Genomic DNA, 42,071 nt, shown 5'->3' on the forward strand with positions numbered 1-42,071 from the left:
CGGTCGTTNNNGANCGCGTANTCGATGGCCTCGCGGATGAGTCGCTTCGAGCCGAATTCGGTGATCGGCTTGACGCCGATGCCGACGGGGCCGTCGTGGATCGTGTTGTCGAAGCCCATCTCGTCTTCGACGAACTCTTTCACGTCTTGGACTTCATCAGTGCCGGCTTCCCATTCGATGCCGGCGTANACGTCNTCNGTGTTCTCNCGGAANNTGACCATATCCATCNNCTCNGGCNCNNTNACCGGNGANGGGACGCCGTCGAGGTGGTAGGTNGGCCGCANNTTCGNGTAGAGNTCNAGCTTCTTGCGGAGNGCGACGTTNAGNNNCCGNAAGCCNGCGCCGACCGGCGTCGTCAGCGGGCCCTTGATCGCAACGCGGTGTTCGCGGATGGCGTCGACGGTCTCCTGTGGGAGATTCTCGTCGTACATCTCTCGGGCGGAACTGCCGGCGTAGACCCGCATCCAGGCGATAGAGCGGCCGGTCGCNTCNGCGGCNGCGTCGAGNACCTGCTGGGCGGCGGGGCCGACNTCCGNGCCGATCCCGTCGCCATGAATAATCGGAATGATTGGCGTCTCCGGCACGTTCAGCTCCCCGGTATCCTCATCGGCGAGCGTGATCTGCTCGCCCTCGTCGGGGATATCGATCTTGTCGTAGCTCATAGACGGTGGGTGATTTTTCAAGGACGCTAAAAGGCCTGCCGTTCTTCGTGTGACACCACACCGCTACCCGAGTCCCAGCCGACTATTCGGCTCTGAAGCGGGCAAAGTGTGGACGGATGGCGACCGTCGGTATCCGTCGGAGCGAGTGCGGTCAATTTCGCGCGCTCCGACGAGGACATAAACTTACTTCATGGCCTCGCCGGTACCAACAGTCAGTGGGGCAACTCGTTTCGATGCAGGTCGCGGTGGGGGCCGGCGTGGTGAGCCTCGGCTACCTCGCCTTCGGCGGCTATCTCCTCAACCGATACGAGGGGATCGGCGTCCGCAGCCTCAGCCTCTTTTCCATTCTCTGGGGCGCGAACTTCCTGTCGGCGGCCGCAGTCATCTACGCGTTTTCGAACTTCGGCATTACCAACGGGTCACAGCTTACCCAACTCGGTTCGCAGGTGCCAACGAGCCTCCAACCCGTATTGATCAGCGTTGATTTCCTTGCCGGACTGTTCACCGTCAGCGGGATCTTCGTGTGGCTCTGGTTCGTCCTCCAGTACACCCAGCGGATCGGCCGACGGGAGAAAACCGCTATCGCCGTGCTCGGCGGCGTGACCTTCCTCGTCTCGGCGGTCAACGGGCTCACCGGCGCGGCAGCCGCGTTCGGACTCCTCGAGATCGAGCCCGCGCTCCGGACGAGTTTCCACGAGTTCGCCACGGTCTTCGAAGTCCTCGGTACGAGCGTCGCCATCGGCGTCGGCATCGCGCTGCTGTACACGACAGCGACCCGCCACCAACCGTTCAGGAGCCGGAGCGTCGTCGGCCTGTCGCTGGCGATCGTCTTCCCGTGGCTCGTCGGCTATCTCTATCAGTTCGGCCTCGTCACGGAATTCGCGTCGGTCAGCGCGCTTCGGGCCAGCGCACTCACCCTCGGACTCGGGGGACTGTGGCTCACCGTCACCCGCGATAACATCTTCGAGCAGTTGCCGGCGTCCCGAACGGTCGGCCGACAGACCGCCTTCGATGCCTCCGATACCGCCATCGTCGTCGTCAACAACGCCGGCAACGTCTCGGATCTCAACCCGGCGGCCCGAGAGTTGTTCGGCGTCTCCGAACTCGACAGCATCGGCGCGCCGCTGGCGTCGCTGCTCCCCGAAACGGTCGATAGCGACGCGGTCAGACAGTCCGAGCCGATCACCTTCGAGATGCCGGCCGGCGACACAGTCGTCGAGGCGGCGACGACGACGGCGACCGACGACAGCGGGCAGGCGATCGGCGAAACCATCGTGTTCACAGACATCACTGACGAACGGCGTCGCCAACAACGGATTCAGGTACTGAACCGCGTGCTCCGGCACAACCTCCGGAACGACCTCAACGTCGCCCAAGGGTACGTCGACGTGATGACCGATGCCGACAGCGATACCGAACAGTACCAAACCAAGATCGAATCCATCTTCGGAAAACTCGTCACCATCGGCGACAAGGCCCAACGCACCGAAACCGTGTTGGCCGCCGATCCGCTGGCGAACTCGGCGACCGAGCTGTCGGTCCTCATCGAGGATGCGGTCACCTCCATCGAAGCCGACACCGAGTCGGTCCCGATCTCGGTGTCCGTTCCCGCGGAGACGGCCGTCCGCATCAATCCGGTCGTCATCCAGTCGATCATCGAGGAGTTACTCTCAAACGCGATCCGTCACAGCGGTTGTTCGGAGATCACGGTCAGCTACGAGCCCGAAGCGACGACGCTCGTTGTCACCGACGACGGCTCGGGGATACCGAGCCACGAGATTACTGTCCTCGACAACGCCGAGGAAACGGCCCTCGAACACGGCAGCGGACTGGGGCTGTGGCTGATAAAATGGGGAACCGACAGCTTCGGCGGCCGAGCTACCTTCGATACCGACGACACGGGGACGCGTGTCCGGATCAAAATACCGGCCGACCTCGTCGACGAAGCCTAAACGGCGCGACGCTACTGGCTGGGTCGCCACGCGAGCAGCGTCGCCGCCGCCAGTGCGACGAACGCGACGCCGAGGCCGAAGCCGAAGGTGCTGTCGGTCGTCGCGGTCGTCGCAGTCGCATTCCTCGCGTCATCGAGGTCACCGTCGGCGGACTCCCCGTCGGAGTCGTCGATTTCGGCGACCGCGAACAGCGAGAAGCCGCCGGTCTCGGCAGCCACCGTCACGGTTCCGTTCGTGGTTGATTCGACGGTTGTGTCCAGTTCTTCCCAGCCGTCGTCAGTTTCGTGGACGACGACCGCGTTGTTTGGGTCCTCGAGGTCGGCTGCGTCGACCTGCATCGTGACCGTCGCAGGCGTGTCGCTGGCAGATTCACCCGCCTCGTCGTAGACTGAGATGTCGGCGACGGTGACGACGTTGACAGCGGCCTCGTTGTCGGCGGCCGAATCGTCGTCAGTAGCCCCGTCGTCAGCGTCGTCGTCAGCAGTCGAATCGCCGCCGCTGACAGCTGTCGCAGCGAGGTCGTTGGCAACGGTTTCAGCGATCAGGTCCCGCATCTCAGCCGATGGATTGCTATGTTCCTCGATTTCGACGCTGCCGCGGAGGTCCTCGTCGGCGAGGGTGACGCCGGCAACGGTCTCGGTAGCTGCATCCGACCGCACCGTGATGCCCGGTTCGTCGGGTTGGGCGTCGGTGATTTCGACTTCAGTTGCGGCGGCGGGTTCGGCGGCAGAGACTTGATTCCTGACTTCGTCGATGTCAGGTCCGCCGTTTTCACCGGCAGCGTCTGCTTGGTCACTCGCGGGGGCCGTCTCATCGCTGTTTCCGGGGTTGTCCGCGCTGGGTGTCTCGTTGGGGGCGTTGTCGTTAGCTGAACCGGCAGCATCTGAATTGCCGTTCGAATCAGAATTCTCGGAGTTGCCGGTGTCGGTACCACCACCGTTGTCATCCCCGCCGGTGTTGGTATTGTCAGCGTTGTCGCTGTTGCCGCCATTACCAGCATCGTTCGAACTGCCGGCGTTGTCCGCGCCACCACCGTTGGTTCCATCAGAGGAAGAACTACTGCTGGAGCTATCAGAGGAAGAACTACTGCTGGAGCTATCAGAGGAAGAACTACTGCTGGAGCTATCAGAGGAAGAACTACTGCTGGAGCTATCAGAGGAAGAACTACCGCCATCGTTGTTGCCGCTGCCGCCACCGGCATCACCACCGCCACCGGCATCACCACCGCCACCGGCATCACCACCGCCACCGGCATCACCACCGCCACCGGCATCACCACCGCCACTGGGGTTATCGCCGCCCTGCGATTGGGCAACAGTCGGGCCGACGAAGGCGGCTCCGATAGCCACCGTCGACATCACCACAATCGCCGCAAGCAGAATGGCCCGAGTTTTTACACGGCGCGTCGTCATTGGAGCAACACCTGCCGATCAACAGCGGTCGGTTGGCGCGCGATATGGACGGTAGACTCCCCCGTCTGACTGCCAGCGTCCGTATTCGAGATCGTGTTCCGTCTCTGTTGGTTCATGCTTATGCCCGATGGATACCGTTCGATCGACTCTGCCCGGAGAGCCGATTGTACGGTCGTGTTATTTTTACTAATTATTGGCACCCACTTTGTCTTATTGGTTATAATCCAGTCACTAACTGGGCAGGTAATATCTTGTCTGCCACGGGAGGGCCGGTCGGAACCGCTTTGGGGCCGCCCGCCAACCACCGGATATGAGCATCGGACCGCTCGATTCCGACGCCGTCGAGAGCTACCGCGAGGCCGGCGCAATCCTCGTCGAGACGATGAACGAGGCCCGCGAGATGATCGAACCCGGCGTCACCCAACTCGAGGTCGCGGAGTACGCCGAAGACGCCATCCGCGAGGCCGGCGCGGGGCTGGCGTTCCCGGTCAATATCTCGGTCGACGAGGCCGCCTCCCACGCGACGCCCGCACGCGATGACGACACGGAGTTCGGCGAGGAGATGATCTGCCTCGACATCGGCGTCCACGTCGACGGCTACATCGCCGACGCCGCCGTCACCGTCGATTACACCGGGAGCGACGATCTCGTCGAGGCGTCCGAGACCGCACTCGAAGCCGCCGTCGAAGCCGTCGCGCCGGGCGTCCCGGCCGGGGAGGTCGGCGGAGCAATCGAGAACGCTATCGAAAGCTACGGCTACACGCCGATCCTCAATCTGACGGGCCACGGCGTCGAACGCTACGACGCCCACACCGGGCCGAGCATCCCGAACCGCGCAGTCGACCGCAGCGTCGAACTCGAAGTCGGCGACGTGCTCGCCATCGAGCCGTTCGCTACCGACGGCCGCGGGAAGGTCGGCGAGGGCGCGACCGAAGAGATCTACGAGCAGGTCGGCGACGGCTCGGTTCGGGACCGCCGGGCACGACAGGTCATGGACGAACTGGAAGCCTTCGACGACCTGCCGTTTGCGGCCCGATGGCTCGACAGTTCGCGCTCAGAGATGGCCCTCCGGACGCTGAAGAACGCAGAGATCGTCAAGGGGTATCCAGTACTGAAGGAAGCCGACGGCCAGCTTATCAGCCAAGCCGAACACACCATGATCGTCACCGAAGACGGCTGTGAAGTGACGACCGCTGGGATTCACGACTTCGATTGAGCGGCTTCGGGTCCCATCGACACCGCAGTCACTACCCGGGTTAGAACGTCTCCCAGTCGATAACTTCCACATCGTCGATCCGCTCGAAGTCGTTGACGTTGGCGGTGACGACAGGGAGCTGTTGTGTCCGAGCCGTCGCGGCGATGTAGACATCATGGAGATCATCGAGCGGTCGACCCTGTTGTTTGAGCGACCCGATGATCCGTGCGGCTGTCGTGGCGACCGGTCGTGAGACCGGATGGATATCAAAGCGCGCGAGCAGTCTGGTGAGCTTGTCCTGTGCCGCCCGGTAAGCGTCGGTTCCGGAGTCGTACTGCAGTTCGACGCCTAACTGGAGTTCAGTCACCGTCACCATGCTGAGCAGATGGCGACCCTGCTCGTCGAGGGTTGCGACCTTGTCGTCAACGCCGCCGCGGTCGATATCGACGACAACGGAGGTATCAACCAGTTTCATCAGTGATCCGCTCGACTGTCCCGCGGCTCAGCGATTCGATCTCTTCGGTGACGCGGTCGGCCATCTCGGCGTCGAACACCTGCTGGCCCGAAACGTCAGCAAGCGTCCCACCGCTGTCGAGTTTCGCATCGATGACCTCGCTGAAACTCCGGTCGCCTTTCTCCCGTTTCAGCCGACGATACACGTCGTCGCTGATGGCGATATTCTTGCTCATATACTACGTATGGGTACCCATACACAAAAAAATAGCTTGCGGAGCAACCACCCGAGCGCGGCCGACGGTAGAGCTAACAGGCCCAAGTCACAGCCCTCCGTATGGACCAGATCTTCGCCCCGTGGCGGATCGACTGGGTCGAACGTGACCCCGAGGCAAAAACTATCGACGGCTGTCCGTTCTGCGTCCTGCCCGAGCGCGACGCCGACCGCGAGAGTCGCATCGTCGCCCGCAGCGAACGCAGTTTCGCCCTCCTCAACAACTACCCCTACAATCCGGGGCATCTGATGATCATCCCCTATCGCCATCTCGGCGACTATGAAGCTCTCACTACCGCCGAACTCCTCGACCACGCTCGCCTCAAACAGGTCGCTATCGACGCACTCCACGACGGACTCGGGCCCGACGGCCTCAATATGGGCATGAACCTCGGCGAGGGGGCGGGTGGCTCTATCGGCGACCACCTCCACACACATATCGTCCCGCGATGGGAGGGTGACACCAATTTCATGCCCGTCATCGGCGAGACGAACGTCATCGTCGAAGCCGTCGACGATACCTACGAGCGACTCCACGAGGGATTCGCCGCCCAGCCCGGTGCTGTCGTTGTCGACGACGCTGCTGACGACGCCGAACAGGCAGTCGAATTCTCGTTCGATCTCGCTGTCGACGACACCGAGTAGCGGTATTGCTGCGGACGGCCAACCGCCAAACCAGCCGATTTTTGCCCGTCGCTGCCAACCCACAGCTATGGACGCGGAGACGCCGGTGCTCGACAACCACATGCACCTCGATCCCGACGCCGCCCGCGGGATGGACGCCGTCGAGGATTTCGTGCGACTCGGCGGCACCCACCTGCTTGTCGTCAACAAGCCCTCGTGGCACCTCGGCGTCGAATCGACCGATCCCGAGGACTTCCGCTCCGTCTTCGAGACGACCATCGACATCGTTGCCGACGCGAGCGAGTTGCTGCCGGGGCGTGCGTGGCCGATCCTCGGCGCGCATCCCGGACTGATCAACCGGCTCATCGAGGATCGTGGCTGCTCGCCAGCCGAGGCGCGAGAGTGCATGCAGGGCGTCCTCGATATCGCCGCCGAGTACGTCGAACGCGGTGACGCACTCGCGCTGAAATCCGGCCGGCCACACTACGATGTCGACGACGCAGTCTGGGACGCCTCCAACGACGTCATGAAACACGCCTTCGAGTTGGGAGCCGACCTCGACTGCGTCGTTCAGCTGCACACCGAGGCCAGCGAAGACCTGACTGAGATCGCTGAGTGGGCCGAGGAGCGCGGACTCGGCCGCCAACAAGTCGTCAAACACTACGCCAGCGGCCGCCTCGCAGGCCCGACGCCGAGCGTAATGTGCAAGAAAGAGTGGTTGGAGACCGCCGCTGAGAACGGCGAGCCGTTCCTGATGGAGACCGATTACGTCGACGACCCCGACCGGCCGGGCGCGGTCATGGGCCCGAAAACCGTTCCCCGGCGCGTCCGCTGGCTCCGCGAGAAGGGATACGACGACGCTATCGAAACCGCTCACGTCGAAACGCCGAAGCGGGTTTACGGCATCGACACCCGTGGAACCCTCGGGTAGCGGCCTCAACGAGAAGAAAGGCCTTTGAGTGCGCCCGCGGAGACACAAGTATGACCGATGACGACGAGCCAGCCGAGACGTTTTACTCGGAAGACCGCTGGCAGAACTGGCTGACGCGGGTCGGCGAGGAGGACCTCGATCCCGAAAGCGAGGATTTCGCCCGGCTCTACTTCAATCTCCAGAACGACACCACCATTGCGATCGCCAAGATCATCACCGCCGTCGAGGACGGCCATCTCGACGAGGAAGGCGGTCTCGACAAACTGGAGTTCATCAACGACATCGTCCTGGCCGAACCGGAGTTCGACGCCGAGAACAAGCTGCTGTTGATCGACAGCGTCCAAACGAGTCTGATTCCGGTCTTCTATGCCGCCGAAGAATACCTGATCGGCGGGCCCGTCGAGGAGCAACCGCTCGACGACAACATCGCCGCCGCCGTCGACGCTGCCGCCGAAGAGGACGAAGACGCCGCCCTCGCGTTCCTCGTGCAGGCCGGCACCCAGATCATCGACGGCGCGGAGTTCGATGGCAGCGACCTCGACGAACTCGACTCCTGGCTCGTCTCCGAGTGGCTCAACGGCCTCGACAGCCTGCAGGACGCCTTCGCCGACCCCGAAGTCATCGAAGAGGACGAGGACTAACCTGACTGTTTTACGACGATCAACGTCACTCGTATCGACACACCCATAAGCCGCTGCTGGCAATCGGCGGGCATGGAACCTGTCGGCATCGACGCGGTTGAGGTCTGGACCGGCAAGCTCAAACTCGATCTGCCGGAAACACTCGCCCCGCAGAAGGGCGAGGACCCCGACAAATACCGCAAGGGAATCGGCCTCGTCGCCTCGTCGTTCCCGGATCTCTACGAGGACATCGTCACCATGGGTGCCAACGCCGCCAAGCGGCTCATGGATCGGAAGGGCCTCACGCCCGAGGATATCGGTCGGATCGACGTCGCCACCGAGTCGGCCTTCGACAACTCGAAGCCGGTTTCGACGTACGTCGCCGGCTGTCTCGAACAGTACTTCGACGGCGAGTTCCGCCACGCCAACAAGGGCGAACGGAAATTTGCCTGCGTCGCCGGCACTCAATCGATCGACGACGCCTACAACTGGATCCGCGCGGGTCGCAACCGCGACCGAGCAGCCCTCGTTATCGCCACCGACACCGCCCTCTACGCTCGCGGCGACCCCGGCGAGGCGACACAGGGTGCGGGCGCGGTCGCCATGCTCATCGACGAAGACCCCGATCTCGTCGAGATTTCGAACGAGCAGGGGTACGGCAGCATGGACGAAACCGACTTCCTAAAACCGAATCAGCAGTTCCCCTCCGTCGACGGCAAGCGGTCAATGCAAGTGTACCTCTCGCGCATGCGCGAGGCCGTCGAGGACTTCGAATCCGTCGCCTGGGACATGCACCCCGACGACTTCGCCTACGTTCCGTTCCACACGCCGTTCCCGGGGATGGTGCGAAAGGCCGCGCTGCTGGGCTACCGGCACATGAGCCGCGATACCGAAATCGAAGACGAACTCGCCGACGAGATCGGCCGCCAACCGCGCGAGGACGACCATGCCTCCCGGGAAGCCTACGAGGAGGCGATCCGCGACTACATGGACGACCTCAAAGAGACCGAACAGTACCNNGCGTGGTACGACCGNACCATCGANCCGACNCTNGNCATCTCNCGACACGTCGGCAACTGGTACACCGGCTCNGTCCACATCGCCAGAATCGCCGCCCTGCAGTACGCCGCTGAGGAGGACCGCGATCTCACGGGTGAAAAGCTCCTTGTGGGCTCCTACGGCTCGGGCGCGCAGGCGGAGATCCACGCCGAAACCGTCCAGCCGAACTGGGAGAGTGAGATCGACCAACTCAACGTCGATGCTCAACTCCACGCCCGGTATGACCTCTCCTATGAGGAGTACGAACAGGTCCACGACAGCCACAACTACGAGAAGGGCTCCGTCGATATCGACCCGTTCACCGAGCCGAGCGACGAGTTCGTCTTCACCGGCTGGGGTCGGATGAACGAGCGGCAGTATGAGTACATCGAATAGCGGTCGGGGGCTGCGAGATGTTTCAAACAGATTCGCCAGCTGTAGCTACGCAGTCAAGAAGGCCACATCCTCAAGCGAGGATGCGGGTAGTCGCCGGCGACGAGCCAGCGTTTAGATAACGCGGTTCTGGAGGTAATCNAGGTGCTTNGCGTTGTAGACGATCTNNACNNNGTCNGCNGCNGGCGAGCCGATACACGTCAAGCGGACGTTCTTCTCTTCGACCTCTTCGTCGGAGAGGATCTGCTGCATGTCCATGTCGATGTCGCCCTCCGTGACGATGGCCGCGCAGTTCGCACAGGCGCCGGCGCGACAGGAGAACGGCCAGTCGTACCCCTGTGCCTCGGCGGCTTCGAGGATGTACTCGCCTTCGTTCACATCGAGCGATCCGTAGTCCTCGTCGCCGAGNCCNGCGTCNNCGGCTTTNTCGAAGAGGTCGTCGTCNTCNATCTCCCANCCGTNGTCGCCCAGCACGTCGTAGTTCAGGTAAGTTACTGTTGGCATCGTTCCTTGGTTGGACACCCATCCCATTAGACTTTGTTGTTTCCGCAGTCTCCGCGGGAGGATAGTGTACGTTTCTGCAGTGGGCCCAATCGGCTGTCACCCCGGCAAACGTAGCGCGAAACAATCAAGAGGTCCGCTCAAGTAACAGCAATGCATGAGCGAGGCAGTGGTGGCGGATTTCCCCGGCCGGTTCCATACCGAGGAGACCGAGACTCGGAAACCGGTCAACGGGCGGATCCTCCTCAGCCAGAAGCAGCTCGTCCTCGCTACCGACGAGGCTGAGACCCGCATCCCGCTGTCGTCGGTCGTCGACGCCAACGTCGGCTCGCCACCACCAGCCTTCAAACAGTTCTTCAACGACACCGTCACCATCGCCTACAAGAAGAGCGGCCAGCGGCGCGCGGCGATCATCGAGGCCAACGGCCAAAACGTCGAGAAGTTCAAAACGGTCTTTTTCAAGGTCGCCATCGGCGGCCAGACAGTACTGGTCAAACACCCCGCAAAGCGTGGGGGTCGAATCACGGACGCCAGCGACCGCAAGATGAAACTCGGTCTCAAGCGCGGCCAACTCGATCTCAAGGGCAACGACGAGACCGTCACCATCGATCTCGGCGGCGTCATCGACTTCGGCCGCGAGCAACGCGATATCGGCGGGAAAACCCGGCCGACACTGTCGGTCGACCACTCCGAGGCCGGCACGACGCTGACGACGCTGATCACGCTGCCGAACGGCCGGAAGCTCAATCTGTTGGGCCGGTACGTCCGGCTCGAATACAGCGACATCATGGAGGACCTCGAAGAGATCGAAGTCGGCGAGGAAGAGGTCGAAACCCTCGTCTCGCTGTACAGTGCCGGCGGCAGCGCGGAACTCGGCATGCTCGTCACCGGCGACATCAACGAAACCCGCGCCATCGTCGACAAACTCAAAGAGAAGGAACTCGTCGAGGACGGCGACTCGGGGCTCGCGCTCACAGCGAAAGGCCAGGTCATCGTCAACCAGAAGATCGAATCGGTCAACGCCTGACGACGCGGGCACCACTCCCGGACAGAGGTTTCGACGCCAGAACGAGAGTTCGACCCAGAAACGAAGACTGCTTACTGCTCGTTCATCGCCTCGCTGGCGATGTTGCGCCCGCGGGAGTTGAGCGTGACCTCGTGGCGCGTGCGGACTTCATCGACGATATCCAGTTCGATCAGTTTCTCGAATGTCTCCTCGACATCCTCGACATCCTGCCCGATGAACGCCGGGATCTCGAACGGCGAGACGCCGGAGTACAGTGCCATCAGCACCTCTTTTTCCGATGGATCGAGATCGACGTTGGCCTCGCTGCGGCGTTCACCCTCCGCGAGGAACGATTTAGCGAACTTACAGTCCCGCTCTTTGCCAGTGATGTGCGTCTCGACGCTGGTCTGGCCGTCGACGTGAGAGACCTGCACCACGATCCGTTCCTCGCCGCCGACGGTCTGGCGTTCGGTGTTGATCTCGCTGATCTCGTCGAGTTCGAGTTCGACGAACTTCCCGCTCTGGAGGGCGGTCGCAATCGACTCCGCTTCGACTTTGAGGCGGGCTTTCTCCCACTTCTCGTCGGTGACGACGCCACCCTCGACGGCCGGGTGTTTCGCCTTGACGATGTTCTCGTCGAGCATCGCCTTGAAGAAGGCCGTCTTGAACTCCTCGTGGTCGGACGCCGAGATCAACATTACGTCCTCGTCGAGCCGGAGGCTCAGATAGTTCGAGACCGACGCGATGGCTTGGGAGCCGTCCTCGCGGCCACCGAGATCAGTGATATCGGAGAGGGCAATGGTCTTCTTGCCGTCGTTGCCGGCGAGGATGATCCGGCGGTTCGACAACAGGATGCGGCCTTCGGACCACGAGACGTTGTTGAGCTGCCGGCCGTCCTTGACCGCCATCGTGAACCGGCCTTTCGTATCCGCTATTTTGTACTCACCCTCACTCATTTGGTATCACCATCCCGGCGCGCCGCCGACGGTGGACATGTAGTCGTACTGTCTCGCTACTCTGTAATATCACTGTCGGCCCTTTAACTTTGAGACGGCGGAAAACGCGCGCTTCCGAACCTGTTTGCTGTCGTCATCGGTAAGGTTCGAGACCACGTCCGACGACCGCTCGCCGCCGATCTTCCCGAGGACGAAGACACCCTGTGCGCGGGCGTCGGCGGCCGCGTCACTTTTTACGAGGTCGATCAGCTCGGTTTCGACTTTCTCGCCACCGATCTCCGCGAGGCTGGTCGCCGCGAACTGCGAGGTCTGCATGTCGTCGCTTTCGAGTGCCTCGACGAGGACTTCGATCGTCTTCCGGTCGGGGTCCTCAACGATCCGGCCGAGGAACCACGCCGCGTTTCGTCGCTGTCGCTTCTGGGAGCTCTCTTCGAGAATCTCGACGATGGGTTGGACTGTCGCCTCGTCGGCGTCCTGTAGCTCAGCGACGATCCGGTCGCGGATCTGGTGGCTCTTTTGGGTCGGGACGTTCGACAGCAGTTCGAGGATCGAGTAGACGGCCGCGCTCCGCACGGCCGTGTTCGGGTCGGTCAGCGCGTTGGCCAGCGGCTCGACCACGTCGGCAGTGCCGGCTTCGCCGAGGGCGTTGGCGGCAACCCGTCGGATGGAGTCGTTGTTGGAATCCATCATGTCGGTGAGCGCGGCGAGTGCCTGATCGGTCCCGATAGTCGACAGCGCGACGGCGGCCTCCTCCCGAACCCGGCCGCTGGGATCCGACAGCCGGTCGATCAACGCCGGGACGGCCGAGGCGTGGCCGATCATCCCGAGGGCCAGACAGACCCGTACCCGCACCTTTGAGTTGTTATCCGACAGCGCGTTGGTCAGCGAACTGACCGCCGATTCGTCGCCGAGTTTTCCCAGCGCGGAGGCGGCGGCCATCCGGAGTTCGGGGATATCGGAGTTGAGTGCCTTCGCAAACCGTTTGGCGACCGCCCAGTCGGCACCCTCTTCGATCTTCTGGCCGGTGATCTCCGAGAGCAACTGTTCGACGGCCTCCGTCCCGATCTGATCGAGCCCGTCGACCGCGGCCGCCCGGACGGCCTCCACATCGTCAGTGACCGCAACCGAAACGAGGGATTCGACCGTGTCGGCGTCGTCCGTGTCAGCGATCTCACCCAACAGCTCACAGGCACGTTTCCGGACGGCGGGGCTGTCGCTCTCCAACAGCATCTCCCGCAGGCCTTCGGCGTCGCCGTCCCGGGCAAGATCGTATAACGACATTGCTACTACCCTCCCCTATGGGGTGTATCGGTAAATACGACACCGTTTGTTGACGGGGTCGAAGTCGTCACGGAGCTCCTGTGGAATGGTTTCGGTCATCCCGATCACGAGGTAACTGCCCTCGCTCATCGAGTCGGTGATCGTCTCGAAAATGGGGATCTTGAACTCCGTGTCGATGTAGATCAGCAGGTTCCGACAGAAGACCAGATCGCAGTTCCGTCGCGGCTCGTCTTGGATCAGGTCGTGTCGTTCGAAGCTAACCGCATCACGGAGTTCGGGTTTGACCGTGAACTCGTTGTCGACGACATCGACGTACTGTTCGGGGTCGTCAAGCAGGCTCAACTCCTCGCCGATGTCGGTCGTCCGGGTCGTCTCGTAGGTGCCGGCCCGGGCGTTTTCGAGAGCTTCGTCGCTGATATCGGTGCCGACGACGTTCAGCCGACTCTCGTCGATATTTCGGTCGTCCATCCCGAGCATGTACACCGAGTACGGCTCCCGACCGTCGGCACACGGCGCGCTCCAGACAGACACCCGGCGGTTGTCCTCGGTCAGTTCTTGAAGGACTGGCCGGAGAGCTTCCCACATTTCCTGATTGCGGAAGAAGTTGGTAACGTTGATCGTCAGCGAATCCATCAGAGCCTCCTTCTCCCGGTCGTCGGATTTCAGCACCTCAAGGTAGTCGTCGTACTCATCGACATCCTGCCGGCGCATTCGCGCACTGATCCGACGATCGAGGTAGTCCTCGTTGTAGTACTCCGGCTCGAAATCGACCTCGTCCTGAATGTGTTTGATGACGCGGCCGAAGCTCTCGGTTTTGAACTGTCTCATAGTGTCACCACATCGAGGACCGCAACGACATCACCATCGCCGAGGACGGCCGTCCCGCTGAGGCCCGGGATCCCGCTGAGAACGCCCTCAAGCGGTTTGACGACGACCTCCTCCTGATCGATTACCTTGTCACAGTGGAGTGCAACCTGTCGGTGTTCGTCACGGATGCGCAACAGCATGCCGTCGCCGTTGACGCTGCTTGGCTCGTCGAGGGCATCGCTGAGCCGGAGGATCGGATAGATCTGATCGTCGTGTTCGATGATCTCGTCGCCCTTCGTCGTCCGGATGTCGGTCGCACGCGTGACCTCGGCGATGTTTTTGACCGGAATGCCGTACTCCGTGCCACCGACTTCGACGAACATCACCTTGACAATCGCCACCGTCACCGGCAGGCGGAGCGTGACGACTGTCCCCTCGCCGAGTTCGCTGTCAACGTTGATCGTGCCGTCGAGCTGTTTGACGGTGTTTTGGACCACATCCATCCCGACGCCACGGCCGCTCACGTCGGTGACCTCCTCGGCCGTCGAGAAGCCCGGATGGAAGATGAGCTCGTAGATCTCACCGTCGTCCATCTGTTCGAGCTCGGTCTCGGTTTTCACGCCCTTCTCGATGGCTTTCTCTTTGAGCATCTCCGGATCGAGCCCGGCCCCGTCGTCGGCGACCTCGATGTTGACGTGGTCGCGGTCCCGCGTTGCCGTCAGCGAGACGTTGCCGGTGCGCTCCTTACCGTTGGCCTCGCGTTCTTCGGGCGGTTCGATGCCGTGGTCGACGGCGTTCCGCAGCACGTGAATGAGCGGATCGCGGATCTCGGTGAGGATGGTTCGATCGAGTTCGATATCCTCGCCGGTGACCGTGAAGTTGACCTCTTTGCCAGTTTCGCGGGCCACGTCCCGCACGAGCCGCGGGAAGGTGTCGACGATCTTCGACAGCGGGATGAGCCGCATGTCCATCGCCGTATCCTGCAGGTTGCCCGTGATCTTGTCGAGTTCGTCGAGGTTGTCCGAGTCGATGCCCTCGCGCTCCATCTCCCGGCGGAGCTTGATCCGACTCGTCACCAGCTGTTCGACGAGGTTGTAGAGCTCGTCGAGTTGGTTCACGTCGACGCGGACCGACTGGATGTCGGCGTCGTCGGAGCCGGAACTGCTCGGGCCGGATCGGCCACCGGAACTCGGACCGGATCGGCCGCCGCTACTACTGCTGCTACTGCTGCTACTGCTATCGTCGCTGCTGTCACTGTCGTCGCTGTCGTCGACCTCGCTGTCGTCGCTGGCCTCGTCGCCGTCGTCAGCCTCGCTCTCGTCGTCGTCACCGCTGTCGGTGATCGTGCCGGCCTGTTCGGCCGCTTCGGCCGCCGAAATCGGGTCGGAGGCAGTGACGGTGACCGGGCTGACCGTCGCGGAATCGACCTTGCCCAGCCCGCCGAGGATGCCCTCGATCTCGTCGCCGGAGGTGTCGATCACGAAGATGTCGAAGGTGTCCTCGAAGTCGCCGTCTTCGATCGTATCGCGGTCGGGCTGGGTGGCGATCGTGTCGTAGCTGCCGTCGATCTCCTGCATGATGAAGATCGCTTCGACGCCGGGCATCTCGGTCTCGCCGAGCCCGACTGTCGCCCGATACACGGCCTCGCCCGTATCGAGTTCGACATCGGCCAACGACTCGGGGAAGGCAGCGTCGGCGGCCCCATCCGCGTCGGCTGTCGCCGGCTCCCCGTCGGCGTCGTCGGAATCGCCGGACTCCGCGGGTTCGGCTGCGTCGTCTTCGGCTTCCTCGTCGCCGGTTTCTTCCTCGGCAGCGTCCTCGTCGTCGGGTTCTTCGGCAGTGTCGTCAGTGGTATCGTCTGTGTCGTCAGCATCGGCAGCATCCTCATCTGCGTCGTCGGTCTCGGCAGGTTCGTCGGGGGTTCCGCCACCGCCGCCACCGCCGCTGATGCTGCCGGTCTCCAGTTTTTCGCGGAGGTCGGCCTCGACGCCGCTGGCGTCGATATCGGTCTCGCCGTCCTCGGCAATGTCGCCGACCATCGCATCGAGGTAGTCGACCGAGTCGAAGAGCAGATCCATCAACTCGGTGTCGACGGGGATATCGCCCTCGCGGACCTCATCAAGCAGGTCCTCCATCTCGTGGGCGAGTTCGGCGACGGACTCGTATCCCATCGCGGAGGCGTTGCCCTTCAGCGTGTGGGCGATCCGGAAGATCGAATCCATCGCCTCGTCGTCGTCCGGATCCGCCTCCAGATCCAGCAGTGCGTTGTTCAGTTCCGTGATCCCTTCCTCGCTTTCGGCCACGAAGGCCTTACGGTGTGCGTCGCTCATTGTACCATCTCCCTGATCGTCGTTGCAATGTCGTTGATGTCGCAGACTGCGTCGATGCAGCCCGCCTCGATCGCGCGTTTCGGCATCCCATAGATAACACAGCTCTCCTCGTCTTGGGCCACTGTTCGGCCGCCGGCCTCTTGAATGGCACAGATACCGTCAGTCCCGTCGGAGCCCATCCCAGTGAGAATCACACCGGTCATCGGGTCGTCGATCGTCTCAGCCGCCGACTCCATCGTCACGTTGACCGCGGGGTGCACCGAGAGCCCGAGATCCTCCTCGATCAGCCCGACGCGGATCCGGCCGTTGCTGTAGCCGGTGATCTCGGTGTGGCTACCGCCGCGGGCGACGAGTGCCTCGCCGGCCCCGATCCGCGCGCCGTCGCTGGCCTCCCGCACGTCGTAGCGGCTCGCGGCGTCGAGCCGGTCGGCGAACCGCGAGGTGAACGCCTCCGGCATGTGCTGGATGATGATCACCCGGCAGTCACCGACGGGCAACTCGCTCATCACCTGCTCGACGGCGTCGGGGCCGCCGGTCGAGGAGCCGATGAGGACGGTGCGGGTGTCGTCGAACGGCTCCAGCCCGGTCGTCGTCGTGCCGCCGGCACTCGCGCTGGCCGGCTGGCGTTGCTGCTGGCCGGTTTGGCGGCTGGCCTGCTGGAGGTCGGCATCGGCGACCGACCGGACGGTCTCGATGAGCTGCTCGCCGTGTTGGGAGACGCCCATCGATACCTCGCCGCCGGGTTTCGAGAAGAAGTCGACCGCGCCCTTTTCGAGAGCCTCGAAGGTCACCTCCGCGCCGTCCTCGGTGTGGGCACTCAGCATGAGCACCGGCGTCGGCTGCTCGGCCATGATCCGCTCGACGGCCTCGATGCCGTCCATGCGTGGCATCTCCAAGTCCATCGTGACGGCGTCGGGCTGTTCTTCCTTGACGACTTCCAGCGCCTCGACGCCGTCTTTCGCCTCACCGACAACCGGGATGCCGCCCTCGTCAAGGAGGTCGGTGATCAGCCCGCGCATGAACCGCGAGTCGTCGACGACGACGGTTCGCGGCTTACGCACCGACAGCACCTCCGCACGAGCGGCTGCAGGCGACACCACCGGCTGACGGGGTCGGCTCGGCTCGGCTCGGTTCGCCCCACATTGTTGTGGGTACTACAAAAACCGGCAGAATAAAGCCACCGACCTGAAAATCACCGCTGATAACCATTGGACAGAGTTAACTACCGGTACACCGTGGCATAAACATATGGCAGAGAGTGGAACGCAACCCGCAGATGTCGACGCTGAGCAGTCCACGGGGGAAGCAACCAAAGTCCTCGAGTTCGGGCTCGGCGACGAGACGTACTGTCTGGATATCGGCGTGATCGACGAAATCGTCGACGCCGGCGACCTTACGCGGATCCCGAACTCCCCGCCGCACGTCGAAGGCGTCATGGACCTTCGCGGCCGGACGACCTCGATCATCAACCCGAAATCCGTCTTCGGTATCGAGGAAAACGGCATGCGCGAGCGGATCATCGTCTTCGATCCCGACGCGATGGACGACCAAGCGACCGTCGCCTGGATCGTCGACGAGGTCTATCAGGTCACGGATGTCATGCCTGACGAGGTCGATCAGACGACGACCGCCGACGACGAGAACGTCCACGGGATCGTGAAAGGCGACGACCGCTTCGTCGTCTGGGTCCATCCCGATATCGCCGCCGCCGAGTAAGGGTTGTTTTTCACCGTTGATACGCGGAGGGCAACGTTTATGCCCCGAACGACGAGCCGTTTTTGTATGTCCGTCCCGGACGCCGGCAGCGACAGGTCACCGCCTGCCAGCGGTGGCCCTCGCCCCCACGCTGCCGCCGAGTTCGGGACGACTGCAGGACGCCAGCCCTCCACCACCCCAGCCAGCGGATCCCTGCGCGACCACCCGAAGCAGTCGCGGCCGCATGGCGCGGTCGCCGTCGCCGCCGCCGATGGTAGCAGTCCGAAGCGAATTCGGTCTCGACCGCACGACGAGTCGGTCGGAACCACGACGATAGCGTGTCGGCTTCCGGTCAGTCGCGGTCGCGCCGGAGCCGCACTGTTATGCCGCCGGGGTGTGTACCAGCCCGATACCGACCCGTCAGCATCGAACCCATGTCTGTAGAGGAACTCCCGTTGGCCCCGCGGCTCACCGACACGGCGAGTATCATCATCGCCGGCCCGCCGATGAGCGGGAAGTACGAGCTGATGCACCGCATCTTCGGGGCGACTGCCGAACACGCGCTGGTGTTGTCAACGGGCCACACCGCCGAGGCCGTCCGCGAGGATTACACCTCGATTACGGGCAAGGACAGCGACGGCGTGGCGGTCGTCGACTGCGTGAGCCTGGAGCAGGGCGCGGAGGTCGAGGACACCGAGTTCACGAAGTACGTCTCCTCGCCGAAGAACCTCACCGATCTGGGCGTGAAGTTCACCGAGTTGGCCGAAGCGATGGCCACTGAGGAGCCGACAGTCGGGCTGCACTCGCTGTCGCAACTCCTGATGTACTGGGAGGCTGACCGGATCTACCAGTTCACTCGCGTGCTGCTCGGCCAGACGGGCAACGAGGGGTGGCCGACGGTCGCGGTCATCAACTCGACGATGCACGACGAGCAGACGATCCACACCCTGCTGGACCCCTTCGAGACGGTCGTCGACACCCGAACTGCCGACGACGGCCGCGAAATGCGGATCCGCGGCCGGCTGTCGTCGCCGACGCCGTGGAAAGAATTCTGATTCTCCGTCCGATATCCGGTGACTAAGCAAGCACCGACTGAGCGGGGCGACCGAGGAGTGCAGCGAGCGCGAAATCGACCGCAGGAGACCTCAGTCCGCTCGAGTGGCAACCCAAGGGAGCCGTGAGAGTTCCAAGGATAGCGCGAAGTGAGCTACTGTAGCTTTCTGTATACAAACACTCCAAGGGCGACAGGAACACCGATTATCGCCAAGCCGATACCGCCCACAAGGACATAAGCGATGAACTTGGCGAACTTCTCTTGGGCGTCAGATTCCGAATCGTCTGCCGAAGGGAAGTCGTCCAGTCGATAATCAGTGTCAACTGAGCCCTCCATCTCGGGTGGCTCCTCACCGAATGCTGCTGTGTGTTCCGCCCGATCCCACATCGAGAGTGAGGCTGGTGTGGTCGTGGCTGCACGGACATCCGATTCGATATCACTAGTGCTGAATAAGCCAACGTAGCGAAGGAAGTCCTCGTTTGATACCTCTTCCTCCTCTGCATTTAGTCGTTCAAACAAGGCGGTGAGTGATGCACTCCCATTCGAAGCAAGGCGAATTTGCTGATCGACATAGCCCGCTACGAGGCCACCTTTGTAATAGGCAGCAAGACTATCACTGCTGGTGTCACGCAAAACGGCGTCACTGTAGCGATCCTCTCGCACTTTGAAATAGAGCCGAAACTGATCGAATCCGATTTGTTCTTGTTGTAAGGTAAACAGGGCAGCGTAGTACTCCGCAGAACCCTCTGTGAACCACTCGAAATCGTCTGTGGTAGTGAAATCTTGCCGAGTGTGGACGTATTCATGGATCCAAATATTATTCGTGGTGTTAACGGTTGCCCGATCAACAGCCCAAAACACCGAATCCCGAGCGGTTCCCCCAACGTTCCATCTAATAGTCTCCGAGGACGGAGCTGCGATCATGACGACTTCATCGTCTCGCTCGCCAACCCGGAGCTTGTCGGACGCATACGACACACTGTCGAAAATCGCCTCAGGTCGTTCGGCAAGGGTGGCAGCTTCCGGGGTAATAAGCCGAAACTGTTGGTCGTGCGCCGTATGCGTTCGTTCCTCGTATTCGCCGAGATACGCGTATCCAACCTTCACTACACCCGAACCAGCGAGTTCTGTCTGACGAGTAATTTGCACTTCTTCGGATGCTTCCCACGCATAGGGGATATCAGGAACAGCAATGATAGCCCAGTCGCCAGCATCAACAGTCTCAAATCCACCCCTGTCCCCTGTCGTATTGACTTCTACGGAGTACGTAACGGCAGGACTGTCGGTATTCCCGTCCCACTCATATTTCTTGAATCCCTGAACGTCATCGGTGCTCCCACGTGAGAATCCAGTGACGGACAGCTCCTCGCTCGGACGAGGAATATACAAATTGAACTGAGTGAGTTTGAGAGTGGTCTCGACGGTCGTTGTTACCGTTATCGAGCCCGGGGTATCTGGGGTCTTCTGGAGTGTCTGAGTAATTGGGACCGTCTCCGAAGTGGATTGTTCAACGACCGGAGATTGATCTGGCTCGGTATCGATGGTAGCCGCCGCTGGAGTTGCGAAGAGGCTACTGCAGATGATGAGGATACATACCAGAATCCGACCGGAGTTCATGCCGAAATACGAAACTCTGTCATATCAAAAGTAACCCGGTATCACGACCGTAGTGATCGCTCTGCTTACAATGTGGACGCAGGCCATCACACTGTTCGTCCGGTGTCGGTGGGTCGCAATACCGACAGCAGGTGAACAAAACCAGTTCGGACCCCCCGGACGCCACAAATAGAATTTTTTATCGCACTATATACTTTATCACCCGGAATCGCCCCGTTTTTTGGCCTCCTCGCAAACCACCAGCCAATGGTCGAATTCGATCCCGAGAAGTTCGAAGACAAGTACGAACACTACTTTCCGCAGCTCCAGCGGGCCTACAAGAACGCGTTCAACACGATGAACGACGCATACGACTCGAAGCTGATCCACGGCATCGACCAGCAGGTGCTCAACGAGAGCGAGCCGGTGTACGATCCCGACGAGGGATTCAGCATCGAACTCCCCGAGGATCCCTACGACCGCCTGACGGGCGTCGGCGTCGACCGCGAGACCTTCGAGGAAACGTTGGCCCGCTATACCGACGAGATCGAAACCGAACTCACCCAGCTCTTCGAGATGACCGAGTAGTCCACGAGACGCACCAGCTACCGCGAGCGACCCGCGGATCCAGCGTCTGACCCCGCTGAGCGGAACCAAAGGCCTAAGCCCGTTGCTGATCAAAGAAATTCCATGAGCACAGACTCCGCATCGTCCGACTCCGAGGAGAGCGAACTCCAAGACCGCGTGGTGAACTTCCTGCGGCGGAACTTCCCACAGATTCAGATGCACGGTGGCAACGCCGCGATCCAGCACCTCGATCCCGAGACCGGCGAGGTTCACATCCAACTCGGCGGNGCCTGNTCCGGCTGTGGCATCTCCCCGATGACGATTCAAGCGATCAAGAGCCGCATGGTCAAAGAGATCCCCGAGATCAACGAGGTCCACGCCGACACCGGCCAGGGCGCGGAACCCGACATGGGCGAAACCGAAGGCATGAGCCCTTCCTTCCCCGGCGAGAGCAGCGAAGACACCGACGAAGGCCCGCAGGCTCCGTTCTAACGCCGCGTTTCGACTGTTGCAGGCGTTTTTGCGTTTGGTTTCGACCTCGTAATTGATAGCAGCGCGTTCCGACCATAAATCACATAGCGCGATATAGAATCCCCACACCGGCCGCTCACCCGGGCTGTCGCGGACGGCAGCGCGAACCAACGAAGTTATACCGTTTTAGGCCGACCAAAAACCAAGATGGCAGTCACGAACAGCCGCGAGAGCCGCCGACAGGTGCGATGATCGGAACAATGCTCCGTGAAATCCGTGCCCACATCGACGCCCTCGCCCGCGAGTCAGGCGAGTTCTACCTCGTCTGCAGCCGCTACGGCGAGCAGCCGGTGCCCGCCGCCGGCCTCCGGTTCCCCACGCGCTCGACCGCCCGCGAGGCCGCGCGCGCAACGACACAGTACCGCCAGACCCTCCGACGATACGATCCCCAACTCCCCCACTACGACATCGTCGTCTGTCAGGACACCGAAGCCACAGCGGACGCGACCCACGAGACAACCGACCCACCGGACTCGCTGAGCATCGATACCGCGGGCGACGCGCCGGCCGCCGAGCAGCGCGCCCTCGTGACGTTCTGTCACCGCGTCGCCGCTGCGGTCTTCGAGACGCTCGCGGCCGGCGAGTACGACGACATCGAAGCGGCCGTTATGGACGCCTACTTCGAGCATGCCGAAAGCGAGTCCTCGCCGAACGAGCTCTGTCTCCGGCTGCTCGAAAGCATGGCGACGGTGCTGGCCACCCGGCTGTCCGTTGGCGAACAGGCCGAACTGCTGGCGGAAGCTGCCGACCGGCTGGACGACACCAGCGTCGCCGGCGAGACCACCAGCGATGTCGCCGACGACACGGCAGCGACCGACAGCGGTGTCGATGGCGTCTTCGACGCGCTCCAAGCGCAGGGCGTGATCGACGCCTACCGGCAGTCACCGTGGCTGTTGGACCGCCGCACCGGCAGCCGGTCGCTCATGGTCCATGTCTCGGCGTACGCGTTTTCGCCACACGAGGGGCAACTCCCGACGCTCCCGATCGTCGTCGCGCTCTACGGAAGCGAAACCGACTGGCGGCCGGCGGCCGTCGAGGTACGGGACGCCGACGCCGACAGTTGGCGACTCCGGATCGCGCCCATTGGCGAGGCCGCTCCTGACGGGCTCGTGAGCGCGCCGATCAAACCCGGACAGCGGTAAGCAGAAACGCCAGCGGCGACCGTCGCTGCCGGCTCAGAGCAGCCCGCTGCTCGCCATCCCGAACAGCGCGACCGAAATAATCGCAAACAGCGCGCCGACGCCGCGTTTGAGCAGTTCGGTATCGAGAGCAGAGGAGACGAAGGGCGCGATCTGGCCGCCGAGAACCGTCGCCGGGACCGTNCANACGACCATGTTCCACGGCGTCGNCGCNAGGTCGATNGNGTGGCCGCCGGGGACNAGCCCGCCACCGAAGACGTGGACGAGNGANGCNANNANNGCCGTCANNGCGACGACGATGTGGTTCGTCCCGATAGCGACCCGGACGGGGACCGAGGTGCGAAGCATCGAGATGATCCCCAACTCACCGATCCCGAAGCCAGCAAGGCCCTGAAAGACGCCACCGATGCTGTAATTGCCGAACCGTTCGAGATAGCCGCCACGGTCGTAGCGGTAGTCGTCGCCGCTGCGGTCGACACGGGTGACGACGCCATCACCGTCGACGTCGACGCCGCCCTGTCCGGGTTTCGCGTGATCGTCCGGGAGCTTTGGACCGCCGTCAGTACCGACCGGCGCGTCAGCGTCGGCGACGGCCTCGCTTCCACTGGCTGCCGCATCGTCGCTGCTGGGTTCCTCGTGGCCGAGATTGGCCTTGAACAGGAGGATCGCCGACGCAAGCAGCGCGAGGCCGAGCAGCGACTGGAAGATCGGCTCGGGAATGACGAACGACAGCAGCGCGCCGCCGACAACGAAGGGGATCGAGCCGCCGACGAGCGTCGCCGCGAGCCGGCGGTCGACGAGGCCGTGTTGGATGAACGCGATCGAGGAACTCGACAGCCCGAAGGATTCGCTGATGAGCCCGATCTTGACGATCGTCTGGGGCTCTAACTCGAAGGCCAACAGCGGGAAGATGAAGATGAGATACGGGACGAACATGGCCGAACCGCTGATCCCGACCGTGTTGACGATGGTCGCCCCCAACAGGAAGAAGGGGAACAACCACCAGAACTCGACCCAGTAGCCGTCACCGGCGGTTTCGGGCAGCGGCGCGCTCGTCAGGACCGCCGCCACGAACAGGAGGGGCGCGAGAGCGACGAAGAGATACTGGTACTCCAGGACCGTCCGTTGGAGCCGTTCGGACAGGGAGGCGGCGGGCATTAGTAACAGTTGCCGAATTGGAGCGTCCGTAATAAATGTCTTCCCGTTTGCCAAAGAGAGATTAATATTGATGACAGTTGTTTCGTCTCACGCAAAACCGAACGGTCGGCCGCCGTCGGTTGCAGCGTAACACATTAATATTTATTACAGTTGCCGTGGTAGTAGCTACCATGAGCGTTGACAAACGACGGGTCGACGATGTGAGTGCCGGACAACGAACAGAGACCGCCCGGGAATCGCCTGCCAGCCTCCCGATCCGACTACTGAACCGGATCAAAGCCCACGGCGACCGATGGGCAGCACGGTACATCGAACAGCGCGTGTCCGCGCGCACGGGCGAGTAATTCCTGTCTCCCCACCCTTCTTTCCCCCTTCACTTCTTCCTCCTCCACTTACTCTCTCCCTCCAGTTTCCTCCTCTGCTCCGATAGCCACTCGTTTTGACGCCGGTCGGCGGTTCCGCTGCTCGATGGCGACCCAAAACCGTTTGCTGCTGGCGGTCCCAGAGAGGGTATGCAGGCCGATCAACTCGCGGCGTTGCCGGTTCCCGTCGAGACAGTGACGACCGAGCGGCACGAACGCGACACATCCAGCGGCTTCACCCGCGTGACGACGGAGTTCGTCCTCTCGGGCGACGGCGAAACCGGCCGCGGCGAGGACGTAACGTACGAGGCTGCGGCCCACGACGAACTGGCCGCCGAGGGGCTGCCCGACCTTACCGGCGAGTACACCTTCGCCGAGTTCTCGGCGACCGTCGAGGAGGCCTCGTTGTTCCCGACGCCACCGGAGCGACCCGTCTCGCGGAACTACCGACAGTGGGGCTTGGAGGCGGCTGCCCTCGACCTCGGATTACGCGTCGCCGACACCGACTTCGCCTCGCTGGTCGGCCACACGTATGAGCCGGTGCGGTTCGTCGCCAGCACGCGGCTCGGCGATCCGCCGACAACCGACCGGCTGGACGCGCTCAGACGGCGCGTGCCGGACATCGAGTTCAAACTCGATCCGACGCCCGGATGGGGCGAGCGTCTGATCAAGACGCTCGGGGAGACCCGTGGGATCCGCGTACTCGATCTCAAAGGCCACTACGAGGGTACCGATGTCGATGTCCCGGCCGACCGCGCGCTCTACGAGCGAATCTTGAACGCCTTCCCCAACTCGATCATCGAGGATCCAGCCCTTACTGAAGAAACACGGCCCCTGTTCGAGGCCGACCACGTGCGGAACCGCGTCTCGTGGGACGAGCCGATCGAGAGTCTCGCCGACGTGAAGACCCTGCCGTGGGAGCCCTCGTGGCTGAACATCAAACCCTCGCGGTTCGGCAGCCTCCAGTCGGTGTTAGAGACGCTGGCGTACTGCGGCGAGCAAGGGATTCGCTGTTATGGCGGCGGTCAGTTCGAACTCAGCGTCGGCCGCGGCCAGATTCAGGCGTTGGCGTCGCTATTCTATCCTGAGAATCCAAACGATGTCGCGCCGGGGGCGTACAACGATCCCGAGCCCGGCGAAACGTTGCCAGCGAGCCCGCTCGATCCGCCGAGCGAGCCGACCGGGTTTCGCTGGGAGTAATCAGTCGCGTTTTTGATCCCTACTCGACCTGCGGGGCAGTGTCGTCGGGCTGGCCGGGGATCTCGACTTCGAGTTCGAGCTCCGGATCGTCCATTCCGTCGAAATCGATCTCGACGTTCACGGGGTCGCCGAAGGCGAAGGGGAGTTCCCACTCCTCGTCGGTGAGGGTGATCTCGTCGCTATCGCGGAGCTGTTCGCCGACGGCGATCAGGAACTCGCCGGCTTCCTCGGCGGCCAGTCGGTATGTCTGTTCGAAGTTGCGGCCGGTGCGGACAGTCGTTTTCTCGTCAGCGTCATCGGACATAGTTGAGGACAGGGGTTCAAACGCTAAGTGTGTCGTGATTGGTGCGTTGCGTCGCTGAGAGCTACAGGTCGCCGTTGATGATGTCGGCGACGCGCTGGCGGTCGAATAGCTGCTCCTCGTCGGGAATCTCCGGATACGGCCCTTCCTCGTAGCTCGGCCACTCGCCGAAGATATCGGGGTACAGCTGTTTGGCGGTCATCTCCAGCTGGAAGAGATTGAGGATCGGTCCCTGATACCGGGCTCCCTGTGCGTAGACGCGGTCGTTCTGGACTGCGGCGACCTCCGAAGCGACGGGATCGTCGCGGAAGGCCTCACGACGGGCCGCGATATCGGTACTGGGCTCCATCCCGCCGAGATGGAGGATGACATCGGGGTCCGCTTCGAGCAGCGTCTCGAAGTCGATGACCGTGTTGTTTTCGACGGTGCCCTCGTAGGCATCTCGGGGCCCGAAGGGCCGCACGTGTGCGTTGAGGAACCCCGGCTCGTCAACAAGGTAGGTGTAGATCTCGTCGATGTCGGCTGCGGCAATCATCACCGCGGTCGGTCGCTCGGATTCTGCGGGGAGGTCCGCCTCGATCGTCGCTATCACCTCGTCGTGGATCGCTGCCAAGGCCTCGTATCGCTCCTGTTCTTGGAACAGCTCGGCGACGATCCCGAACTGCTCCCAGAGGCCGTAGTATTCGTACTCGTCGACCCAGTCGACCTGTGGCTCCTGGTGGGTGTCGCTCAGGGAGTTGCCGAACCACGGCGAGATACTGTCAGCGACTTCGTCGAGATCATCACGATCCCAGGCGTCCTGCACCCCAATCCAAGCCGGGTCGGCCAGATGCACGTCGCTGTCGAGTGCGTAGAGCTTCTCCTTGCTCGGCTTCCACGAGGAGTACAGTCCGGTCCAGTCGAGTTCGACGCCGGGGAGCCGCTCGACGTACTGGTTCCAGAGGCCGTCGTAGTAGTCCGGCGCGTGCATCGCGGTGAGCGAGTCCCCGTGGCCGAGCGCGAACGCCATATCAGCGTGATGGGTCAGCCGCGTGAAGACGGTCTCCGGCGGCGAGTCGAAGCTCACCTCGCCCATCGGCGAGATGGAAACCGAGTACGACTCACCGTCGCCGCTGGCATCGTCGCCGGCGTTGTTGGTCCCGCTTCCGCTGCAGCCGGCCAGCAGCCCAGCCCCAGCGATCGTGCCGCCGTATGTGACCACTTCTCTACGCGTCAGTGTCGAATCGCTTCCGCCGTGTGGCATTGTTTTTAGGCTTACCTAAAAATATATAGGCGTTTTCATACGAGGCTACGGTGGGCCCGGTTCAGGCAGCGAAGCTATATCGAGGGATCGTCGTGGCGGGCTGCCAGCGGCGTCACCCGCGGCCCGCGGTCGGTGCTGTCGACCTCGGCGTCGATCCCGAACACGTCCACCAACAACTCCTCGGTAACGACTTCCTCGGGTGGGCCGCAGGCTTTGACTTCACCATCCCGCAGCGCGACGACGGTGTCAGCGTGGCGCGCTGCCTGCTCGATATCGTGGAGCACGACGACGACCGTGATATCGCGTTCGTCGCGGAGCGTCTCGATGATATCCATGACTTCCAACTGGTGGTGTAAATCGAGGAACGTCGTCGGCTCATCGAGCAGCAGCACGTCGGTGTCCTGTGCCAGCACCATCGCAATCCACGCTAGCTGTTTTTGACCGCCGCTGAGGCTGCCGACCGCCCGATCACGCAGGTGGTCACAGCCAGCGAGGTCGATAGCGTTGTCGACCGCACACTCGTCTGCCTCAGTGACGTGCTCGAAAAACCCACGGTAGGGGTAGCGACCGTGATACACCAACTCCTCGACGGTGATGCTGTCGGGGGAGGTACTCTCCTGGGAGAGCAAGCCGAGCTTTCGGGCGAGTGCCTTGGTATCGAGCGTGTGAATATCCTCCCCGTCGATCAGGACCGACCCGGCATCGGGCGTGAGCTGGTCGGCCAGCCCCTTCAGCAACGTACTCTTCCCCGAGCCGTTGGGGCCGACGAGGGCGGTGACTTCGCCCTGCGCGGCGGTGATCGTCTCGCCGTCGATCACGGGCTGGTCGGCGTCGGGATAGCCGAGCACGAGGTCATCGCCGGTGAGCGTCGCCGACGAGCCGTCAGCCGGGCCCGGAGCATCGTCGGCCGCAGTCTCGTCGTCAGTGTCGTCGCCGTCGTCCTCGGAGCGGTACGTGCCACGCGTGATCGAGGCAATCATCTCAAACATCAGATCTCACCCAGAGCCTGTTGTCGCTGCATCAGCAGGAGGAAGTACGGCCCGCCGATGAGTCCGGTGACGATGCCGACCGGGATCTGCGTCGGTGAGAGCGCGAGCCGCGCGCCCACGTCGGCGGCGACCATCAGCGCGGGGCCGNCGAACNNACAGCCGACGAGCAGCNGNTTGTNGTCGCTGCCGACGANCGTCCGNACCATGTGCGGAACGATNAGCCCGACGAAGCCGACGATGCCNGCNACNGCGANGCTNNCNGCNGCCGCTAACACGGCGATTCCCGAGAGACCGAAGCGCATTCGCTCGACGGACATCCCCAGCGATTTCGCGGTCTCCTCGCCCAACAGCAAGACGTTACACTGCCGGGCACCCGCGAGTCCGAACAGGACGACGGGGATCGTCCACGGGAGCACGAGCCGGACCTGCTCCCAGTCGGTGCCGGTCAGCGAGCCGGTCGTCCAGGAGACCGCCGACTGGACGACGCCGATGTTGTCGGCGAAGAAGAACAGCGCGGTCTGGAGGCTGCCGAAAACCGTGCCGACGATGACGCCAGCCAGCACCAGCCGCACCGGCGAGGTGCCGTTCTTCCATGCGATAGCATACACGATCAGAAAGGCGAGCGCGCCGCCGGCCGAGGCGATCAACGGAAGGAACGCCGTGAGACTCCCGAAGACGACGAGCGTCAGCAGAATCGCCAACCCCGCGCCGGAGGAGACGCCGAGAATGAACGGGCTGGCGAGTTCGTTGCGGGTGACCGCCTGAAAGATCGCACCCGAAATCGAGAGGTTCAATCCGACGATCACGGCGACGAACACCCGCGGCAGACGGATGTTCCAGACGATGAGGCTTTGTTCGCTCAATTCGGGGAGTTCACCGCCGAGGAGGAAGGCATTCCACGCCTGTGGATTGAAAATGACGTTCGGATTGAACACAGCCCCCCACGCTTGAGCGACCGTCATCGAGTATGTACCGAAGCTGACCTGAATCAGGCCAGCGACGACGGTGACTGCGAGGCTGCCAGCGATGACCGCCAGCAGTTTCGGGTCGACCAGCCAGCCGACCCGTGATCGGAGCTGTGTCGATCCCGCTGACGACTGCGAACCGACCGCAGACTCCGGATTACTCACTCGCTGCTCCCTCCGGTTCGGTGCGACGGTAGGCGTCGAAAGCGGCATCGGAAACAGCCACAACCGCCTCGCGGAGACGGATAGAAGCGCGGTGACGCGGAGAAATGGCACTGTAACGGCGAAAAGACACGAGCGGGAGTCGCCGCTGGTACATGTTTTAGGCTCGGCTAAAACAAATAAAGGGGTTTCGATATGTGAACCGAGCGACCGATCATGGGGCTCGCCAGCGGTCGAAGCAGAACCATCGTATGGGAACAAGTACCAACCGCCCGAACATGTTCGAAGTAGTTCCCACCCGCTGAGAGCCGTGTTTCTACTATACATGGCTGCCACCCGATTGTCCTGATAGAGGGACCCGCCCATGAGACACCACCCACACACGAACCGGCGAACAGTCCTGAAAGCCGCAGGCGTTGGCGGCGCGCTCCTGACCGCAGGGTGCATGGGCGCGTCGGCACCGACCGACGGCGAGACCGCAGCCGACACCGCACAAACGACTGACGAAGGGCTACCCGAAGCAAAGGAAGTCGATACCGACCGCGTCGCCGCCGAGCCGACCGACATCCCCGAGCCGATCGACCGCTCGGAGCCGCGCGAACACGACATTACACTCACTGTCGAGGAGGTGACCGCCGAGATCGAACCCGGCGTCACCTTCGACTACATGACCTACGGCGGGCAGGTACCCGGTCCGATGATCCGAGTCCGACAGGGCGACACGGTGAACCTGACCTTCGAGAACCCCGACGGCAACGCGTTGCCGCACAACGTCGACTACCACGCGGTCTACGGCCCCGGCGGCGGCGCGGAAGCGACGACGACCGCACCCGGCGAAACAGCCGAAATGCGGTTCACGGCGACCTACCCCGGCGCGTACATCTACCACTGCGCCGTCCCGAACATGGACGTCCACATCAGCGCGGGCATGTTCGGCTCGATCCTCGTCGAGCCCAAAGACGGCCTACCCGAGGTCGACCATGAGATCTACCTCGGCCAACACGACGTCTACACCAAGGGCGATACCGGCGAGGAGGGTCACCACGCCATCGACATCGACTCGATGATGAAGGAGAACCCGACGTACGTGCTGATGAACGGCGAGAAGTACGCGATGACGGCCGACAACCACGGCCACGCGCTGGAAGCCGAGACGGGCGAAACCGCCCGCGTGTACTTCGTCAACGGCGGGCCGAACCTCACCAGCAGCTTCCACGCCATCGGCAACGTCTGGTCGAAACTCTACCCGAAGGGCTCGTTCAGCACCGAGCCACAGACGGACATCGAGACGACACCGGTCGCGCCGGGGACGACGACCGCCGCAATGATGGAGTTCCCGGTGCCCGAAACGATCAAACTGGTCGATCACGCGCTGACGCGGGTCGCCCGGAAGGGCTGTCTGGCGACAGTCAACGTCGGCGGCGCGGAGAACCCCGAAATCTTCACCGACGATCCGTAGACCTCGGACCCAATTTTTATCGAAACCGACGCTGTCGACCGGAAATTCGTGTGTAGGTATCCCTCTGCCGACTGGCGGGAGCCGACTTCAGTGTCGACGACATAGCGGTTACCGAAGGAGTACTGAGCGACGACTGATCCCGAGAGATATATTTAAACGACCTGATTGACCAAGGTCTCTGGCGTTGCTAGTCGGCGGCTGTTTTCACCGACGAGCGCGGCACCGCGGTCGGTAGACTCGTGGGTCACAGTGAGCACGTTCGCGCTCGTTCGTCCAAGAACAGAATCGCAGAAGAAAACGAACCGTCAGTAGCCGTTTCAGCCCTCGTAGCCCGCGTAGTCCATGAGCTGGCTGAAGATGTCGGTATCCATCGCGTCCCGGTAGACGATGGCGTTGACCATGCCGCCGGGGTAGGATTCGCCGTTCATCGCGTGGTTGACCTTGTGGCAGTGCATCAGGTAGATCCCCGGATCGGCGTTGGCCTCGAATTCGAGGGTGTGGCGGCCGGCCGGCGGGACGTTCGTGATGTCCTGCTCGTGGCGGGCGGCTTCGGGGATCTGACCGCCGTCCTTGGCGACGATCTGATACCGGTGGTTGTGCAGGTGGAACGGGTGGGCGTGGTAGCCGGCGTTGACGAGGTGGAGCCGGACGGTATCACCCTGATCGACGATGATCGGCGATCCCTCTTCGGGGTGTATCGTCCGCGGGAGGCTCTTGCCGTTGATCGTGAACACGTCGGGCGTCCGGTTCCGCGGGCTGTAGTCAGCGTCGCCGCCGTTCATCATCTCCGGCAGCCGGGAGTCCCACTCCTTCAGCGTCATGAAGTACTCNTTGTCGGCNGGCTCGTANNCCTCGGGNTCGANNCGNAGNNTGCCGTACATCCCCATNTCGATGTGNCGNNGNGTNTGGTAGTGACAGTGGTAGATGTGGGTGCCCGGAACGTTCGTCGGAATCGTGTAGGTGTGTTGCTCGCCGGGGTTCACCTGGATCCCGGTCGTCGTCGGCACGCCGTCCTCGCCCCACGCCTTCTGGACGCCGTGGAAGTGCGCCGTATGCGGCTGGTTCGCGCCGCTGTTGTCGAGGGTGATCTTCAGGTCTTGGCCCTCAGTCGCCCGCAGAATCGGCCCGGGAACGCTCGGCTGGCCGTCGTCAGCCTGCCACGCCCAGACCCGCGGGAACTCGATGGGGCCGCCCATCGAGTCCAGCGGGTGAACCGGATGCCGCGATGGAACCGTCGAGAGCGTGACGCTGCCGCCCTGCTCGTCGAGGTCGACGACTTCCGGCGGGCTCGTCGTCGGCAACGAGGAGCCGGCTTGGGCGACGCCGTCTTCCGGCCCCGGGGTCCGGCTTTCCGGCGCGCTACAGCCAGCTAGTGAGTACGCGCCAACGCTGCCGGTCGCCGCGAGGAGCTCGCGTCGAGTGATCTCCGTTCCGGGTGCGCCAATATTGGAACTCATAGGTACAGTTAGTGATAGAGACGATCCGTACATAAGTCCCGAATCGCGTTCCCACTTTTTAGAAACGGGCCGAACATATTCACCAACAGAAGTACTGATGGCGGCAAAACGACCGACAGCGAAACGGGTGCAGTGGAAGCTCGGTACCAAAAACAGCAACAAGAGATCGGCAGCGACGGCCGACGTTAGATGTAGTCGATGCTCGGCGGGAGTTCCTGCTTCATTCCCTTCCGCTCTCGNATCTCNNTGATNNTNTCNGGCTGGAGGNTGTCNNCNAGCACGCGGAAGCCGGCGTTCTCNGTGTTCCACGAGGCGCGGCCCTCCGTCGCCGACCGGATGTCGGAGGAGAAGCCGATCATCTCGTCGACGGGCGCGATCCCCTCAACGACCATGAGGTCACCCTCCTGGTACATGTCGTCGACGCGGCCACGGCGGCCCTGAATCTCGCCGGAGGCGGCGCCCATGTGCTGGTTCGGCACGTCGATNCGNACGTNCTGNATCGGNTCGAGNANNNNGATCTNCGCGTCGATCAGCGAGCGGTGGACCGCATCGCGGGTCGCCGGGATGACCTGTGCCGGACCGCGGTGGATGGTGTCCTCGTGGAGTTTGGCGTCGTGAAGGCGNAGCAGCGCGCCCTNGACNGGCTCGGCGGCCAGNGGNCCGTCNTCGAGNGNCTCCTCGAGCCCCTCGATGACGAGTTCCATCGTCTCGTTGAGGTGCTGGATCCCCTTCGTGTCGTCGATGAGGATGTTGGANCCGTAGATGTGTTCGACGTTCTGNGNNGTNTCCTTNTCCATGCCGGCNTCCNNCAGGGCCTCTCGGCGTTCGAGCTCCGGCATATCCATCGAGGCCTTCCCGAGGTGGATCGCGTCGACGATGTCCTGATCCATCGGCTCGGCAGTGATGTAGAACTTGTTGTGGTTGTTCGGCGAGACACCCTCGACTTCGCGGGATTCTTCCTGTGGTTGCTCACGGAAGACGACGATCGGTTCACCGGTGTGGACATCGATTCCCTGATTGTCGCGGATGCGGTGGGTGATGACTTCGAGGTGGAGTTCGCCCTGCCCGNNGATNAGGTGTTCNCCGGTGTCCTCGTTGATCTCGANNNGGATNGTNGGGTCCTCNTTGGNCACCTGCCGGAGCGTCTCGATGAGCTTCGGGAGGTCGTCCATGTTCTTCGCCTCGACGCTCTTCGTGATGACCGGCTCGGAGATGTGCTCGATGGACTCGAACGGNGTCATCTCNACGNNGGAGACNGTNGANCCTGCAATCGCGTCTTTGAGGCCGGTGACGGCGGCGATGTTACCCGCGGGAACGGAGTCGACTTCCTCGCGTTCGCCACCCATGAAGATCCCAACCGACTGAACGCGGTTGGTGCCGGCTGTCCCGGAGACATAGAGGTTCTGGCCCTTTTCAATGGTTCCGGAGAACAGTCGCCCGGTGGCGATTTCGCCGGCGTGAGGGTCCATCGAGATGTCGGTCGACATGAAGACGACCTCGCCGTCTTCGTTGACCATTCGCATGCTGTCAGCGAGATCGGAGTCGGCGTCGCCGCGCCAGACCGTCGGGATACGACGGGGCTGGGCGTCGACCGGGTTCGGGAAGTGCTCGGCGACCATGTCGAGNACNACGTNNGACAGCGGNGTNCGCTCNTGNAGNTCCTNGCGNNCNTCGTCGCCGCTNCGNTCCAGTTCNATGATNTCGCCGAAGTCNATNCCGGTGCGCTGCATCGACGGNANNGAGANGCCCCACTTGTACAGCGCGGAGCCNATNCCGACGGTGCCGNCNTNGANGGAGACNGTCCAGTCGTNNNCNTCGTCNATCTCGTCGGTCATCCCGCGGATGAGCTCGTTGACGTCCTGGATGACNNNCNNNAGNCGCTNNTGCATCTCNTNGGGNCCNTCCTGNAGCTCGNNGATGAGNCGGTCNACCTTGTTGATGAANAGNGCGGGNTTGACGCCCTCGCGCAGCGCCTGCCGGAGGACGGTCTCCGTCTGCGGCATCGCGCCCTCGACGGCGTCGACGACCACCAGCGCGCCGTCGACGGCACGCATCGCGCGGGTCACGTCGCCGCCGAAGTCGACGTGGCCCGGCGTGTCGATGAGGTTGATGAGGTGGTTNNTNTCNTCGTACTCGTGNGTCATCGANACGTTNGCNGCGTCGATGGTGATNCCGCGTTCCTGTTCGTCCTCCTCNGTGTCCATCGCNAGCTGCTGNCCGGCGGTNTCNTNNGAGATCATGCCNGCGCCNGCGAGNAGGTTGTCAGTCAGNGTCGTCTTCCCGTGGTCGACGTGAGCCGCGATGGCGATGTTCCGGATGTTCTCCGGTTTGTCCATCAGCNNCTCACANTCNTNNACGATCTTCTTNCGTCGGCCCATTATNCAGNCNCGTATCGGCAGGAGGGTGAAAAGGATAGTGTTTCCGCCCGCGCGATTCGCCCGCATACGACGGTCACAGGCCGAAAACCGACGACTTCGTGTGTGTAGTGTTGTCATAGGTCGAAACAATTTGACAGCCGGTAGCGACGACGACCGATGACGGAGCGCGAACCGATCGATCAAATTACATCCCCGGCGGTCAGTGAAAGTGACAATGGGCGAGAAAGAACCGCGTGAGTATGACCGGGAGTACACCACCCCATTGAAACATCGCGCCCGGCGACGCATCGGTTACACCCACAACCGAGGGACGGTGACTCGTTTTGTCGTCCAGTTGGAGTATCACGTCGACGGCGGGTGGCTGGAGGTGGTTCGGTTCGACCACGATCCGAAGAGCGATCACGCCCACGATGTGACCGAAGACGGTGTCCACATGGACGTGTATCGTGATGGTAAGAAACTCCGATCAGAAGAGGTCTTCCCACCGATGGCGGCGAGTGAGGCACTCACATTTGCCGAAGAACACTTGAATCAGCACGCCGAACGTTACATCAACAGGTTCGAAACATGGCACGAGATCAAACACCGATGACCGACGAGGAGATCGCTGAGTTCGAGGACGCGATGGATGAACAAGCCGAACAGCTCCGCGAGGATCTCGCCCAAGATCTCGGTGGCGACCCCGAAGACTATCGCCGAAAGCCGGTTGCTGACGGTGGCGAAAGCTAAGTAGAACGCGTGACGGACGAAAAATTGGAGCCATCGCCAGCCAACGACAAATTTGATGACGGGTTTGCGGATCCTAACGCCTGACTGCCAATTTCGATGCAGATGGTACTGGTGATGTTCAGACGCGAGCAGCCAAGGATGTGAGTCTGCCGACCGGTCAACCACTTTCCTGGTGGCCTGCGAAAATCGAAGATTTTCGGGCGGCCAGAAGCGGAGCTTCTGGCAGACTGAAAGGGCGAGACGCGCGTGGCGGCCGACAACGCCGGCCGCCCGCTCGACGAACCCGGACGTTCACGAGAGCGGAGCTCTCGTGAGCCAACCAGAAATCGGAGATTTCTGGTGACGACGCAAGCACCGCAGGAGTGAGCAACGCCAACGACGAGGCGCGCAGCGAGGCCCGGGAGTTGAGAGCGTCGAGGGCTTTCATCATGACTCGTTACCAACAACCATGACACGGTATGAGCCGCGAAACACCCATATAGCTGCCTCTCCTTGGTACACTCACACATGGATGTCCGAGTGCAGGGCACTGTCGCCCCCGATCCGTTTCTGAGCGCGGCGGACCTCCTCGAAACCGAATACAGCCTCTCACGACCCGTCGAGGTCCACCTCCGGGAGGACCCCGACGAGCGCACGTGGGCGGCCCACTACGACGACCGCCACATCCTCAACATCTCCCGACAGGCCGCCACCAGCGTTCTCGCACGGGAACTCGCCTTACACGAGTTCGCCCACATGGCGCGGTACGAACAGGCGCACGCTTCTCACACCCAGTCGACTGACGAAGCCCTGTTTCTCGCGCTCGCCGGCNNNTCGGTCGANCGCCGGAANCTCGCNCACTGCTANCAGATCGCNAACCACATGAAGGACATCTACGCNGACGACATCACCCTCGCGCTCGCGCCGGCGACCAAACTGCTGGATTTCTTCGCCGGCGAACTCGCGGCTGCTATCGCCGACCACCCCGGCGACGACCGCCGCGATGAACACCCGGACTCGCGGCTCGAAACCGGCGCGGCCGACCCGGAGATGACCGTCGTCAACGCCGCCTTCGCGCTGGCGTTGGTCGAACGCCACGGCCTCGTCGACGCCGAGCACCGCCTCTATGAGTTGGCCGAGACCGCCGCCGACGCCGCGCCTGCGGTCGACCTCGCGGCGTTCAAAGAGCGGTTCAAATCGCTCGGCGACGATCCGAGCGAAAGCGAGTACCGCAAATCGTTAGTGGAGATGACGCGGGCCTACGCGACGGCTGAATAGCACTCAGTATTTTCTGACGAGGATGGAAAAACGAGATAGCGGAGTCACAGGGAGAGTCGAGCCAGTTAGGCCGTGTCTGTGACTTCCGACGTGTCGAAGTTCTCGTCAACGTCCCGCGCCGTGAAGACCAGGGTGTACTGCTGGTCGCTCTGGACGGTGTAGCTGGAGTCGTCTGGCGTGACGCTGACGGTATCGTTCGTGTACCAGCCAACCTGACGGAACGTGACGGTTTCTGTCCCAATAACGGTCCCGTTGGCATCACCCTCGTAGACAGTGTATTCGACCTCGGTGAGGTCGTCGTCGCCGTCGTCGTCACGCACAGTAACCGGCGCAATCACGAACTCGTCGTCGATAGTATCGGCAGTGAAATGCGAACCGTCCGATGGCTCTTGAATTCTGATCGCCGACGGCTGGTTCCCGCTGGTATCTTGGACGGTCACGCTGGCGTAGTTGCCGTCGGCGTCCTCGCCGACCGTCGTCAGGGTGTACACCTGATCAGTCGTGACGCTGTATCCGTTGTCGGGGTGGATGGTTTCAGCCGGCGTCCCGGCTGGGTCGTAGCTGGCCTGTGGACTGAAACGGGCTGTTTTTTGCGCAACGATCGCCCCGTTGGTGTCGCCTTCCCGCACCTCGTAGTTGATTTCCGTGAGGTCGTTGCCGGTATCGCCGCGGATCTCGACAGCATCAATTTCAAAATGGTTGCCGCTGCCATCCGGAACGGCAGTGAATACATGATCCTGTGCCGGCTCCGCAACGGTGATGCTACCAGCGTCGTTAGCACGCGCTGTGTACTCGGCTCGATAGGAATCGGTTGTTCCATTCGCGTTTTCAACGGTGAGCGTTGGCCGGTAGGTGCCGGCAGGGGGGTTTTCCAGCCCGTGTTCCGGCGTGCCGATCGTGACTCTCGCCCGACGGTCAGCCGTTGCCTCGGTATCGGTGATGTCGAACGTCGCCGTCGCCCCGCTGTAGGAGTCGGCGGCGATAGTGACCGGCGTGAGCTCTCCGTCCTGTCGAAGCTCGACGGTCACGTCATCGCTGGAGAGCTCGTCGAAACGGCCGGCCGCGTCGCCGAACCCGTAGTCAGCCGTGATCGACGTAACCTCGCCGTCGCTGTTCGCAAAGTTGATATCCCATGTATGGACCGACTCCGCCAGTTCTGTACTCGGATCAGCGATGAGCGTCGATGGGCTAATCGGATCAAATAAATTAGCATTATCGGGGATAGAAACGGCCTCCTGAATCGTCGCATGTGTCGCGGTCGTCCCAAGGCTCGCTGTCAGGAGTGCCCCGCTGCCGAGCAGAAGCGTCCGTCGTTTCATTGTGTGACTGTACGGCCGTGTCCGCCGCTCGTGTCAGGATCGAGACGAACCGGTTGTTAACCGTTGCTCACGAGCGACACGTATAATTCTTCATATGAAAGGACGGCGTGAGCCGAGCGATCAAGGAATAGTACTCTGCGTAGGTGTCCATAGTGGTCGTATGTCAACGTGATGCGAGCGTACGCAGCGGCTGAATAAGAAACGCCGAGAATCACTACGTCATGGAGTGGTGCTTGCTTCGAAGGTAGCGAAGTTACTGTCAAGATCGCGTGCCGTGAGGACCAGAGTGTATGATTGCCCACTCTGGATGGTATAGGAGCCGGGATCGATGGTTTCGTCCGGCGAATTACCCTGGCCAGATGGATCGTAACTTGCTGTTCCACCGAGGGTGATCGTTTTCGTGGCAACGACTGTGCCGGAGGTGCCTCCTTCGTAGACTTCGTATTCGACCTCGTCGAGGTCACTGTCGTTGTCGTCGTCTTCGATAGTGACTTTATCAATTTCGAACCGGTTGTCGGCGAGATTCGCGGAGAAGGCCGAGTTCTTGCTCGGGAACTTGATGTTGATCGCCGACGGATCGTTGCTGGTCGGCGTCGTGTCTTGGACGGACACGCTCGCGGTGTTGTCGTCGATGTCCCGCCCTTGAACAACAACCGTATACAGCTGATCGTTCTCCAGCGTGTAGTCGCTGTCAGATTGGATAACTTCGGGATTTTGGTTGTTCCGGTAACGACTCGTCGCACTGAACGTGACGGTCTTCGTGCCGACGATGGCACCGTCAACATCGCCCTCATGGACCTCGTAGTAGACCTCGACGAGGTCGTCGTCGCCGTCGTCGTCACGCACGTCAACGTTTTCAACAACGAACTCGTCGGCGGAAATATCGGCAGTGAAATCCGAATTGCTCGACGGGTCCTGAATCCTGATCGCCGACGCTTGGTTCCCGCTGGTGTCTTGGACGGTCGCGCTGTCGTAGTTGCCGTCGGCGTCCTCGCCGAGCGTCGTCAGCGTGTATAGCTGATCGGTCTTGACGTTGTAGCCGTCTTCGGGCTGAATCGTTTCGGAGTTGGGGCTGTAGGTTGCCTGTGCGGTGAAATTGACCGATTTTTGTGCTACGATCGTCCCGTTGGTATCGCCTTCCCGCACTTCGTAGTTGACTCCGGTGAGGTCGTCGTCGCCGTCATCATCGCGGACATCGACAGCATCGATCTCGAACTGATTGCCGTTGCCATCGGGAACAGCAGTGAAGTCCTTGTCCTGTGTCGGCTTCGCAACGTTGATCGCGCCGGCGTTGTTGACACGCGCCGTGAAATCAGCTTCGTAGGTTTCCGTTTGGCCGCTCGCAGTATTGAACGTAAGCGTCGGGGTATACGTGCCGTCACCGGGGTTTTCCAACCCGTTTTCCGGCGTGCCGATCGTGGCTTTCGCTCGGCGTGCGGCGGTCGTATCGGTATTATCGGCGATCTCAAAGGTCGCTGTCGCGCCGCTGTAGTCACGGGTCTTGAGATCAATCGTGGTAAGGCTCCCGTTCTGTCGAAACTCGACCGTCACATCGTCGCTGGAAAGCTCATCGAAACTGGCGGTCTCAGTTCCAAAATCGTAGTCCGCGGTGATCGACGTGACATCCTCATCGTTGTTCGTGAAATCGACGTCCCACGTGTGAATCGATTCCGCACCCTCGGTACTCGGATCGGTCGCAAGCGTCGGCGGTTCGGGATCACTCAGGATTCGAAAGTCACCGGCCGCCGCAACGGTATCCTGCAACGACGCGTTCGTCGCGGTCGCGCCGAGGCTCAAGGTGATGAGCGTCCCCCCGCCGAGGATGAACGTGCGTCGTTTCATAGCGTGGCTCGGCCCAGCGGGACGCGGCCCGAAACGCGTCACCCCACCGGCTGGGCGCAGTAGTACTAACGATTTGGACTGTAGCTACATAGCTCTTGGTATACATGTGTGGGATGATCACAAGACCGAAGACGACGATAGGGGGCCGAAAATCACGACAACAGCCGTCGCTCACCGGCTGAAGAAAACAGAAATAGAATCCCGCTTAGCGTGCCGCGGCGGCGACGCGTTCGCGCTCTTCTTTCTGCGTGATCGCGTAGCTCTCCATGTCGTAGTCGGCCGCACCGATGAGCTGGTGAGCCAGTGCCTCAGAAGCGTCGGTCGGCGATTTGTAGCTGCCATTGTGGGTGCCCTGTGCGATGAATTTCAGAGCCTCGTCGACCCGTCGCTGCGGGGCCACGTCGACGGCTTTCGGGACGGAGATCCCGCCGTATTTGAGGCGGACGGTCTCCTCTCGCGGGNCGGCGTTNTCGACCGCNNNNACGAGNANCTGNACCGGGTTCTCCTCGGTGCGCTCGTGGACGATCTCGAAGGCGTCGCGCACGATGCGGGTCGCCTGCTGTTTCTTCCCGGTGTTCTCCTCCGTCTGCATCAGCCGGTTGATGAGCCGCTCGACGATGGAGAGCTCGGACTTCTTGAACTGTTTGCCGGCGTGGCGNCCCNGCGTGTGNGCGATNGGCGTGACNNTGATGTACCGCTTCGTGCTGGGATCGTTGTACTCGATCTCAGCGACCGACCAGACGCCGAAGAGTTTCGCGCCCTCGACGGCTTCCTCGGTCTCGGCCTCGCTGTCCTCGGGAGTAGCTTCGCTCTCGGACATTATCGCACCGGTTTCTCGGCGTTGCCGCGAACGAGTTCGATCATCGAGACGCCGTTNACCTTCTCNACNTTGTAGTTGACNNCNGANAGGTCACCCATGGCGCGACCCTTCGCGCCGCCGATGCCCGCGATCGTGACCTCGTCGTGCTCGTCGATGAAGGAGATGGCGCCGTCGCCGGGACAGAACGCAGTCACCTGNTTNCCGTTCTTGATNAGNTGNACCCGNACACACTTGCGGATCGCGGAGTTCGGCTGCTTTGCCTCGATGCCGACCTTTTCGAGGACGATGCCGCGGCCCTGCGGCGCGCCCTCAAGGGGGTCGGACTTCTTTTTGAGCCCGCGCTCGCGTCGAGCGTACTCGGAGTCGGACCAGCGTCGCTGCTGCCGGTCCTTCTTGAGTTTGCGGGCGGCGTATTTGCCGTTTGCCATGTACCCGGTCTTCCGGACTCAGCTACTTAAGCATCCCTCTTTCGAGCGATCGAAACACGCTGAGATCGCTTCACAGGGGTCGCTAATCGGATCTGCGGCCGTTTCGATTGCCTTCGAGACTGCGGCTGACAAGAGGAGAGAAACGCGGAGTCCGTAAGCACCGCTTACAACGAGTCAGCCCGAGTACGATCGCCGCGGGCAACTGACCCCGGTCAGGTCAGCTGGATGTCGTCGATGTCGAAATGCCGTTCGGCCAGCCGGCGTGCGGTTTCGATCCGGCTGCCGTCGCTGCCGATGGCGATCCCGCGGTCGTCGGCGACGACTTCGACGTAGGCGACGCGGTCGCCCTGCTCGGAGATCGTCACCCCGCGCACCGCGGCGGGGGCGAGCGTGCTCTCGACGAACGCCTCCGGCGTGTCGGCGTTGGCGATCAACTCGATCTCCCGGCCGAGTTTCGCTTCGACCTGTTCGACGGTGTGGCCGTCAGGGCCGATCGCGTCGGCCATCTCGTCGGGCGGGATCACGAAGACGACACGGTCGCTTTCGACGAGGCAGTCCCGTGGGTTGATGTCAGTCTCCTCGGCGAACAGCCGCATGAACCGCTTGGCGTCTGCCGAAAGGGTGACCCGCATCGTCAGTCGTCGGCGACGTCCATCGAACCCATCCGGAGCTTCACGTCGCCGGTCCCGATCGAGACCGGTTTGCCGGCGATGACGTTCTCGATGATGCCGTTGAGNTCGTCGNNCTCGCCGTGGATNGCNGCNNNNAGCAGGTGNTTCACCGTCACCTCGAAGGCGGCGCGCGCGAGCACGGACTCCTTGTTGCCGGAGATGCCGTGGCGGCCGATCGACTCGATCTCGCCGCGGTTTGTCATGATGTCCGCGACGAGCATCAGGTGGCGGACGTTCACGTTGTCGAGCCCCTGCTCCTCGAGGGTGTNGNNCGTCTCGTTGATGANCGNCTCGCGGGCGGCCTCGATNCCGAG

Annotated in this window: 42 protein-coding genes (2 of these 42 cut by a window edge); 18 read left to right on the forward strand and 24 right to left on the reverse strand. The window is 62.3% G+C overall.

The annotated features are described in order from the left end of the window. Window positions 1-662, reverse strand: the 5' portion of a protein-coding gene (gene icd, locus EGH24_RS09075) for an NADP-dependent isocitrate dehydrogenase (RefSeq protein ID WP_142979829.1). 601 nt of this gene lie to the left of the window's left edge; only the first 662 of its 1,263 coding nucleotides appear in the window; it begins with the start codon at window positions 660-662; the stop codon falls past the left edge of the window. A gap of 215 nt (window positions 663-877) precedes the next feature. On the opposite strand from icd, the gene EGH24_RS15345 reads away from it, so the two are divergent. Next, window positions 878-2,614: a sensor histidine kinase gene (locus EGH24_RS15345; RefSeq protein ID WP_185903286.1), complete on the forward strand. Its 1,737-nt coding sequence runs from the start codon at window positions 878-880 to the stop codon at window positions 2,612-2,614. A gap of 11 nt (window positions 2,615-2,625) precedes the next feature. Here the strand turns inward: EGH24_RS15345 and EGH24_RS15350 are convergent, their stop codons facing one another. Next, window positions 2,626-4,026 (reverse strand): hypothetical protein, encoded by a 1,401-nt coding sequence (locus EGH24_RS15350; protein ID WP_185903287.1) that lies wholly within the window; start codon window positions 4,024-4,026, stop codon window positions 2,626-2,628. A 310-nt stretch (window positions 4,027-4,336) separates the two neighbouring features. Here EGH24_RS15350 and map point away from each other — a divergent pair, with 310 nt between their 5' ends. Continuing rightward, entirely contained in the window at window positions 4,337-5,242 is a 906-nt protein-coding gene (gene map, locus EGH24_RS09095) for a type II methionyl aminopeptidase (RefSeq protein ID WP_142979830.1), read from the forward strand. Window positions 5,243-5,282: 40 nt separating this feature from the next. On the opposite strand, the gene EGH24_RS09100 is transcribed toward map, so the two are convergent. Together EGH24_RS09100 and EGH24_RS09105 are read right to left on the reverse strand one after the other, a co-directional pair. Beyond that, window positions 5,283-5,696 carry a type II toxin-antitoxin system VapC family toxin gene (locus EGH24_RS09100; RefSeq protein ID WP_142979831.1) on the reverse strand — a complete coding sequence of 138 codons (414 nt, stop codon included), beginning with the start codon at window positions 5,694-5,696 and terminating at the stop codon, window positions 5,283-5,285. Next, complete coding sequence (locus EGH24_RS09105) at window positions 5,683-5,910, reverse strand: antitoxin VapB family protein (protein ID WP_142979832.1); 228 nt, start codon at window positions 5,908-5,910, stop codon at window positions 5,683-5,685. The genes EGH24_RS09100 and EGH24_RS09105 overlap by 14 nt, the downstream gene beginning before the upstream one ends. Window positions 5,911-6,011: 101 nt before the next feature. Here EGH24_RS09105 and EGH24_RS09110 point away from each other — a divergent pair, with 101 nt between their 5' ends. The 4 genes from EGH24_RS09110 to hmgB all read left to right on the forward strand — a co-directional run bounded on the left by EGH24_RS09110 (window position 6,012) and on the right by hmgB (window position 9,557). After that, window positions 6,012-6,593 (forward strand): HIT family protein, encoded by a 582-nt coding sequence (locus EGH24_RS09110; RefSeq protein WP_142979833.1) that lies wholly within the window; start codon window positions 6,012-6,014, stop codon window positions 6,591-6,593. A 67-nt stretch (window positions 6,594-6,660) separates the two neighbouring features. Continuing rightward, the gene (locus EGH24_RS09115) at window positions 6,661-7,503 is read left to right on the forward strand and encodes a TatD family hydrolase (RefSeq protein WP_142979834.1); all 843 of its coding nucleotides are present in this window, start codon (window positions 6,661-6,663) and stop codon (window positions 7,501-7,503) included. A gap of 50 nt (window positions 7,504-7,553) precedes the next feature. Then, window positions 7,554-8,144 (forward strand): DUF2150 family protein, encoded by a 591-nt coding sequence (locus EGH24_RS09120; protein WP_142979835.1) that lies wholly within the window; start codon window positions 7,554-7,556, stop codon window positions 8,142-8,144. Between the two features lie 72 nt (window positions 8,145-8,216). Further along, window positions 8,217-9,557 (forward strand): hydroxymethylglutaryl-CoA synthase, encoded by a 1,341-nt coding sequence (gene hmgB, locus EGH24_RS09125; protein ID WP_142979836.1) that lies wholly within the window; start codon window positions 8,217-8,219, stop codon window positions 9,555-9,557. 111 nt (window positions 9,558-9,668) lie between these two features. Here hmgB and fer read toward each other — a convergent pair whose 3' ends face one another. Beyond that, window positions 9,669-10,058, reverse strand: coding sequence for a ferredoxin Fer (fer, locus tag EGH24_RS09130; RefSeq protein ID WP_142979837.1), 390 nt, complete (start codon window positions 10,056-10,058; stop codon window positions 9,669-9,671). Between the two features lie 154 nt (window positions 10,059-10,212). On the opposite strand from fer, the gene EGH24_RS09135 reads away from it, so the two are divergent. Continuing rightward, window positions 10,213-11,082, forward strand: a complete 870-nt coding sequence (locus tag EGH24_RS09135) for a CheF family chemotaxis protein (protein ID WP_142979838.1) — start codon at window positions 10,213-10,215, stop codon at window positions 11,080-11,082. A gap of 71 nt (window positions 11,083-11,153) precedes the next feature. Here EGH24_RS09135 and EGH24_RS09140 read toward each other — a convergent pair whose 3' ends face one another. From EGH24_RS09140 to cheB, 5 genes are all read right to left on the reverse strand, one after another. Then, window positions 11,154-12,017 carry a CheF family chemotaxis protein gene (locus EGH24_RS09140; RefSeq protein WP_142979839.1) on the reverse strand — a complete coding sequence of 288 codons (864 nt, stop codon included), beginning with the start codon at window positions 12,015-12,017 and terminating at the stop codon, window positions 11,154-11,156. 69 nt (window positions 12,018-12,086) lie between these two features. Then, window positions 12,087-13,298 (reverse strand): HEAT repeat domain-containing protein, encoded by a 1,212-nt coding sequence (locus tag EGH24_RS09145; protein WP_142979840.1) that lies wholly within the window; start codon window positions 13,296-13,298, stop codon window positions 12,087-12,089. A gap of 15 nt (window positions 13,299-13,313) precedes the next feature. Further along, window positions 13,314-14,126: a CheR family methyltransferase gene (locus tag EGH24_RS09150; protein WP_142979841.1), complete on the reverse strand. Its 813-nt coding sequence runs from the start codon at window positions 14,124-14,126 to the stop codon at window positions 13,314-13,316. Next, on the reverse strand, window positions 14,123-16,435 hold the full coding sequence (locus EGH24_RS09155) for a chemotaxis protein CheA (RefSeq protein WP_142979842.1): 2,313 nt from the start codon (window positions 16,433-16,435) through the stop codon (window positions 14,123-14,125). Before EGH24_RS09155 ends, EGH24_RS09150 begins: the two co-directional genes overlap by 4 nt. Beyond that, window positions 16,432-17,454: a chemotaxis-specific protein-glutamate methyltransferase CheB gene (gene cheB / locus EGH24_RS09160; protein WP_246057949.1), complete on the reverse strand. Its 1,023-nt coding sequence runs from the start codon at window positions 17,452-17,454 to the stop codon at window positions 16,432-16,434. Before cheB ends, EGH24_RS09155 begins: the two co-directional genes overlap by 4 nt. Window positions 17,455-17,683: 229 nt before the next feature. Between cheB and EGH24_RS09165 the strand changes: the two genes are divergently transcribed. Both EGH24_RS09165 and EGH24_RS09170 read left to right on the forward strand, forming a co-directional pair. Further along, window positions 17,684-18,151 carry a chemotaxis protein CheW gene (locus tag EGH24_RS09165; protein ID WP_142979843.1) on the forward strand — a complete coding sequence of 156 codons (468 nt, stop codon included), beginning with the start codon at window positions 17,684-17,686 and terminating at the stop codon, window positions 18,149-18,151. Window positions 18,152-18,564: 413 nt separating this feature from the next. Further along, complete coding sequence (locus EGH24_RS09170) at window positions 18,565-19,185, forward strand: DUF7504 family protein (protein ID WP_142979844.1); 621 nt, start codon at window positions 18,565-18,567, stop codon at window positions 19,183-19,185. A 152-nt stretch (window positions 19,186-19,337) separates the two neighbouring features. Here EGH24_RS09170 and EGH24_RS09175 read toward each other — a convergent pair whose 3' ends face one another. After that, window positions 19,338-20,801, reverse strand: coding sequence for a hypothetical protein (locus tag EGH24_RS09175; RefSeq protein ID WP_142979845.1), 1,464 nt, complete (start codon window positions 20,799-20,801; stop codon window positions 19,338-19,340). A 246-nt stretch (window positions 20,802-21,047) separates the two neighbouring features. Here EGH24_RS09175 and EGH24_RS09180 point away from each other — a divergent pair, with 246 nt between their 5' ends. The 3 genes from EGH24_RS09180 (at window position 21,048) to EGH24_RS09190 (ending at window position 23,020) form a co-directional block, all read left to right on the forward strand. After that, window positions 21,048-21,368 (forward strand): DUF5783 family protein, encoded by a 321-nt coding sequence (locus EGH24_RS09180; RefSeq protein ID WP_142979846.1) that lies wholly within the window; start codon window positions 21,048-21,050, stop codon window positions 21,366-21,368. 102 nt (window positions 21,369-21,470) lie between these two features. Then, the gene (locus EGH24_RS09185; RefSeq protein ID WP_142979847.1) at window positions 21,471-21,839 is read left to right on the forward strand and encodes a NifU family protein; all 369 of its coding nucleotides are present in this window, start codon (window positions 21,471-21,473) and stop codon (window positions 21,837-21,839) included. Between the two features lie 239 nt (window positions 21,840-22,078). Next, window positions 22,079-23,020, forward strand: a complete 942-nt coding sequence (locus tag EGH24_RS09190; protein WP_246057939.1) for a DUF7551 domain-containing protein — start codon at window positions 22,079-22,081, stop codon at window positions 23,018-23,020. Window positions 23,021-23,053: 33 nt separating this feature from the next. On the opposite strand, the gene EGH24_RS09195 is transcribed toward EGH24_RS09190, so the two are convergent. Then, on the reverse strand, window positions 23,054-24,175 hold the full coding sequence (locus EGH24_RS09195) for a sulfite exporter TauE/SafE family protein (RefSeq protein ID WP_142979849.1): 1,122 nt from the start codon (window positions 24,173-24,175) through the stop codon (window positions 23,054-23,056). A 170-nt stretch (window positions 24,176-24,345) separates the two neighbouring features. Between EGH24_RS09195 and EGH24_RS15355 the strand changes: the two genes are divergently transcribed. Together EGH24_RS15355 and EGH24_RS09200 are read left to right on the forward strand one after the other, a co-directional pair. Then, on the forward strand, window positions 24,346-24,519 hold the full coding sequence (locus EGH24_RS15355; protein WP_185903288.1) for a hypothetical protein: 174 nt from the start codon (window positions 24,346-24,348) through the stop codon (window positions 24,517-24,519). A gap of 168 nt (window positions 24,520-24,687) precedes the next feature. Further along, window positions 24,688-25,737, forward strand: coding sequence for a hypothetical protein (locus tag EGH24_RS09200; RefSeq protein ID WP_142979850.1), 1,050 nt, complete (start codon window positions 24,688-24,690; stop codon window positions 25,735-25,737). A gap of 19 nt (window positions 25,738-25,756) precedes the next feature. On the opposite strand, the gene EGH24_RS09205 is transcribed toward EGH24_RS09200, so the two are convergent. The 4 genes from EGH24_RS09205 to EGH24_RS09220 all read right to left on the reverse strand — a co-directional run bounded on the left by EGH24_RS09205 (window position 25,757) and on the right by EGH24_RS09220 (window position 29,400). Beyond that, window positions 25,757-26,041, reverse strand: a complete 285-nt coding sequence (locus EGH24_RS09205) for an amphi-Trp domain-containing protein (protein WP_142979851.1) — start codon at window positions 26,039-26,041, stop codon at window positions 25,757-25,759. Window positions 26,042-26,102: 61 nt separating this feature from the next. Next, window positions 26,103-27,281, reverse strand: a complete 1,179-nt coding sequence (locus tag EGH24_RS09210; protein ID WP_142979852.1) for an ABC transporter substrate-binding protein — start codon at window positions 27,279-27,281, stop codon at window positions 26,103-26,105. Window positions 27,282-27,355: 74 nt separating this feature from the next. Then, a complete protein-coding gene (locus tag EGH24_RS09215) occupies window positions 27,356-28,270 on the reverse strand; it encodes an ABC transporter ATP-binding protein (RefSeq protein ID WP_221886726.1) in 915 nt (304 codons plus the stop codon). Beyond that, window positions 28,270-29,400 (reverse strand): FecCD family ABC transporter permease, encoded by a 1,131-nt coding sequence (locus tag EGH24_RS09220; RefSeq protein WP_345775864.1) that lies wholly within the window; start codon window positions 29,398-29,400, stop codon window positions 28,270-28,272. Before EGH24_RS09220 ends, EGH24_RS09215 begins: the two co-directional genes overlap by 1 nt. Before the next feature lie 361 nt (window positions 29,401-29,761). Between EGH24_RS09220 and nirK the strand changes: the two genes are divergently transcribed. Beyond that, window positions 29,762-30,856, forward strand: coding sequence for a copper-containing nitrite reductase (nirK, locus tag EGH24_RS09225; protein ID WP_142979854.1), 1,095 nt, complete (start codon window positions 29,762-29,764; stop codon window positions 30,854-30,856). 317 nt (window positions 30,857-31,173) lie between these two features. On the opposite strand, the gene EGH24_RS09230 is transcribed toward nirK, so the two are convergent. Together EGH24_RS09230 and EGH24_RS09235 are read right to left on the reverse strand one after the other, a co-directional pair. After that, a complete protein-coding gene (locus EGH24_RS09230) occupies window positions 31,174-32,313 on the reverse strand; it encodes a multicopper oxidase domain-containing protein (protein WP_142979855.1) in 1,140 nt (379 codons plus the stop codon). Window positions 32,314-32,498: 185 nt separating this feature from the next. After that, a complete protein-coding gene (locus EGH24_RS09235) occupies window positions 32,499-34,691 on the reverse strand; it encodes an elongation factor EF-2 (RefSeq protein ID WP_142979856.1) in 2,193 nt (730 codons plus the stop codon). A gap of 214 nt (window positions 34,692-34,905) precedes the next feature. Here EGH24_RS09235 and EGH24_RS09240 point away from each other — a divergent pair, with 214 nt between their 5' ends. From EGH24_RS09240 to EGH24_RS09245, 3 genes are all read left to right on the forward strand, one after another. Further along, the gene (locus EGH24_RS09240) at window positions 34,906-35,283 is read left to right on the forward strand and encodes a DUF7718 family protein (RefSeq protein ID WP_142979857.1); all 378 of its coding nucleotides are present in this window, start codon (window positions 34,906-34,908) and stop codon (window positions 35,281-35,283) included. Then, window positions 35,280-35,420 carry a hypothetical protein gene (locus EGH24_RS15360; RefSeq protein WP_185903289.1) on the forward strand — a complete coding sequence of 47 codons (141 nt, stop codon included), beginning with the start codon at window positions 35,280-35,282 and terminating at the stop codon, window positions 35,418-35,420. The genes EGH24_RS09240 and EGH24_RS15360 overlap by 4 nt, the downstream gene beginning before the upstream one ends. 507 nt (window positions 35,421-35,927) lie before the next feature. Beyond that, window positions 35,928-36,677 carry a DUF5781 family protein gene (locus EGH24_RS09245; RefSeq protein ID WP_142979858.1) on the forward strand — a complete coding sequence of 250 codons (750 nt, stop codon included), beginning with the start codon at window positions 35,928-35,930 and terminating at the stop codon, window positions 36,675-36,677. Window positions 36,678-36,742: 65 nt separating this feature from the next. On the opposite strand, the gene EGH24_RS09250 is transcribed toward EGH24_RS09245, so the two are convergent. The 6 genes from EGH24_RS09250 to rpoA2 all read right to left on the reverse strand — a co-directional run. Further along, entirely contained in the window at window positions 36,743-37,996 is a 1,254-nt protein-coding gene (locus tag EGH24_RS09250) for a hypothetical protein (protein ID WP_142979859.1), read from the reverse strand. Between the two features lie 219 nt (window positions 37,997-38,215). Beyond that, window positions 38,216-39,838, reverse strand: a complete 1,623-nt coding sequence (locus tag EGH24_RS09255) for a hypothetical protein (RefSeq protein WP_142979860.1) — start codon at window positions 39,836-39,838, stop codon at window positions 38,216-38,218. A gap of 205 nt (window positions 39,839-40,043) precedes the next feature. Then, the gene (locus tag EGH24_RS09260; RefSeq protein WP_142979861.1) at window positions 40,044-40,658 is read right to left on the reverse strand and encodes a 30S ribosomal protein S7; all 615 of its coding nucleotides are present in this window, start codon (window positions 40,656-40,658) and stop codon (window positions 40,044-40,046) included. Beyond that, entirely contained in the window at window positions 40,658-41,086 is a 429-nt protein-coding gene (locus EGH24_RS09265) for a 30S ribosomal protein S12 (protein WP_142979862.1), read from the reverse strand. Before EGH24_RS09265 ends, EGH24_RS09260 begins: the two co-directional genes overlap by 1 nt. Before the next feature lie 212 nt (window positions 41,087-41,298). After that, a complete protein-coding gene (locus tag EGH24_RS09270; protein ID WP_142979863.1) occupies window positions 41,299-41,718 on the reverse strand; it encodes a NusA-like transcription termination signal-binding factor in 420 nt (139 codons plus the stop codon). 2 nt (window positions 41,719-41,720) lie between these two features. Further along, window positions 41,721-42,071: the final stretch of a DNA-directed RNA polymerase subunit A'' gene (gene rpoA2 / locus EGH24_RS09275; RefSeq protein ID WP_142979864.1), read on the reverse strand. It continues 852 nt past the right edge of the window; only the last 351 of its 1,203 coding nucleotides appear in the window; its start codon lies off the right edge, out of view; its stop codon occupies window positions 41,721-41,723.

Source organism: Halonotius terrestris (assembly GCF_006861665.1).
GTDB lineage: Archaea > Halobacteriota > Halobacteria > Halobacteriales > Haloferacaceae > Halonotius > Halonotius terrestris.

Excerpts from the sequence above, each read along its gene's own strand:
- EGH24_RS15350 (WP_185903287.1), bottom strand. The coding sequence starts at position 4,026 with ATGACGACGCGCCGTGTAAAAACTCGGGCCATTCTGCTTGCGGCGATT.
- map (WP_142979830.1), top strand. The coding sequence starts at position 4,337 with ATGAGCATCGGACCGCTCGATTCCGACGCCGTCGAGAGCTACCGCGAG.
- EGH24_RS09100 (WP_142979831.1), bottom strand. The coding sequence starts at position 5,696 with ATGAAACTGGTTGATACCTCCGTTGTCGTCGATATCGACCGCGGCGGC.
- EGH24_RS09105 (WP_142979832.1), bottom strand. The coding sequence starts at position 5,910 with ATGAGCAAGAATATCGCCATCAGCGACGACGTGTATCGTCGGCTGAAA.
- EGH24_RS09110 (WP_142979833.1), top strand. The coding sequence starts at position 6,012 with ATGGACCAGATCTTCGCCCCGTGGCGGATCGACTGGGTCGAACGTGAC.
- EGH24_RS09115 (WP_142979834.1), top strand. The coding sequence starts at position 6,661 with ATGGACGCGGAGACGCCGGTGCTCGACAACCACATGCACCTCGATCCC.
- EGH24_RS09120 (WP_142979835.1), top strand. The coding sequence starts at position 7,554 with ATGACCGATGACGACGAGCCAGCCGAGACGTTTTACTCGGAAGACCGC.
- EGH24_RS09135 (WP_142979838.1), top strand. The coding sequence starts at position 10,213 with ATGAGCGAGGCAGTGGTGGCGGATTTCCCCGGCCGGTTCCATACCGAG.
- EGH24_RS09140 (WP_142979839.1), bottom strand. The coding sequence starts at position 12,017 with ATGAGTGAGGGTGAGTACAAAATAGCGGATACGAAAGGCCGGTTCACG.
- EGH24_RS09145 (WP_142979840.1), bottom strand. The coding sequence starts at position 13,298 with ATGTCGTTATACGATCTTGCCCGGGACGGCGACGCCGAAGGCCTGCGG.
- EGH24_RS09150 (WP_142979841.1), bottom strand. The coding sequence starts at position 14,126 with ATGAGACAGTTCAAAACCGAGAGCTTCGGCCGCGTCATCAAACACATT.
- EGH24_RS09155 (WP_142979842.1), bottom strand. The coding sequence starts at position 16,435 with ATGAGCGACGCACACCGTAAGGCCTTCGTGGCCGAAAGCGAGGAAGGG.
- cheB (WP_246057949.1), bottom strand. The coding sequence starts at position 17,454 with ATGCGCGGGCTGATCACCGACCTCCTTGACGAGGGCGGCATCCCGGTT.
- EGH24_RS09165 (WP_142979843.1), top strand. The coding sequence starts at position 17,684 with ATGGCAGAGAGTGGAACGCAACCCGCAGATGTCGACGCTGAGCAGTCC.
- EGH24_RS09170 (WP_142979844.1), top strand. The coding sequence starts at position 18,565 with ATGTCTGTAGAGGAACTCCCGTTGGCCCCGCGGCTCACCGACACGGCG.
- EGH24_RS09175 (WP_142979845.1), bottom strand. The coding sequence starts at position 20,801 with ATGAACTCCGGTCGGATTCTGGTATGTATCCTCATCATCTGCAGTAGC.
- EGH24_RS09180 (WP_142979846.1), top strand. The coding sequence starts at position 21,048 with ATGGTCGAATTCGATCCCGAGAAGTTCGAAGACAAGTACGAACACTAC.
- EGH24_RS09190 (WP_246057939.1), top strand. The coding sequence starts at position 22,079 with ATGCTCCGTGAAATCCGTGCCCACATCGACGCCCTCGCCCGCGAGTCA.
- EGH24_RS15355 (WP_185903288.1), top strand. The coding sequence starts at position 24,346 with ATGAGCGTTGACAAACGACGGGTCGACGATGTGAGTGCCGGACAACGA.
- EGH24_RS09200 (WP_142979850.1), top strand. The coding sequence starts at position 24,688 with ATGCAGGCCGATCAACTCGCGGCGTTGCCGGTTCCCGTCGAGACAGTG.
- EGH24_RS09205 (WP_142979851.1), bottom strand. The coding sequence starts at position 26,041 with ATGTCCGATGACGCTGACGAGAAAACGACTGTCCGCACCGGCCGCAAC.
- EGH24_RS09210 (WP_142979852.1), bottom strand. The coding sequence starts at position 27,281 with ATGCCACACGGCGGAAGCGATTCGACACTGACGCGTAGAGAAGTGGTC.
- EGH24_RS09215 (WP_221886726.1), bottom strand. The coding sequence starts at position 28,270 with ATGTTTGAGATGATTGCCTCGATCACGCGTGGCACGTACCGCTCCGAG.
- nirK (WP_142979854.1), top strand. The coding sequence starts at position 29,762 with ATGAGACACCACCCACACACGAACCGGCGAACAGTCCTGAAAGCCGCA.
- EGH24_RS09240 (WP_142979857.1), top strand. The coding sequence starts at position 34,906 with ATGGGCGAGAAAGAACCGCGTGAGTATGACCGGGAGTACACCACCCCA.
- EGH24_RS15360 (WP_185903289.1), top strand. The coding sequence starts at position 35,280 with ATGACCGACGAGGAGATCGCTGAGTTCGAGGACGCGATGGATGAACAA.
- EGH24_RS09250 (WP_142979859.1), bottom strand. The coding sequence starts at position 37,996 with ATGAAACGACGGACGCTTCTGCTCGGCAGCGGGGCACTCCTGACAGCG.
- EGH24_RS09255 (WP_142979860.1), bottom strand. The coding sequence starts at position 39,838 with ATGAAACGACGCACGTTCATCCTCGGCGGGGGGACGCTCATCACCTTG.
- EGH24_RS09270 (WP_142979863.1), bottom strand. The coding sequence starts at position 41,718 with ATGCGGGTCACCCTTTCGGCAGACGCCAAGCGGTTCATGCGGCTGTTC.